This is a genomic window from Duganella caerulea (genome assembly GCF_040362985.1).
In the GTDB taxonomy this organism is placed as follows: domain Bacteria; phylum Pseudomonadota; class Gammaproteobacteria; order Burkholderiales; family Burkholderiaceae_D; genus Rugamonas; species Rugamonas vulcania.
This window is the reverse complement of the sequence record NZ_BPWJ01000014.1, coordinates 1-57,077: the sequence shown is the minus strand read 5'-3', so window position 1 is coordinate 57,077 and position 57,077 is coordinate 1. Positions and strand designations below refer to the sequence as shown.

The following is a 57,077-nucleotide window of genomic DNA, read 5'->3' as shown; positions in this document are numbered from 1 at the left end:
CGCCGCCGAATAAGCGGCGGCGGAAAACCTCACCCGCGATTGTTCTGCGTCGCCCACGCGACGATATTGGCAGCATCCATCGCGCCCGGCTGGCGCGCCACCTCGCGCCCGCCCTTGAACAGCGCCAGCGTGGGTATGCTGCGGATCGCATAGCGTGCCGCCAGCTCCTGGGCTTCCTCGGTGTTGAGCTTGACCACGCGGAACTGCGGCTCCAGCCGCTGCGTGGCCTGCGTGTAGAACGGCGCCATGGTCCGGCACGGGCCGCACCACGGCGCCCAAAAATCCACCAGCACGGGAATGTCGCTGCGCTCGATATGCTTGAGGAAGCGCGCGGCGGACAAGTCCACCGGCTGGCCGGTGAACAGCGCCTTCTGGCACTTGCCGCATACGGGCTGCTGCGCCAGTTTGGCGGCGGGAACGCGGTTGACGGCGTCGCAATGCGGGCAAACGATGTGCAGCGATTCAGGCTGCGCGGCGGCGGTATTGGTCATCTTTATCTCCAGACAGCGTCAAGCCGCCCATGATAAAGCATGGACAAAAAAAATGCCGCGCTACGCGACGGGGGATCGCGCGGCGCGGCGGGAATCAGGGCTTATCGGCCCCGTCGCCCGTCTCAGGTTTCCTTGCGGGCGCCAGTCTGTTTGCTGGCTTGAGCAGCTTGAGCGGCAGTTTGGGCTTGCGAGGCTTGCCCACCTTGCATGCTGCCTTCGCGGCCTTCACGGCTTTCGGTGCCGTTATGGCCGGCGCTTTGCATGGTCGAGGTGCCGCGCATTTCATTGCCGCGCGATTGACGCATGCCGTCGGTGTGGACGAAAGGATCGGAGAAGCGCTCCACCGCGTCCTGATGGCTGCGCAGCGTTTTTTCCGTTTCTTCCGACGTCACGCGTGCCACTTCGTCCGCCAGCGCCTTGGCCGTGCGGCTGGTTTCCTGCACATGTTCTTCCGCCACTTTGGACAGGTCGACCTGGGTGTCGGCGGCGATGCGCGACAGGTGTTGCTGGTAGGCGCGCAGCTTTTCCGCGGTGGGCTGGGCGTGGGCGGCGGCGGCGGCGATCGCCTCCGTCGGACGGTGCGCGGTGATGACTTGCTGGCCCGTCATCGTGCTTTCTTCCAGCAGGGTTTGAGCCAATTGAATGTTCAGGTCGCTGTACTGCTGGATAGTGCGGAACAGGGACTTCGACATGTCGTTGAAGAACGACAGCTGAGCTTCCATGTGGGTTTTGGCTGCTGGGGTGACAGATTGAGAAAATGGATACATAGATTTGCCTCGAAAAGAAAGTAAAAGGATGGCCTGGGGAGTGTCGAACCGGTTTCGACGCCGCGTTGGCAGCGCGAATGCCAAGGCTACGTTAGACAGTCCCGCGACATCTGATCTAGATCAAACGTGCGGTATGCGCGTCGCCGGATCCCCGCAATCTGGATTGCTCCCAGGCCATACCTTCTTCATTCAATTTCGGGCGGCGCGCCACCTTTCATGCCAGAGGCCACTTGCAAGCAGCGCCAGGCCCAGCAGCAGCTGCCCGCCCACCGTCTGCTGCGTGGCGACGCCGTTGAAACCGACCACGTCCAGCACAGGCACCTTGATCGCCTGCGTCGCGACATACATGCCAAACAGAAACAGCGCGAGGAAGACGCGTCCGCTGCGGCTGATGCCTCCGAGCATGCTGGCGGCGCCGGCCAGCGCCAGCACGCCGGTCAGCAGCGCGGCCGCGCGCAGGGGCGCCGCCATCGTCCAGCGCAGCAACACCGGCGCGGTGAACAGCAGCGCCAACATGCAGGACGCCAGCAACTGCGCGCCATAACGCCGCGCGCCGCCGCCCGGCACCGTGCCGCTCATCGCGTCCACGTCGTGCTGATGGTCGCGCACGCTGACCTCGCTCACCAGCACGCCCCAGATGGCGATGGCCGCGATGATGACGCCGCCCAGCGCGGCCGCCGGCAGCACGCAGCCTGCGATCCACAGCACCAGTGCCGCAGCCACCGCCACCGGATTGGACACCAGCGTCAGCGCCAGCACCGCCAGCGCCTGGCCGGCCACGCCGGGCACGCGCGCTGCCACGGCGAACAGCGGCCGCACCAGCCGTATCAACGGCCGCAGCACGCGGTTGGCCAACACCAGCGGCGACCAGCGGCCACCGCCCGATGCGCGCACCTTGACGCGGTCCGGCGCGAACCGATGGAACAGCCACAGGGCCGGCAACAGCGGCAACAAGGCGACCAACGCGCAACCGAAGCGCGTGGCCATCAGTTGCGCGCTCCACAGCCAGGCGGGCAGCACCAACGGCGCCAGCGCCGGATTGAAATCGCCGCCACCGATGGTGAAATTGGACGTGTGCAGCATCGCCTTCACGGTCAGCACCGACGCGCCGATGCCGGAAAAATCGACCAGCAGCATTGGCGACCACTGGTCCTTGCTCTCCGCGGTCAGCACAATCGGCGTCGCCAGCTGCGCCAGATAAAGGATGAAGTACAACACGTCGCCACGCTTGCCCATCAGCGGCGCCCACGCGTCGCACAGCAGCGCCATCGCGGCGGTGAAGAACACCAGCGGCAGCAACAGCACCGCGAAGGTCTGCACATACACCAGCGGCTGGATCGGCCCCTCGCCGCGCAGCACATGCAGCACCAGCATGGTCAACATGAAAATGAACAGCAGCCCGCACAGGTAGGCCACGCTGCCCAGCCAGCGGCCGAACAGGAACACGGCGTTGCTGACCGGCGTGGCCGCCAGCACCGCTCCGGCGCCGCTGCGCACATCCTCGCTCATGCGCCCGCGCACCAGGTAGAAACCAGCCAGCCCGAAAAACAGGCCGCCCAGTGCCGCACTGCCGAAGGCCAGGCAGCTGCTGGTGTAGGCCACGCGCGTGTCGTCGGCGGTGACCATCGCCACGCCCTTGGCCGGATCCCCCACCATCAGCCAGGTCAACGCGATCAGCGCCAGCACGGCCACCAGGGTGCCGGTGCGGCGCATGCGCAACCGCACCTCGGTCAGCAGCAACAGCTTCAATGCCAGCGCGTTCATGCCACCGCTTCCTGCACGGCGTAGCGCCGCGTCATCAGTGCTTCCTCCAGCGTCGGCTCGGCCGGCACCGCGCCGGCGCACGGCGAGGACGCGTGGGCGATGCGCAGGCTGATGCCGTGCTCATTGCGCTGCGCCTGCAGCACCTGCACTTCGGCGCGCAGGGTCTCGTAGTGCTGCGCCTCCACCGTGACCGACCACACCTTGCTGCGCGCGTCGCGCACAAAGCTGTCCGGCGTATCGTAGGCCATCAGCCTTCCCTTGTTCATGATGGCCAGGTGGCTCGCCATGTTCTCGATGTCGGACACGATGTGGGTCGACACGATCACCAGCTTGCGGAAGCCGATCTCCGACAGCAGGTGCCGAAAGCGCAGCCGCTCCTCGGGATCGAGGCCGGCGGTCGGCTCGTCGACGATCAGCACATCGGGATCGTTGAGCAGCGCCTGCGCGATGCCGAGCCGGCGCCGCATGCCACCCGAGAAGCCGGCCGCCTGCCGGTTCGCATGCTCGTGCAGGTTGACCATCTCCAGCAGCAGCCGCAAACGGGCCGGATCGCGCACGCCCTTCAACGCCGCGAAGTACTGCAGGAACTCCAGCGCCGTCAGGTTCGGATACACGCCGAAGTCCTGCGGCAGGAAGCCCAATCGCCCGCGTATGGCGTCGGGGCGCTGGACGATGTCGGCGCCGTCGAACAGGATCTGGCCACTGGTCGGCCGGGTCAGCGTGGCGATCATCTGCATCAGCGAGGTCTTGCCCGCGCCGTTATGACCGATCAGGCCCACCACGCCGGCCGGCAGGTTCAGACTGACGTCGTCGACGGCCCGAACGTTCTTCGCATAAGTTTTAACGACGTTGCGTAATTCAAGCATGTAGCAAGGGCTCCCAAAAATGAAAGCGGGGCTGGTCCGGCACAATGCCGGACCAGCCCCGCGAACTGGCGCCCTATTCTACTGTGTTATTTAAATAACACGGCAGCTTTTTGCACCGTCAGCCACACGCCGATCGCCAGCGGAATGCCGACCGCCAGCCAGCCGAAGGCCACGGCCGCAGGACTGGTCACGCCGTTCGACGCGACCGCGGTGCCGCTCGATGCGGCGGCGTCGCGCTCGTGCGCCAGCTTCTTCTCGGCGGCCAGTTCGGCCTCCGACATGAAGTGTTTGTCCGCCACCGGGCGCACCATCAGGTTGCACAGCAAGCCAAGCACCAGCAGGCCCGCCAGCACGTACATGGTGATGTCGTAGGCCTGCGCCTTCGGCACGCCGTGCGCGATCTGGTACTCGCGGATGTAGGTCACCAGCAGAGGACCGAACACGCCCGCCACCGACCACGCGGTCAGCAGGCGGCCGTGGATCGCGCCCACCATCTGGGTGCCGAACAAGTCGGCCAGGTAGGCCGGCACGGTGGCGAAGCCGCCGCCGTACATCGACAGGACGATGCAGAAGAAGCCGACGAACAGCGCCAGCTGCCCAGCGTGCGCCATCGACGGCACCAGGCCATACAGCACAATGCCCAACACCAGGAAGATGCCGTAGGTGGCCTTGCGGCCCAGGTAGTCCGAGCACGAGGCCCAGACGAAGCGGCCACCGATATTAAACAGCGACAGCAGGCCGGTGAAGCCGGCGGCGATGGCGGCGATCTGGCCTTTCTGCGCCAGCGTCAAATCGTTGAACGCCACGTTCACGCCCAGCAGCTGGCCGGCGAAGATCTCCTGCAGCAGCGGCGAGGCCATGCCCAGGATGCCGATACCGGCCGTCACGTTCAGGCACAGCACCAGCCACACCAGCCAGAATTGCGGGATGCCCCACACCTTGCTGGCGTGGACGTGGCGGCTGGTGATCATGGTGTTGGCGCTGGCCTTGGCCGGCGGCGTCCAACCGGCCGGTTTCCAGCCTGCGGGCGGCACGCGGTACGACAGCGCGCCCGCCAGCATGAAGACGAAGTAGATCGCCGCCATCACCAGGAAGGTCTGCCACACGCCGACCGAATCGGCCGTCGCGAAGAACTTCATCAGCTTGTCGGCCAGGGGTGCGCCGATCATCGCGCCGCCGCCGAAGCCCATGATGGCCATACCGGTCGCCATGCCGCGGCGGTCCGGGAACCATTTGATCAGCGTCGACACGGGCGAGATGTAGCCCAGTCCCAGGCCGATGCCGCCGATCACGCCGGAGCCCAGCCACATCAGCCAGATCTGGTGCTGGTACACGCCCAGCGCCGAGATCACCAAACCGCCGCACCAGCACAGCGCCGACACCACGCCGGCCTTGCGCGGGCCGGCGTGTTCCAGCCAGCCGCCGAACAGCCAGGCGGACAGGCCGAGGAAGACGAAGAACATCGTGTACATCCAGCCCAGCATGGAGATCTGCCAGTCGCAGGTGGACGACAGTATCCGGGCCATCAAGTCCATGTCGGCCGGACAGGCCAGCGACTCCTTGATGCCCAGCGCGCGCGACAGCGGCAGCCAGAACACCGAGAAGCCGTACGCCATGCCGATGCACAGGTGGATCGCCAGCGCCGCGGGCGGCACCAGCCAACGATTGAAACCGGACCCCGCCACCGTCCGTTCCTTTTCCAGAAAATCAAAAATTGCCATCTAAAGCCCCTTATATTTTCATGTAACTAAAGTACATGTTTCGCCAACGCAACTAAGGGCGGGAGGGTAGCATAAAGCAAGAAAGTTCTGAAGAGGCGCACGCACAACGCGTGCAATCGGCCGCGCATCGGTGTACACTTGAATTAATTGCCGAAGGGAAACGCCATGGCCATCGCCGCACTCAGCTCAGGAATCACCGGACTCAACGCCGCCGAACGCGCCTTGGGCAACAGCGCGCACGCGATCGCCAACCTCAACACCCAGGGCTTCCAGCCGGCGCAGGCCGTATTCAAGGAAAGCGCCCCGGCCGGCAGCGGCGTGTCGATCTCGTTCCAGGCGCAGCAACTGCAGGCGGCGGACGCGCCCAGCGCCACCGACCTCGCCACCGAAACCACCAACTCGCTGGTCTACAAGGCGCAATTCGACCTGTCGGCCAAGGTGATAAAGGCCGCCGACCAGAATATCGGGACGCTAATCAACACCAAAGCTTGACAGGGTCTGGCCGAATCGGCACATTGAAGTCTGCCGAAAAGGGAGACCCATGATAAGAGACCAGGAAACGCTCAACATCCTGTTGGACAGCATCCGCCGCTTCGTGCGCGAACAGCTGGTGCCGCACGAGCAGCAAGTGGCCGAGACCGACGAGATTCCCCCGGCGCTGGTGGCGCAGATGCGCGAACTGGGGCTGTTCGGCCTCTCCATCCCCGAACAATACGGTGGCCTGGGTCTGACGATGGAGGAGGAAGTGCTGGCGGCGTTTGAAATCGCCCGCACCTCGCCCGCCTTCCGCTCGCTGTTCGGCACCAACAACGGCATCGGTTCGCAGGGCATCCTGATCGACGGCACCGAGGAGCAGAAGAACACCTGGCTGCCGCGCATGGCGTCCGGCGAAATCGTCGGCTCCTTCGCGCTGACCGAACCGGGATACGGCTCCGACGCCGGCTCGCTCACCACCTCCGCCGTGCGCGACGGCGACCACTACATCATCAACGGCACCAAGCGATACATCACCAATGCACCGGAGGCCGGCGTGTTCACCGTGATGGCGCGCACCGACGCCACGCGCAAGGGACCGGGCGGCGTGTCGGCCTTCATCGTCGAACGCGGCACGCCCGGCATCTCGCTCGGCAAAAAGGACAGGAAGATGGGCCAGCAAGGCGCCCACACCTGCGACGTGATCTTCGAGAACTGCCGGGTGCCGGCCAGCTGCATCATCGGCGGCAAGGAGGGCCAGGGTTTCAAGACCGCGATGAAGGTGCTGGACAAGGGGCGCCTGCACATCTCCGCCATCTGCGTGGGCGTGGCCGAACGCATGCTGGAGGACGCGCTGCGCTACGCGATGGAACGCCAGCAGTTCGGCCAGCCCATCGCCGAGTTCCAGCTGATCCAGGCCATGCTGGCCGACAGCAAGGCCGAGATCTACGCCGCCCGCAGCATGGTGCTGGACGCCGCCCGCCGCCGCGACAACGGCGAGGACATCCCGACCGAAGCATCGTGCTGCAAGCTGTTCGCCTCCGAGATGTGCGGCCGCGTGGCCGACCGCTCGGTGCAGATCCACGGCGGCGCAGGCTACGTGTCGGACTACGCGGCCGAACGCTTCTACCGCGACGTGCGCCTGTTCCGCATCTACGAAGGCACCTCGCAGATCCAGCAGATCGTCATCGCCCGCAACATGATCAAGGCGGCCGGGGCCTGATGGAGTCGCTCGACACCGGCCGCCTGCTAGCCACTCTGCCCGCGCGCCTGGGCGGCATCCCGCGCCGCTGGGCAGAACGCGCGCCGCAAGCGCCGGCGCTGCACGACGGCGCGCGCCATTGGTCCTACGCCAAGCTGACGGCAGCCATCGACGAAACCGCGGCCCTGCTGCGCGCGCTGGAGGTGCGGCCCGGCGACCGCCTGATGGTGGTCGGCGAGAACTGCGCCGCGCAGGTGGCGCTGATCTTCGCCGCAGCCGATATCGACGCGTGGATCGTCAACGTCAATGGCCGCCTGTCGGCGCGCGAGGTGGACCAGATCATGGACCACAGCGGCGCGCGGCGCGTGATCTACCTGGCTGCGCCGGACGATGGCTCGGCGCCGCCCACCGCATCGCCGGAATCCGCCGCGCACGGCCAGCGCCATGGGGCCGTGCCCGCGCCCTCGCCCTTCGGCACGTGGATGGTCGGCGCGCTCAACGCGGACTGCGCGCCGGAACCAGTGCATGCCGACCCGGCGCAGCAAGTGGCGGCGCTGATCTACACCACCGGCACCACCGGCCAGCCCAAGGGCGTGATGCTCACGCACCGCAACCTGCTGTTCATCGCCGCCGTCTCCAGCACCCTGCGAGGCCTCACGCCCACCGACCGCGCGTATGGCGTGCTGCCCATCACCCACGTCTACGGCCTGGCCTCGGTCATGCTGGGTACCCTGTACGCGGGCGCCTGCCTGTACCTGTGTCCGCGCTTCGCGCCGGACGCTGTGCTGAAGGCGATCCGCGACGACGGCCTGACCATCCTGCAAGGTGTGCCCGCCATGTACGCGCGCCTGCTGGAGCAGCTGGGCGGCGCTAACGAACCGCTGGCATCGCGGCTGCGCTTCATCTACGCCGGCGGCTCGCCGCTGGCGCCCAGCCTGAAGGCGCAGGTGCAGCAGCTGTTTGGCCTGCCGCTGCACAACGGCTACGGCATGACCGAGACCTCGCCCACCATCAGCCAGACCCGCCTCGATCAACCGCGCGACGACGCCTCGGTGGGCCAGGTCATCCCCGGCGTCGAAGTGCGTCTGGTGGACGCCGGCGGCGATGACGTGGCGCCCGGCGAAGACGGCGAACTGTGGGTGCGCGGCCCGAACATCATGGCCGGCTACTACCGCGAGCCCGAACTGACGGCGGCGGCGATGCGCGACGGCGGCTGGCTCAATACCGGCGACGTCGCGCGGCAGGACGCGGACGGCGCGCTGTTCATCGTCGGCCGCACCAAGGAGCTGATCATCCGTTCCGGCTTCAACGTCTATCCGCTCGAAGTGGAGACGGTGCTCAACGCCCACCCGGCGGTGACGCAATCGGCGGTGGTCGGCCGCAACGCCGGCGACGGCAACGAGGAAGTGGTGGCCTTCGTCGAGATCGACCCGCGCCACCGCGTCACGCCCGAGGAATTGCAGCAGTACCTGGCGGGCCTGCTGTCGCCGTATAAATGCCCGTCCGAGATCATCGAAATGCAAGCCCTGCCCGCAGCGGCAACCGGAAAAATATTGAAAGGACAGCTGCGGCAACTGGCACAAAAATAACCACAAGGGAGACTGGAATGAAAAACATCACAATCGCGGCACTGACCGCGATGGCACTGGCTGGCGGAGCGCAAGCAGAGGAATTCACGGTCGGCGCGGAGCTGCCGCTCACCGGCACGCTGGCCCGCGTAGGCTCCGGCATGCAGGAGGGCGTGCTGGTGGCCGCCGAGGTATTCAACAAGACCAACGGCAAGCACAAGATCAAGATCGTCACCATCGACGACGAATCGGCGCCGGCCAAGGCGGTGGCCGCGATGGAGAAGCTGGCCAGCCAGGGCGCGGTGGCGATCACCGGCGGCTACGGCTCCAACAACATCTCGCCCGCATCGGACGCGGCCAACAAACTGGGGCTGGTCTACATGACCTCCGGCGGCGTGGACGATAGCCTGGTCAACAGCGGCCGCAAGAACTTCTTCCGCATTAATAACACCGCAGGCTACGAAAAGGCCGTACTGGGACTGCTGGCCGACATGGGCACGAAGTCCGTGTCCATCGTGTTCTCGACCAAGGAGGCCACGTCCGACCTGGCCGCCTCGGTGCAGAAGGCGCTGACCGCCAAAGGCGTCAAGGCCACCACGCATTCCTTCGATCCGGCCATCACCGACTTCAAGCCAATCATCAACAAGATCAAGCTGCAGGACAAATCGGAAGCGATACTGATGGTCGGCTACGAGAACGACTACGTCGGCATCCTGCGCGCCGCGCGGGTGCTCAAGCCGCCCGTCAAGGCCATGATCGGCGTGTGGTCGCTGGCCACGCCCAAGATGGCCGCCGAGTTCCCGGACCTGATGCCCAACGTGTACGGCACCGCGCTGCTACCCTTCCCCGCCGTCTTCGACACCGCCGACGGCAAGGTCTTCGCCGACACCTACAAGGCGCTGTACAAGAAGGAGCCGGACTACCTCGGCCAGTTCGGCTATGTGCAGTCGATGCTGCTGTTCGAAGCCATCGCCCGCGCCGCCGACAAAGGCACGGTGAAGAAAGGCGGCGTGGCCGAAGAGCTGCGCAAGACCGACCGCGAAACGCTGATCGGCCGCGTGCAGTTCGGCGCCAACGGCGACAATCCCAACTTCGTGCACCGCATGGGTCAGCACCAGGGCAAGAACATCGTCATCGTCTGGCCGCGCGAGACGGCGACCGGCAAGATGGTGTATCCGGGCCTGCCCTGGTAAGCCGCCGTGACGGAACTGATACTCCAGGCGCTGTATTCAGGCCTGCTGCAGGGCGGCTCCTACGCGCTGATCGCGCTGGGTCTGGCCCTGGTGTTCGGCACCATGCGGGTGATTAACCTGGCCCATGGCGAGCTGGTACTGCTGGCGGCCTACATCGCCTACTCGGTCGAATCGGGCCTGGGCCTCAACCCAGCGTGGGCGATACCGATCGCGCTGGTCCTGGTCAGCGCGACGTCGGCCGGCGTGTACTGGATCGTCAGCCGCATCAAAAAGGATCGCGAGATCAACTCGCTGATACTCACCTTCGGCATCGGCGTGATCCTGACCAACCTGATACTGCTGATCTGGAAGGCCGACGTGCGCTCGACCAGTTCCAGCTGGCTGCAGGAGGCCTTCGTGGTCGGGCCGTTGTACAGCATGCGCAGCGAGTTGATCTTCTTCGTCGTCAGCCTGCTGCTGATGGGTGGCTTGTGGTGGTGGCTGTCGCGCAGCTGGTATGGGCGCGCGCTGCGGGCCGTCTCCAGCAACCGCGATGCCGCCAAGTTGATGGGCATCTCGCCCGGACGCACGGAGCTGGTGTCGTTCATCGTGGCCGGCATGCTGGCCGGATTCGCGGGCGTGGCGCTGTACAGCTACGGCGTGATCCAGCCCGCGTATGGCGGCGCGCTGACGGTCAAGGCCTTCATCATCACCGTGCTGGCGGGCATAGGCTCGATCCCCGGCGTGCTGCTGGGCGCCGTGCTGCTCGGCGTGGCCGAGGCGCTCACCGTCACGCTGGCCAGTTCGGCCCTGCAGGAACTGGCCGGCATGACCTTGTTCCTGCTGGTGCTGTTCGTGATGCCCAATGGCCTGATGGGCGCGGCCCGGAGGCGCGGATGAGCCGCCCGGCCGCAAACACTGGCGCGGGCATGGTCCGCCTCGGGTGGATCGCCGCCCTGGCCGCGGCTTACATCGCAGTGCCTATGTTGCTCGGCGCCGACAACTACGTCATGAGCCTTATCGTCGCGGCCATGGTGATCGGCTGCGTCGCGCTGTCCTGGGCGCTGCTGGGGAACATGGGCGGCATGGTCAGCTTCGGCCACAGCGCCTTCTTCGGCGTGGGCGCGTATGTATCGGCCATCGTCACCGCAAAACTCGGCGTGCCTGTTTTGGCGGGCATCGCCCTGGGCGGCGCCGGAGCGCTGCTGGCATCCGTCGTCATGCTGCCGGTGCTGCGGCTGCGCGGCCCCTACTTCGCGCTGGCCATCCTGGCGTACGCCCACATCTTCCGCATCCTCGCCACCGAATGGAGCTCGGTCACCGGCGGCTCCGGCGGTATCGCCAACATCCCCGGCCTGCCGACGATCCTGGGCTACGACATGAGCGGCAAGACCGGCGCCTACCTCACGATACTGACCATCGTGCTGCTGTTCGCGCTGGCCTACCGCGCCATCCGCGCCAGCCACTACGGCATCGCCCTGCGCGCCATGCACGACAGCGAGGACGCCACCCGCGTGGTGGGCGTCAACAGCACGCTGCTCAAGGGCCTGATGCTGATGGTGTCCGCTTTCATGGCCGGCGTGGCTGGCGCGTTCAACGCCCACTACATCAACTTCCTCGAACCGGATTACGCCTTCAACAGCGTGTGGGTGACGGTGCCCATCGTCGCCGCCATCTTCGGCGGCTACCGCACCATCGCCGGGCCGGTGGTCGGCGCGCTGGTGGTGTACCTGCTGGACCAACTCGTGTTCAAAACGCTGATCCCCACCGGGCATCAGCTGGTGCTGGGCGGGCTGCTGGTGGCGATGATCATCTTCAGCCCCACCGGCCTGCTTGCTCTGCTGCGGAGGAAAGACCATGCTTGAGCTGAACAATCTCTCGGTACGCTTCGGCGGCCTGACAGCGGTCAACGCCGTTACACTGACGGTCGGCACGCACGACGTGGTCGGCCTGGTCGGCCCCAATGGCGCCGGCAAGACCACGCTGTTCAACGCCATCTCCGGCCTGGTGCGGCCGACCGGCGGCACCATACGCTTCGATCGCCACGACGTGCTGCGTACGCCCATCTACCGGCGCGCGCGGCTGGGCATAGGCCGCACCTTCCAGATACCGCAGCCCATGCACGAACTGACGGTGCGCGAAAACCTGGTCGTCGCCCAGCGCTTTGGCGCAGGCCACGTCGACGAAGACAAGATCGACGAGATCCTGGACTTCACCAGCCTGGCCGACAAGGCAAACCGCAACGCCGCCACCGAACTGGCGCTGACCGAACTCAAAGCGCTGGAGGTGGCGAAGGCGCTGGCCACCACGCCCAAGCTGCTGCTGCTGGACGAAGTGCTGGCCGGGCTGGAAACCAACGGCAAGCGGCGCTTCATGGGCATGCTGAAGGAGATGCATGAGCGCTTCGGCGTTGGCATCATCATCATCGAGCACGATATCGAAACCATCCACGCACTGTGCCAGCGGGTGGTGGTGCTCAACTTCGGCCAGCTGATCGCGGACGGCACGCCGGAAGCGGTGTTCAACGATCCCGAGGTAATCCGCAGCTACACAGGAGCGGCGCATGCTTGAACTGGACCAGGTGCGCGCGGGCTATGGCGCTATCAACGTGTTGTGGGATGTATCGATGCGGGTGGCGGCCGGCAAGCTCACCACCATCATCGGCCCCAATGGCGCCGGCAAGACCACGCTGCTGCGGGCGATCATGGGGTTGGTGCCGGTGGGCGGCGGCGAGATTCGGCTGGACGGCGTGCGCCTGAACGGCACGCCCACGTGGAATATGGCCGACCGCAGCGTGGCCATGATCCCCGAGGGCCGCATGGTCTTCCGCGACATGAGCGTGGAGGAGAACCTGATCATGGGCGCCTTCCACAAATCGCACCGCGCGCATGTGAAACAAAGGCTGGAGGAAGCCTACGAGATGTTCCCGCGCCTGCGCGAACGGCGTACGCAGATGGCCGGTTCACTGTCCGGTGGCGAGGCACAGATGCTGGCGATGGCGCGCGGCTTGATGTCCGATCCCAAGCTGCTGCTGATCGACGAACCCTCACTGGGCCTGGCGCCGCTGGTCGTCAATGAACTGTTCGAGATACTTGGTCGGCTCAAGGCCGGCGGCCGCACCATCATACTGGTCGAGCAGAACACCGAACGCGCGGTGGGCGTGGCGGACCACGTCTACCTGATGCAAAGCGGGCGCGTGGCCCTGTCCCAGCCAGCATCCGAAGTCCAGCTCCAGCACCTCCACGACCTCTACTTCGCGCGTTGAACGATCCACTTTGTTCCTTGAGGCAGATTGTCGGAATTGGCTCCATCCCGCTGCCTCCATCCCAACCTTGGCCTCGAGTGGCAGCAACCCAAATGTTGAATGCGGCCCAAAGTTCCTCGGTCATATTGACCGTTAGCGCCTTGGCGACGATATTGGTCTATTGACACAGCGAATCGAAACTACCCTGCGCCGCCAGAGCTCCGATGTCGAAGGAGTACTACCCGGACAGCCGAACACCAGCAGGCGTCTAGCATAGCCGCTGCCTGCGATTGATGCCACGCGCCGTTCACCAAGAGACGCCTCTGCAACAGCCGCGTGCTCCACTTCGATTCACGGCCAAGTGACTTCCTGCAAACCTTCATAAATCGCAACAAATTTTCACCGGTAGGCCCTTGAGCTACTAGAATATTACCCACGCTCCAAAAATATTGCTAAAATAAAAAATTCAAGAAAAATAGACGCGTCGCAATCTAAAAAAGTTCCAAGTATTCTCCTCGCGCCCCTGTCAGAATGCAATGAGAAATTTCAGTCTACAATGTCAAATAATTTAATCGAAAATCTATCTGAGTGCTTAAACTGCCTACATAGAAGATGTGAAAATAGCACCCCTAATACTTTAGACATTTGCGATTATGGAATTGCCTATTTCAACAATGGCGAACACATCCAAAAAAAGCGCGAAGGTGTGACCTTACGCCATGTCGCCCAGAATCTCCGCCACGAACTACACAAGGTATTGCAGCTAATAATTTCAGAAGCATGCGATATTGATGATCAGGTATCCGTCAGAACCGTAGATTTAGATAGACCAGCAAGCCGAATAGTAGGTGCGACCGTTATTCTTGATAACTTTATTGAAATGATCGCAGGGGTTTATAATTTTGATCCATACGATGAAAAAACTCCATTGGCAAGTAGCGCAATTTGTCTTTATGATGTTTTAACACGATACAAAGATACATATTCGTTGATTAGAAACACCAGAAGAACCACCGCTTTGCGTTTCAGGATTGATGAAGACTTGAAAACCGTTTTCATATCAAACCAAAAGCACGTAATAGAATATATATTTGCAATTCTAATTGACAACGTTTGGAAATATTCACTAAACAATACTCCCGTAGTCATATCTGCGACAAAGTCCAATGCAAACCTTATTGATATATCAGTAAGCAACTTTTCCGAGTTCATATCACAAGACGAAAAACTGTTTGACCGCGGATACCAAGTGAACACAGCTTCTGAAGGTTTCGGTTTTGGTTTGTACTGGGCCACGTTACTTGTTGACCATTACAATCGAGCGTTAAAAAGATCTGAAAACCTCTTAATTCTTGAACACACGCAGAAAAAGACATTTAATGACCTTCGGCAAATGCAAGTATTTTCAATAAAAAATATATCTATAAATTAATATGCATAAAAAATATATCGTGGCGCTTGGAAAATGGATGATGCATCGCAATGCGCTAAGTATCGGCATAGTTGATGATGAGGATGCATATTTCAATGAAAAAATGATTGCCGCTGCCGGCATGGCTGGCTTTTCAGGAATTGAGCGTCATAAAATAGTTGATCAGCAATTTTACAATCGACTGCTATCAGTGCCCTATGACATAATTATTCTTGATGTTAAAGGAAGCGTCTCCCCTGAAGTCGCCGTTGACGGCTTGGCCTTGGCAAAGAATTTAAAAGAAAACACACACACTTATATCGTTATAACCTCAGCACATCAATTTCATCTTTCAAATCAGAATGCGTGCGCTGACTACGTTATTGAACAACGTACATTGACAACCGTGGACTTCGTTAACGAAATAAAGATGATTATCGAAAACTACCTGAATGAAAATCTAAGATTTTATAAGAAGATAGCCTTTAAAACCGGATATTTTCTTGCCAAATCCAGCTTGGGCCACGTTTAAAATTGAAGGCTAACGTTATAACCTCAATCCCTGATTAGTTCGGAAAAATTTAGGTTCTTTTCTGCGGCCCGCGCCTTGGCGGTGATGTGGGCTTGCTGCCGCAGCGAGTCGAAGTCGCCCTGCCCGGCCAGCGCGCCAATATCGTACAGGTAGCGGTCCAGATAGCCAGAGGCCAGCAGCCGCCAGTCCAGCGGCAGCCCAGGATCGATACGGCGCGCCATTTCGAAGATGATGGTGGTGCAGTTGGCGGTCAGCGTGTTGTAGAAGCGCGGCTCGCGCTTGAGCAAGGCCCCCTCATCCAGATAGGACAGGAACAGCGAGCGCATAACTTCCGGCGGCATCTTCAGCCGGTACAGGTACATGTCCTCGTCGCGCACGTTGGTGCGCACGCGCAGGATGTCGCGCTCGCCGGCGGCGATCAGCACCGTCTCGAAGCGTTTGAAGAAGCCGGCGATGGCGTCGAAGCTCTCGCCCCGCTCCTTGCGGATCTCGATGGAGAACGTCAGGTAGCGGCCGTCCGAAAAGCCGAACGACACCAGCGTATGCGCGATGGCAGGCCCCATCCAGTACGACAGCGCCACATCGACCGACCGCAACTGGTTCAGGTCATACTGCCGCTGTTCCCAGCGCTGCGTGTAATCGGCATCGCTGCGCCACTCGAAGTTGCGCACCTGATCCAGCGTGACCACGCTGCCCTGCACGCGGCCGGTGACCATGCGCGCCACGTCATCGGCCCACACGCGGTCGTGGCTGGGTTTGATGGTGCTCCACCAACCCATCATCAGCGCCACCGCGATCAGCCATGGCAGCAGCACGCGCGCACTGCCGCGCCGCCACCACCACACCAGCGACGCCACGCTGACCACGCCCCAGGCCACCGCCAGGAAAGGCGCGGCCTGGAACCACAGCGCACCGCCGCCACACAGCGACAAGCACAACATCAACAAGGAAGCGAGCAGCTTGGCGGCGAGGAGCAGGTATTTTCTTATCATGCCCGATTATAGGGGCATTAATCCTCTTTATCGTCGACGCTGCTCGCGCAGCCGATCTGGACGCATATTACTTTTACTGCAATACTGACGACCACGCCGATTATTCCGATGAGTTCCAACATGGCGGTTCCCGTAATCAAAGAAAGACGCTTCACTTTAACGGCGCCGCGCTGAGCAATCCAATATCAAATTCGGCGGCCAACTATCTCGAAACGGCATAGCGGTGATTTCACTTAAACAGTTCAAATATTTTGTAGAGATCGTGGAGGCCGGCAGCTACTCGCGCGCGGCGGAGAAGCTGTACGTCGCGCAGTCTGCGCTGAGCCGGCAGGTCAAGGAGCTGGAGGACGAGCTGCAAACCCAGCTGCTCACACGGGATTCGCGCCATATCCAGCTGACGCCGGCCGGCCAGCTGTTCTTCGAACGCAGCAAGCGCATCCTCGACGACATCGACCGTACGGTGGTGCAGGCGCGCCAGGTTGGCCAAGGCGCCCAGGGCCTGATCCGCCTGCAGCATTCCAGCTCGGTGATCCTGACGCCCGCGCTGACCGGCGCCCTGGGCCGCCTTCTGGATCAGTTCCCCGGCGTGACGCTGGACATCTCGATGGCGCCGTCGGAAGACCAGACGATGGACATCGAGGAAGGCCGCGCCGATATCGGCCTGATCCGCATGCCCACGCTGCGCAAGTTCCCGCATATCCAGGCGCGCGAGCTGATCACAGAGCGGCTGGTGGTGGCGGTGTCGCGCCACTCGCCGCTGGCGGCGCTGGACAATATCGAACTGGCCAGCCTGAGCCAGGAACCTTTCATCTCGATCCCGCACAAGGACCGTGGCGGCCTGAGCTATCTGGTGGCAAACCTGTGTCTGGACCAGGGCTTCTTCCCCAAGCCGGCGCGGGTTCTGTCGCGCAAGTCGTCGCAGCTGAGCCTGATCGAGGCCAACCTCGGCATCGCCATCGTGCCTGAATGCATGCAACTGATGGCGCCGTCCGGCGTGCGCTTCATTCCGCTGTCGCGCGGCACCCTGTTCACCAAGGTCGGCCTGGCCAGCCGGCGCGAAGCCGAGCCGCTGGTGACGGCCTTCGCCGACGCGCTGCTGCGCGAACTGACGCAGAGCCACTAGCCGGCGCGGCGTACAAAAAAATGGCGGCCCGAGGCCGCCATGAACGAAGCTTAAACCAGATTAACGGTCATTCTTGTGGCTTTGACGGCCAGCTTCAGCATGTTGCTCAGGCGTGCCACCGCGGGTGCCGCCAGAGGAACCAGAACTGCCCGAGCTACCCGAGCTGCCTTGATTGCCTTGACCGCCGCTGCGCGAATTGGCGTTGGACGAACCGCTCTGCTGATTGCCATCGTTCTTGTGGCTCTGGCTACCAGCCTGACGTGCCTCTTCGGACGTGAACTCATGCGCATTGCCAGATGCATGTGCCGCACGACCGCCTTCGGCCGCGATCTCGCGCTGCTTATCGGGATCCATCGAAGCGAAACCGCGATTGCTGGTATCGCTCTGCTGGCTTTGCCCCTTGCTGCCCTGATTGCCTTGGCTGCCTTGATTGCCGTGGCTGCCTTGATTGCCTTGATTGCCTTGATTACCTTGGTTGCCTTGATTCGAGTTTGCCATGATATAGCCTCCGGTTGATGTAATAAAAAAACCCAGCTCATCAGTGCTGTCACCGCCGATGTGTCAAGGAGGATTTATCGTAAGGCCAGTTCAACAGGCGGCATATAAGCTATCCCGCTGTGCGCGTGTAGGACATCGCTGGCGGTTTGGTACTCGAAGTTTTAACGCGAGATTGTCAATTGCTCGTTTCAGTTTTTTCAAGCGACGTAGCGGGCGACTGATGGCACCGGCATGTGGCACACTGCAACCCTGTGGATAGCGGACGAGGCAAGGCATGAGTGGGGAAGCGGACGACAAGGATCAGGCACAGCAACCGCAGCACCGGCGCAGCGGCGACCGCGACCGGCGCGCGCGGCCGGACACCGGCACGCCCAGTTACCTGGATCCGGGCGACACCGTCTTCAGCCTGTGGGGCCGCGTGATCATGGCGCGCTACCGGCGCTTCGCCGCGGCCGCCACGCGCCACATCATCCAGCGGCCATTGCACATCGGCGTATCGGCCCGCATCTTCCACCCCGAGCCTGGCGCCACCGGCCTGCGCAGCAAGAACCTGCAATATCTGGAAGAGTCGATCGCGCAATGGGTGATGTCGCGTGACGTGCTGGTGTTCATGATCCCGACCGTCAACACCGACGGCCTGCTGCACCCGTCCAACATCCGCCTGCGCGACTACGCCAAGCACCTGGACGGCCTGGTGCTGCAAGGCGGCGCGGACGTGTCGCCGCAAAGCTATTCGGAAACGCCGACTCGGCCCGAATGGAGCGGCGACCGCGCGCGCGACATGTACGAGCTGGAGCTGCTGCACGAATTCGTTGAAGCGGGCAAGCCGGTGCTGGGCATCTGCCGTGGCTGCCAGCTGATCAACGTCGCCTTCGGCGGCACGCTGTACCAGGACATCGCCTCCGACGTGCCCGATTCGCTGGCCCACGTCAACGACGAGTACGACCGCAATCGGCACGAGGTCAGCTTCCCGGCCGGCTCGTCGCTGGCCAAGCTATTCAAGGGCAAGGGGGTTGGCCTGGTCAACTCCATCCACCATCAGGCCGTCAAGACACTGGGGCGCGACATGGCGGTGGAGGCGCTGTCGGTGCCGGACAAGATGGTCGAGGCAATCCGCTACCGCAAGGCGCCGTTCGTGATGGGCCTGCAATGGCACCCGGAATTCCACCAGGCCGGCGGCGTCGAACTGCTCGACTGCACCGCCATTCTGGACAACTTCCTGCGCGTGGCGCGCGAGACGCGGTTTTAGGACGCTCCCGTCCACATCGAACACCAAGCCACCATTGCCATCCCGGCTAGAGCGCGCTAAAGACTTTGACGATGAGGCCGATCGTACCGAAAGCCGTCGTCATGCAAATACCAAGCAGGATGCGGAAATCCGTCGTGCGCGCTTGTGTGATCTGTCCGTTCATACGAACCAGTTCGTCCTGAAGCCGATCAAATTGCTGGTCGATGCGGGCGAAGCCGCGTTGCATCGCTTCATGTATCAGCGACTGCGCCTTGTCCTGATAGTCAATCGCGGTCTCGACGCGTGCAATGCGCTCGACGACGCGATGTTGTTCTTGCTGGGGCTGGTTATCGCCATTCATGGTGAACTCCTCAATATCATCCACCACTTTACGCCGACATTCATGCGCGGCATAGCGTGCACGATTGAGATAGGTCCGCACGGTACGCCACTGGCGAGCCCCTGCGCGTTGACGTTGCCGACCACGATATAGTCGAAGGCGGCGATGATTACGCTGCTACGGGTATGCAGAAAATTGATCCTGCTATTGACAAACTACTCGCGCCCCCGGAACCGCTGGATCGCCGCATCGACCATGCCTTCGGCACTGCCGCTGCGTTCGAACTGCTGGCGCAGGTAATGGGCGTCGCTGCCCTCGTGCGTGACCTGCATCAGATGCTGCAGGCCCGCCGTGCCACCCAGCGCGGCGCCGTGCGGTTCCATCTTGCGCAGCGTGGTCAGGATATCCTCGCGCAGCGACAGGCTCTCGTACGTCTTCGGATGCACCAGCGTGCCATCCAAGCCAAAGCGGCAAGCCTGGAAGCGGTTGTAGTTGTAGACCAGGTAATCGTCCTCCGCCGGCGGCGCCTCGCGCCGTTCCAGCAGATAGCGGCACAGCGCCTGCAGATAACAAGCCAGCGCCGCCGCCCGCTCCACCGTCAGCGGCGTGTCGCACACGCGCAGCTCGATGGTGCCGTATTCCGGCTTGGGCCGGATATCCCAGTAAAAGTCCTTCATGCTCTTGATCACGCCGGTGTGTTCCATCTTGGCGAAATACTCGTGCTCGAAGGTGGACCAGTGCTGCATGAACGGGGCCCGCCCGCTCATCGGAAACGCGAACACGGAGTTCAGCCGCGCGGAATTGAACAGCGTGTCGTTCCCCTGCACATACGGCGACGAGGACGACAGCGCGATGAAGTGCGGCACGTAGCGGCTCAGCGAATGCAGCAGGAACAGCGCATCGTCGCCCGAGGCGCAGCCGATGTGCACGTGCTGGCCGAAAATTGTAAACTGTTTAGCCAGATAGCCATACAGCTCCGACACTTCCTTGAAGCGCGGCTTGGAAAAAATTCGCCGGTCCGCCCACTTCTGGAACGGATGCGTGCCGCCGCCGCAGATACCGATGTTGAGTTGTTCGCCCGCCTGCACCAGCGTGTCTCGGATCACCTGCAGCTGCGACACCAGCTCGCTGTGATGCGTGTGCACGTCGCTGTTAATCTCGATCATGCTCTCGGTGATCTCGGGCGTGACGTTGCCGGGAAACGGCTTGCGGCTCAACAGGTGCAGCAGGTCCGGACTGGACGCGGTCAGGTCGAAGTCCGACAGGCTGACCAGTTGCAGCTCCAGCTCCACCCCCATGGTGAGCGGCTGCGATGATTTGAAGGGTTCCAATGGCATGTCAATGCTCCTCTTTAGCCGGGGTTTCGTTGGCCCAGATTAGTGCCCGTTGTGTGATGATGGGGCCGATCACCTCCAACAGCAGCGTCATCGCCGCCAGCGCGGCCAGTTCGTCGACCAGCACGATACCCATGTATTTAGTCTGCTCCAGCAGCAGCGTAACGAACACCGACATCGGCGACAACGCGATACCGGTCAGCAAACCCTTACGCCACGAGATGCCGCCGACATGCGAGAACGCCGCCACCGCCACCGCCTTCACAATGAAGCGCGCCAGCAGCAGCACCACGCCCAGGCCCGCGCCCTCGACCACGCGCTCCCACTCCAGCGTGGATACGGCGAACACAAACAGCATCACCGTCAGCAGCTCGCCGATGCCGCCGAAGTTGCGCTCGGTACGGCTGAAGGCCACGCGGCGGTGGCGCGCGGCCAGGCCGAAGGTCAGCGTGGCCAGCACCGGCGAAACGTCGAACGCGTGCGCCAACGCCACCAGCAGGATCACGCCAAGCGCGAAGGCGATGGTGCCGTCCTGCGCCATCGCGCCCAGGCGGCGCAGCACGGCCGGCACCAGGAAGCCCATCACCGCGCCCATCACGGCCGATATCAGCAGCTCGATCAGGCTGTGCGAAATGGCCTGCGTCAGGCTGCCCGACGTCTGGAACACCCAGAAGCCGACCACCACCTTGAACACGAACACCGCCAGCACGCAGTTGATGGCGACCAGGTGCAGCACACGTTCGGTCACCTGCCCCGAGCTGTCCTCCTCGTTAATCACGCGCAGCACGCCGGCCGGCGACGTGGACATGGCCAGCGACGCCAGCAGCAGTGAAGTCAGCGGCGGCATGCCGGTCAGGTGCGAGATCAGGTAGACAATGCCGAACGTGGCGGCCGATTCCGCCAGCCCGCTGACCGCGATCCACGGATTGATGCGCAGCCAGTGCAGGTTGATGCGATAGCCGAATTCAAACAGTATCAGTCCGAAAGCCAGGTTGGCCAATAAAGTCACGGTACTGGAAGCGCCGCTGCTCAACGCTGCGGGAAAGGCTTGTACCATCAGGAATCCGACCACGCCGTAGACGCTGATGCGCGGCAGGCGTGTCCAACGATGCATGAATTCTCCCGCCAGCCAAGCCAAAGCAATCGCCAAGGGCCAGCCTAGTTCGGTCATGACGACCTGAATATCCGGCATGTATTTCTCCTTCTTTAAGATACTTGTACAATTCTGGACGACAACGGGCGTGCTCACTGTGCGCTAAGGAACATAAAGGAACAACATGCTTGAACTAATCAGTGAACATGCCTGCTTCGGCGGCGTACAGCGCTTCTACCGGCACGCATCGCGCGAGATCGGCCTGCCGATGCGCTTCTCCGTTTTCATGCCGGCCCAGGCTGCGCAAGGCCCCGTACCGGGCTTGTTCTACCTGGCGGGACTGACTTGTAATGAAGAGACTTTCATGATCAAGGCCGGCGCCCAGCGCGCCGCTGCGGAGGCCGGCCTGATGCTGATCGCGCCGGACACCAGCCCGCGCGGCGCCGGCATCGACGGCGAATCGGACAGCTGGGATTTCGGCGTTGGCGCCGGCTTCTATATCGACGCGACGCAAGCGCCGTGGTCCACGCACTACCGCATGTACAGCTACATCCACGAACTGCGCGAACTGCTGGTGCGCGAGCTGCCGGTGGACGGCGAACGCATCGGCATCTTCGGCCACTCGATGGGCGGCCATGGCGCGTTGACGATGGCCCTGAAGCGGCCGGACGTGTTCCGTTCCGTGTCCGCGTTCGCGCCGATCGCGGCGCCGTCGATGTGCCCGTGGGGGAAGAAGGCCTTCAGCGGCTACCTGGGCGACGACACCGCGGCATGGGAGCAGCACGACGCCAGCCTGCTGATGGCGCGCCTGCAAACGCCCTTCCCGGCCGGCATCCTGATCGACCAGGGACTGGGCGACAAGTTCCTGAAAGAGCAGCTGTATCCGGAAGTATTCGAAGCGGCCTGCCGCACCGCCGCGCAGCCGCTGGAACTGCGGCGGCACGACGGCTACGACCACGGCTACTACTTCATCGCCACCTTCATGGAAGACCACATCCGCTTCCACGCCCGCTGCCTGGGTGCGGCCCCAACTTGATCTAGAGCTTGATTTCCGTGCCGAGCCGCTGCAGGAACTGGCCCAGCCAAGCCGGGTGCGCGGGCCAGGCCGGCGCGGTGACGAAGTTGCCGTCAGTGACGGCCTGGTCGACCGGGATGTCGGCGTAGTTGCCGCCGGCCAGCTTGACCTCGGGCGAGCACGCCGGATAGGCCGAAATCGTCTTGCCGCGAATGACGTCTGCCGCCGCCAGCAGTTGCGCGCCATGGCACACGGCGGCGATCGGCTTGGACGCCGCCGCGAACTGCTGCACGATCTCGATCACGCGCGGATTGAGCCGCAGGTACTCCGGCGCGCGGCCGCCGGCGATCATCAGCGCGTCGTACTTGCTCACGTCGACGTCGTCGAAGTTGGCGTTCAGCGCGAACAAATGGCCCGGCTTTTCCGTGTAGGTCTGGTCGCCCTCGAAGTCGTGGATGGCGGTCTTGACGGTCTCGCCCGCCCGCTTGTCGGGGCACACCGCGTGCACCGTGTGGCCCACCATTTGCAGCGCCTGGAACGGCACCATGGTCTCGTAATCCTCCGCAAAGTCGCCGGTCAGAAACAGAATTTTCTTAGCTGCCACGGTATATCCTTTCGAGAAATGGAATACAAAAAAGGGCCGCGACGTCGCCGTCACGGCCCTTCGATACTACCCTTGTTTGCAGCGGCGTGCTTACGTCGCCGCTTTGCTCAACACGTTGCGCAGCGTGTCCGCCAGGTCCTCGGCCGAGAACTTGGCCACGTAGGCATCCGCGCCCACGCCCTTGACGTGATCCTCGTTGGTCTTGCCCGACAACGAGGAATGGATCACGACCGGAATCTTGGCGAAGCGCGCGTCCTGCTTGACCAGGCGGGTCAGCGTGAAGCCGTCCATCTCCGGCATTTCCAGGTCGGTCAGCACCAGAGCGACGCGGTCGCTGACCGGCACGCCTTCGGCCTTGGCGCCGTCGGCGATGTGCTGCAGGCGGTCCCAGGCTTCCTTGCCGGACTTGGTCATGATGAAGTGGGCGCCCATCGCTTCCAGGCCCTTCTCGATCAGGTTGCGCGCGACCACGGAATCGTCCGCAGCCAGGATCACGGCGCCCGGCTTGAGCATGACTTTCGGGCCGATGGTTTCCGGATCGACGTCCTTGCCTTCCGGCGGCACCAGCTCGCGCAGGATGGTTTCCACGTCGAGCACCTGCGCCAGGCGGGTGTTCTGCACGTCGCCGTCGACGCGCGCGATACTGGTGACCTTGCCGCCGGCCGTGCCTTCGGCGGTCAGCACCTGGCTCCAGTCCAGGCGCACGATCTCATCGACCGACTCCACCGCGAACGCCTGCGTGGTGCGGGCGAACTCGGTGACCAACATGATGTTCAGACCAGTTTTTGGGGTCACACCGACGATGCCTGGCAAATCCAGCACCGTGATGATTTGTCCGCGCAGATTGACGACGCCCAGCATGTGTGGCGGGGATCCGGCCACGGCAGTCACTTCCGGCATCGCGACAATTTCGCGGATTTTGAAGACGTTAATACCGAACAACTCGGAATGTTCGCCGTTGGCGTCGGCGCCAAGGCGGAACAGCAGCAGTTCGAATTTATTGGAGTTGGTCAGGTTACTGCGCTCATCAACTTCCTGTTGAACTGATTTCATAGATTTCGTCTCCGTCGGTGGTAGCTCCGTAGCAAGTATAACGTCTGCCAATGCCCCCCGTCACACTTTGCAGGCACAGATATTGTTTTACAGCACGAGATACAACGGTATGGACGTAAAAAAAGGAAGCCCGCAGGCTTCCTTTTAATATGCTACCGAATTCTGGAGCGGGAGAAGAGTCTCGAACTCTCGACCTCAACCTTGGCAAGGTTGCGCTCTACCAACTGAGCTACTCCCGCAGAAGACAGAATTATGACAGAAAGATTTCCGTTTTACTAGTGCTCTGCCCCAACTTTTTCCGCCGCCTTGCATGGTGTAAGCTTGCTGACGTTTTGCAATATTGAAGGATCGAGCATGGATTCAATCGAAGTGGTGCTGGTGATGCTGCTGGCCGTGGTGGCCAGCGCCTATCTCAGCCGTTTTCTGCCGCGCGCGGTGCCGCTGCCGCTGGTGCAGATCGCGCTCGGCGCGCTGATCGCCGCCAAGTCCACGCGCGGCGTCGACCTGGAGCCGGACCTGTTCTTCCTGGTGTTCCTGCCGCCGTTGCTGTTCCTGGACGGCTGGCGCATCCCCAAGAGCGGCCTGCTGCGCGACAAGGGCACCATTCTCGAACTGGCGCTGGGACTGGTGGTGTTCACCGTCATCGGCGCCGGCTTCCTGATCCACTGGCTGATTCCCGCCATGCCGCTGCCGGTGGCGTTCGCGCTGGCCGCCATCATCTCGCCGACCGATCCGATCGCGGTCAGCTCGATCGCCGCCACCACGCCCATTCCCAAGCGGCTGATGCACATCCTTGAAGGCGAGTCGCTGCTGAACGACGCCTCCGGCCTGGTGTGCTTCCGCTTCGCCGTGGCGGCCGCGCTGACCGGCGCCTTCTCGATCAGCACCGCCGGCCTCACCTTCGTCTGGCTGGTGGCGGCCGGCATCGGCGCCGGGGTCGCTGTGACGCTGCTGGTGTCGCGGCTGCAGTACTGGCTGAGCCGCCACTACGGCGAGCCGACCGGTTCGCCCATCCTTGTCAGCCTGCTGCTGCCGTTCGGCGCCTACCTGGTGGCGGAGCGCCTGCACGCATCAGGCATCTTGGCCGCAGTGGCGGCCGGGGTCACCATGAGCTACGTGGAGCTCAGCGGCCACACGCTGGCCAACACCCGCATCCAGCGCTCGGCCGTGTGGGACACGGTGCAGTTCGCGCTGAACGGCATCATGTTCGTGCTGCTCGGCGAGCAGCTGCCGGACATCTTCCGCGACGCCAGCGCCACCATCGCGGAGAGCGGCCATTTGAATCCGTGGTGGCTGGCGGTGTACGCGGTGGCCATCAACATCGGCCTGCTGGCGCTGCGCATGCTGTGGGTGTGGGCCTCGCTGCGGCTGACCATCTACAAGCAGAAGATCCGCAACCAGCCGCGCATGAAGATCAATCCGCGCCTGCTGCTGGCCACCACCTTGGCCGGCGCGCGCGGCGCCATCACGCTGGCCGGCGTGCTGACGCTGCCGCTGGCCATGCCCAATGGCGCGCCCTTCCCGGCGCGCGCGCTGACCATCTTCCTGGCCTGCTCGGTGATCCTGATCTCGCTGCTGACGGCCAGCCTTGGCCTGCCGCGCCTGCTGGCCGGAATGACCTTCCCGGCCTCGCCGGAAGAGCAGCAGGAGGAAGACCTGGCGCGCCGCACCGCGGCCAACGCCGCCATCGCCGCCACCGAGCGGGCGCAGATCGCTCTGATGGAGGCCGAGTCCTGCGTCGACCCCGAAGTGTATCCGCAGGCGGCGGCGCGCATCATCGCGTTCTATGAGCACAAGCTGCGGGAGGTCGATCCGGACGCCGGCGCGGCCTGGCGCAAGACCGACCACGCCGAGAAGGAGCTGCGGCTGGCGGCCCTGACCGCCGAACGCCAGGCCATCTACGAGCTGGCGCGCAACGACCACATCTCCGACGAGATCTCGCGCAAGCTGGTACGCGAAATCGACCTGATGGAGGCGCGTTACCGCTAGTCGCTAGTCTTATCGGCTCATTGACCTATTGATAAGAATCGGTAATCATCTGGGCCATGCTACCCAAGCGCACACAAATCACCATCGGCGCGGCCTGGATCCTTTTCTGGCTGCTGATGAACCTCACCGCCGTTCAGGAATACCTGCGCGACCACCAGGCCGGCGTGTGGAAGCCGATTGTCTGGGAGACCTCGTCCGCGTTGACCGGCACCCTGCTGCTGCTGGCGCAGCGCCATTACACGCGCCGCTACGACCACCTGCTGGCGCAGCCGCTGAAGTGGTTCGCGCGCCAGCTGGTGTGGCTGCCAATCTACTGGGTGCTGTTCGTGCCAATCGCCTTCGGCATCCGCTACGGCGTGTACGCGCTGGCCGGCGACACCTACACCCACCTGCCCTGGCCGCAGACCTTCCTGTACGAAGACGTGAAGATGACGGTCTTCTTCAGCATCTTCGCCACCATCATGTTCGGCGTGCTGTCGTATCACGCGATGCAGAACGAGAAGCTGCGCGTGGAGCGCGTCAACGCCTCGCTGCGCGAAGCCCAGCTGCTGCGGCTCACCCAGCAGATGCAGCCGCACTTCCTGTTCAACGCCCTCAACACCATCTCCTCGCTGATGCACAGCGACGTGGCGCGCGCCGACGCGATGCTGATCCAGCAGGCCGACGTGCTGCGCGCCACGCTCGACGTCAGCGAGCAGCACCAGGTGACGCTGGCGATGGAGCTACGCCTGCTGCGCGGCTACGCGGCCCTGATGTGCGAACGGTTTTCCGACCGCGTACACATCGACTGGCAGATCGACGAGACGCTGCTGGACTGTCAGGTGCCGGTGATGAGCATGCAGCCGCTGTTGGAGAACATCTTCAAGCACACGGTGGAACGGCGCCGCCAGGCCACCGCCATCAGCATCTCGGCCAGCCGCGAGCAAGGCGCGATTGTGCTGCGGCTGGAAGATGACGGCGGCACGCTGCGCGCCGGCGATGGCGCGGCGGCTGGCGGCGGCATCGGCGTGCGCAACCTGCGAGAACGGCTGGCGGCGCTGTACGGCGCCGGCGCCACCTTCGACCTGATCCAGCTCGCGCCGGCCGGCGTGCGGGCAGAAATGCGGCTGCCATGCGCGTCCTGATCGTCGACGACGAGCGCCCGGCGCGCGACAAGATGCGCCGCCTGCTGGAGCAGGAGCCAGACATCAGCGCGATCGAGGAAGCCCGCGACGGCGTCGAGGCGCTCGAACGCCTGCCCGCCTTCGCGCCCGACCTGCTGCTGCTCGACATCCAGATGCCCGAGATCACCGGCCTCGATGTCGCCGCCTCGCTGCCGGCGCCGGCGCCGCTGGTGGTGTTCGTCACCGCCTACGACGAATACGCCATCCGCGCCTTCGACGCCAACGCCATCGACTATCTGCTCAAGCCGTACGACCAGCAACGCCTGCAACGCGCCCTCCAGCGCGCGCGCGAACGCCTCGCGCAACAGCGTGCCGCCCAGACCATCCAACCCATGCCACCACTCCTGACCGAAGAAGCGCCCCCGCCGTTGCAGCATCCCCTGCCCGCCATCAGCCAGCTGCTGGTCCCGGAGCGCGGCGGCACACGCATCGTGCGGGTCGAGCATATCCAGTGGATCGAAACCGCCGACAACTACGTCGTGCTGCACACCGCCGAAGGCCAGCCGCTGATGCGCCAGACGCTGGCCGGCCTGGTCGACAAGCTTGGCCCGCGCTTCCTGCGCTGCCACCGGCGCGCCGCCGTGCAGCTGGACTGGATCGTCAGCGTGCAGCACCTCGACAAGGGCGACGGCGAACTGGTATTGCGCAGCGGCGCGCGCGTGCCCTGCTCGCGCCAATACCGCGCCGAAGTCATGGAACGGCTGAACGGCCAATAGGCCGGTTCGCCCCACCAGCATCCCGCTTCGCCCCCGCGCGCTGGACGCCGCCCGCGGGGCATCGCTAGACTGGCTTCATTCAACCAGGAGCCAGCAATGAACCAGACTGCCAACAACCGCCTGTACTTCCTCGACTGGATACGCATCTTCGCGTTCTGTGTCCTGATCTTCTACCACACCGGCATGTACTACGTAACCTGGGGATGGCATGTCAAGAGCCCATACGCCAGCGACGCCATCGAGCCGCTGATGCTGCTGTCCTCGCCGTGGCGCCTTGGCCTGCTGTTCATGATCTCCGGCGTCGCCACCGCCTTCATGCTGCAAAAGATCCGCGTCGGCGCCCTGCTCCGCCAGCGCAGCTGGCGCCTGCTGGTGCCGCTGGTGTTCGGCATGCTGGTGATCGTGCCGCCGCAGTCGTATTTTGAAGTGATCGAAAAGCTCAACTACACCGGCGGCTATGGTGAATTCATGCGCCTCTACGTCAGCGGCTACCACGGCTTCTGCAAGCAAGGCAGCTGCCTCGACCTGCCGACCTGGAACCACCTGTGGTTCGTGGGCTACCTGTGGGCCTACACGATGGCGATCGGCGGCGTGGCCGCACTGGCCGGCGCCGCGCGCCTGCGCTCCTGGTCCGACGCGCTGGGCCGCCAGCTGACCGGCTGGAAGACCGTCGTCCTGCCGGTGCTGGCGCTGTTCGTGGCCCGCTACGCGCTGGCCGAAGCCTTCCCCGAAACCCACGCGCTGGTCAACGATTGGTACAACCACGCCCACTACTTCTTCCTGTTCGTGATGGGCGTGATGCTGGCGCTGCAGAATGGCTTCTGGGCCAGGGTGGATGAACTGCGCTGGACCAGCCTGGGACTGTGGCTGTTCAGCTGGGCCGTGGTGGTATGCCTGCACTCGATGCCGGAATCGGTGGGCGACCTGCCCATCATCGCGCAAATGAAGCCGCTGCTGCGCATGATCTTCTGCCTGGGCCAATGGGCGCCGATCCTGGCCATCTGCGGTTTCGGCCACCGCCACCTGGCCTTCGACAGCGCCAAGCGCCGCTACCTGACCGAAGCCGTGTTCCCGGTCTACATCCTGCACCAGACGCTGATCGTCAGCATGGCGCACTGGCTCAAGCCGGTGAAGCTGGCGCCCGGCACGGAAGGCGCGGTGCTGGTCGTGCTGACCTTCGCCATCAGCTTCGGCCTGTTCGAAGTGGTGCGCCGCGTCGCCGTGCTGCGCCCACTGTTCGGCCTTGGCCGCGCTACTTCACAAACGTCAGCGTATGCGCCGCAGGCCCCGGCAGCAGCGGCGTATCCCGCCCGCTGACCCAATCGGCGCGGCCATCCAGGAAGTACGGCGACAACGGATGGCCGCTCTGCCCACCCGGCATGTTGAACACGCCCTGCTCCTCATGGCCCGGCGACACCGTCAGCCGCTCCGACTGGCCGAACGACGGTCCCGACACGCGCGGCATGTGCTGGTCCCCTGGCAGCATGTCCGGCGCCACCTTCAGATACTTGCCCAACACCGGCACCACCGCCGCAAAGGGATGGGCGCTGGCCGCCGTGTTGCGCTCACCCCAGGTGGCGCTGGCCAGCGGCTTGCCGTCCTTGGTCAGGTCGGCGATCACGCGGTCCAGCGCGGCCAGCTGCAAGGCCTGCCAGCTGGCGTACTGCGGCGGCAACCAGGCCGCCGGTTTCTCGTCCAGCACTCGCGCCACCACCACCGGCCAGCGCGACGTCACCGCCGCCATGTTGGCCTTGGCGTCGACCTTCGCCATCTCCTCGTTGGCGCTTTCGAACAGGATGTCGTACAGCGCGTACATGTAGGCGCGCGTGATGCGGTACCCCACCGAGTCCACGCTGGCCTTGCCGGTCCAGCTGTCCTTCAGCAGCTTGAGCGCTTCCGCGCGCAGCGGCCTGCCTTCGACGGCCTTGGCGTCCAGCGCGGCCATCGCGCGTTCGCGCCAGGCGGTCAGGAACACGGCGCGGTCGTCCAGCGTGATGGCGTAGACTTTTTTCACGTCGGTCTTGGGACCGAGCGCGGTCAGGTCGTCGCGCACCTGGTGCGTGCGGGCGCCGAGATCGAAGCCGCCATCGCCCAGCAGTTCGGCGCCGGCGTTGGCCAGCTGGCGGCTGTTGGCGGTGGCCAGCTGGCCGCCGGCCGGGTTGACGACCTTCGGATATTCCTCGGGCTTGAGCCAGCCGGTCCAGACGCCGGCCTGGTCGTCCACCGACAGCGGATAGGTGGCGGCCACGCCGGCCGGTGCGCGGCGCGGCAGCGCGCCGGCGATGGTCCAGCCGATATTGCCCTTGTCGTCGCCGCCGACGAAATTCTGCGCCGGGATGCCCATCGTCACCGCGACCGCCATCGCCTGCTCCAGCGTGTCGGCGAACTCCAGGTTCCTGGCGTTGAGGTTTACCGCCGCAGGCGTGTGCGCAACCCAGTGGATGGCGTAGCTGCGGCCTGCGGCCTCGCGAATCGGACCGAGGCTGGTTTCGCGCACGGCCAATTTGGCCGCCGGTTCGCCTTTGATTAATATCGTTTCCTCGTGCACCACCGGGGTCTCCCAGCCGGCCTGGGTGCGTACCTGGCCTGGCTTGGCCGGGTCGGTATCGAGCGCGATCAGGTCGAGATAGTCGCCGTAGCTGTTGGTGAAGCCCCAGGCCACATGGCCGTTACTGCCGACCACCACCGCCGGCGTGCCGGGCAGCGTGACGCCGACCACGCGGCGCTGGCCGCCTTTCCCGTCGGGGAACTGCAAGGCGAGGCGGTACCAGATCGCCGGCAGCTGTATGCCGAGGTGCATATCGTCCGACACAATGGCCGCGCCGGTGTCGCTGCGGCCTCCCGCCACCGCCCAGTTGTTGCTGCCCACGGTGTTGAGGAATTCCGCCGCCGCCACTTTGGGATCGGTATGCGCCGCGCCGCCGTCGGCCTTGGGCTTGCCCCACCATGCGGGTGGCGCGGCGGGAATCGCGATGTCGGCGGCCGTCACCGATTGCGCGTCGAGCGGCGCATCCCACTGCGTCGATTCCGGCGCCAGGAAGGCGCGCTGCTCTTCGGTCGCATGGTCGCGGAACCAGCCGCGCGCCAGCTCGCGCGGTTCCTGGCTGCCTTGCAGGTCGAAGTACATCGCCCAGATAGCCAGCAGCGAATCGGCCGCCGACCACGCGCGCGGCGGCATGCCGATCAGCGCATATTCGAATGGCTTGGCGCCCAGCTTCAGCAAGCCGGCGTTGACGCCGTCCACGTAGCGCTCCAGCAGCGCGCGGTCGGCCGCCGGCATGGTTTTCAGCGCCAGCTCGGCGCGGGCGCGGAAGCGGTGCAGGCGATGGGATTTATCCAGCGGCAGTGCGCGCGCGCCGAACAGTTCGGACAATTCGCCGGCCGACACGCGGCGCAGCAGGTCCATCTGGAAGTAGCGCTCCTGCGCATGCACAAAGCCGGTGGCGTAGGCCACGTCCATCCGGCTGCCGCCGCTGATGAGCGGCACGCCGTGTGCATCGCGCGCGACGCTGGCGCCGGATTCCAAGCCAGGCGCCTGCACCGTGCCCTCCAGCTGCGCCAGGCTGCCGCGCAAATACACCCACGCCCCGGCCACGGCCGCCAATATCAACACCACCAATCCGATTACGACACGCTTGGACCACATCCCCAGCCTGTTCTTTTGCATAGTATCCCCACGGTTGATTAAACAATCACGTTGAGGATAGTGCCAGAGAAGCGGCCGCGCAGGCAATCAGCTGGTGGATATCAGAACGTCAGTTCCCAGGTTTCGTTGACCATGTCCTGGCCGAAGGCGTGCACCGGTTCCTCGGCCACCAGCCCGTATCCCTTGTTTTGGTAGATCTGGCGGGCTTCCTTCTGCTGATCGGTGGTCCACAGGCGCATCTTGCGATAGCCGGCGGCGCGGGCGTAGCGGTGGCACTCGTCCACCAGCCGCGAACCGAGGCCGTAGCCGCGCGCCTGCTCTTCCACCAGCAGCAACCGCAGTTTGCCCACGCCCTCCTCGCCGTCGCGCGCCAGCGCGATCGAGCCGACCGGCTGGCCCGCCATCTCGGCGATCCAGCAGTGCTCCAGCACCGGATCGAAGTTGCGTTCGAAGTCCGCGCAGATCTCGCCGACCAGCTTCCCGAAGCTGTCGTCCCAGCCTTGCTGCTCGGTGTAGATGGCGCCGTGGCGGCGCGTGATCCATTCCATGTCGCCTGCGCGATGAGGGCGCAGCACGAAGGGCTGGGCGTATTTCAAGCCGCTTTCCGCGTCCAGCAGTTGCTGGATGGTGCGCATCGCATCGAGCATGCGCAGCTGGTCGGCCTCACCGAAGCGGGCCAGCAGGTCACCGACTTCCTCGCGCGAGCGGCGGTCCAGCGGCTCGTAGACCGCGCGGCCTTGCGCCGTCAGGTGCAGCAGTTTGGAGCGGCCATCGGTGGCCGATGGCACCTTAGACACCAGTCCCGCGCTTTCGAACTTGGCCAGGATGCGGCTCAGGTAACCGCGATCCAGCCCCAGGTCGCGGCCCAGCACCGCCGCCGGCTGGTCGCCCCGGTGCGCCAACTCGTACAGCACGCGCATCTCCGTCAGCGTGTATTCGCTATGCAGCAGGCCCTCGCGCAGCACGCCGATCTGGCGCGTGAAGAAGCGGTTGAAGGAACGGACCGCCGCGACGCGGTCATCGAAAACAGGAACTGACATGGGGCCTCCGGTTGAAACATGAAAGGATTTTGCAATATATTGTTGACTGAGTCAACATTAATCAAGGTGCCGGAAAAGAGCGGACGCGCACAGAAGGCGGCCATGCATGGGCCTAGCATGGTCTTTCCATTGCAACGTCATTGAAAGGAATTGACATGGAAATCACACCAGACATGCAGGACTGCATAGACGCCTGCGAAAACTGCCATCAAGCGTGCCTGCAAACCGCGCTGACCCACTGCCTGGAAATGGGCGGCCGCCACGTGGAGCCGAACCATTTCCGCCTGATGCTGGACTGCGCGGCGGTCTGCGAAATGTCGGCCAACATGCAGCTGAGCGGATCGCGGTTCAGCGCCAAACTATGCGCGCTGTGCGCCGACATCTGCCACGCGTGCGCGTTGAGCTGCCTGGAACTGGACGGCATGGAGGAATGCGTGCGCGCCTGCGAAGCCTGCGAACATAGCTGCCACCAGATGCAGGCATAGCACAGACGATTTCGCAACAGATTGGCGACCGGGCCAACATTCAGTCGCGCCGCTGCCGCCGCGATGCTAAAGTCGGCATACGTCCACTTCAAGCGCCCGATGCCCATGCTAGCCGCACCGATCCCCGACAACGATGCCGACCGCCTGGCGGCGCTGCGCGAACTGCTGATCCTTGACACGCCGCCGGAAGAACGCTTCGACAAGGTGGCCCGCTTCGCCGCCGAGGAATTCGACATGCCGATCGCGCTGCTGTCGCTGGTCGACGAGAATCGGCAGTGGTTCAAGGCCAACGTGGGCATGAACGTGTGCGAGACCGCGCGCGACACTTCGTTCTGCGCCCACGCGATCCTGCAGGCAGATATCTTCGTCATCCCGGATGCCCGCTCCGATGCGCGCTTTGCCGACAATCCCATCGTCACCGGCGAGCCGCACGTGGTCTTCTACGCCGGCGCGCCGTTGACCATGCCGTCCGGTTTCACCATCGGCACGCTTTGCCTGATCGATCACAAGCCACGCACGCTGGACGCGACCGAACTGGCGATCCTGGCGACGCTGCGCGACCTGCTGCTGGAAGAACTCAGCCAACGCACGGAGGCGGCGGATGCCTGAGAATCCGGTCAAGCACCTGAACATGCTGCTGGTGGAAGAGCAACCGCTGTTGCGCCGGACCGTCGCACTGACGGCACGCACGCTGGGACTGGGGACCATCCATGAAGCGGCCAGTATGGAGGCGGCCGAGCGCCTGCTGCGTGAGCACAGCTTCGACGGCGCGGTGATTTCAATCGACTGCGGCTCGCTGCGCGGCTGCGTCTACAACCTGGCCTTGCTGGACCGGATGCGCAATGGGATGTACGTCAGCGACAGCGACATTCCCATCGCGGTGATGGCGGAAAACGCGACCGCCGGACTGCTGAACGACCTGCGCGAACGGCACATCAGCCGCGTGATCCTCAAGCCCTTCCGCGCCAAGGTGCTGCTGGACGCCTTCGCCAGCTTCCAGCAGCCGGCCGCGCGCTAGTACATTTCCTTGGCCACCTCGCGCACCGCCTTCAACAGCAGGCTCGCGCCCGGCGACATGATGTGGCCATCGACCGTGATGATGCCGTAGGCGTCCATGCGGCACGGCAGCTCGATCGGCAGGATGTTGAGCACATTCTGCGACTCGTAGTATTTGGCGACGGCGATCGGCATGACGTTGAGCGCGTCCGTCTGCTGCAGCAGCGGTTTAATCAGCAGCACGGCGGTGGTGTCGACCACGTTGGACGGCACCTCCAGGCCGGCGCGGCGGAACATCAACTCGCAGCGCGCGCGCAGGATGCTGCCTTGCGGCGGCAGGATCCACGGCTGACTGGCGATATCGCGCAGCGACAGGTTGCGCGCCTTCAGCAGCGGATGGCCGGGACGCACCACCGCGCACGCCGGCTCGTCGCCCAGCTCCTCGTAGCTCAAGCCTTCGGCGCTCTGGCGCTCGGGGATGCGGCCGATCATGAAGTCCAGCCGCCCGCGCTGCAGCTGCTCCAGCAGGATGTTGGACTGCTCCATCTCCACGCCGATGCGCAGCTTGGGCGCCTGCGCCTTGGTGCGCGTGATCGCCACCGGCAGCAGCGAGATCCCTGGCGTCATGATGGTGCCGATGTCCACCTGCCCGGACAGGCCGGCCTTGATGGCGACGATGTCCTCGTGCGCCAGCGAGAGGCTGGTCAGCGCCATGCGGGCGTGGCGTATCATCGTCTCGCCGTAGATGGTCGGCTCCATGCCGCGCGGCAGACGGTCGAACAGCTGCACGCCCAGCATCTCCTCCAGGTCCTTCAACTGCTTGGAGGCGGCAGGCTGCGTCATGTGCAGCTCTTCCGAGGCGCGGTGGATATTGCGTTGTTCGTCGAGCGCGATCAGCAGCAGCAGCTGGCGCGTTTTGAGGCGCGCACGCAAGAACCAGTTCGGGTTAGTTTCCATGGAAAAATGATATCACAATCGGTATGGTTGTTGATGGCATACCGGCTGTTGCGGTATCACTTGCACGCCGCAGAAGGATTGGCCGCCGGGCCTTCCCTGGTCTGCGGAATGAATGGAATGGTGCCGTCGGCGTTGTACTGGAACTCCTCCACCGCCACCGAACGGCGGTACTCGCCGCCGCCGGGCAGCTTGGCGTTGTGGTAGAAGATGTAGGACTTGCCGTTGAAATCGATGATCGCCTGGTGGATGGTCTTGACCTTGGCGTTCTTCGACATGATCACGCCGCGATAGCGCCACGGGCCGGTCGGGCTCGGGCCGGTCATGTAGGCCGTCTCCTCGGGGAAGTTGCGCGAATAGGATAAATAGTATGTACCGTTATGCTTGTGCAGGTAGGACGCCTCGGTGAACATGTCCATGCCGACGGTCTGGATCGGGCCGTCGAATTCGATCATGTTCGGTTTCAGCTTGGCGTACTTGAGCACCGTGTTGCCCCAGTAGAGATAGGCCTGGCCGTCATCGTCCTGGAAGATCGCCGGGTCGATGTCGTCCCAGGCGATCGGCGATTGCAGCGTCATGTCGTTGGTGACCAGCGCCGAGCCGCGTGCGTCGACGAAGGGGCCGGTCGGGCTGTCGGAGACGGCGACGCCGATCGCGTGGCCGGGAATGGTCGCGTGGTCGACGGTCGAATAGAAGTAGTACTTGCCATCGCGCTTCGTGATGTCGGCCGCCCACGCGTGGCCCTTGGCCCACTTGAAGGTCGAAGCCTGCACCGGCGAGCCGCGGTCGATCCAGTTCTTCATGTCGCAGCTGGTGTAGACGCGCCATTCGTTCATCACGTAGTCCGGGCTTTTGGGCGTGGCCTCGTCATGGCCGACGTACAGATAGACGGTGCCGTTTTCCACATAGGCCGAAGGATCGGCCGTGAACAGCTTGGGGAACAACGGGTTGGCCGCCTGCGCCGCGCCCATTGCCAGACCCGCAGCCGCGATGGCCGCGAATTTGATCAACTTGTTTTTCAATGCTCTCTCCAGTTATTTTTTTTGTCGTGCGCCCAGCGCCATCAAACGCTGGACCACGCAGAATACAAACAGCAAACCACCGATGACAATCTTGGTCCACCACGAGCTGAGGGTGCCGTCGAAGGCGATCAGCGTCTGGATGGTTCCCAGCACCAGCACGCCCGACAGCGAACCGGCCACATAGCCGTAGCCGCCGCTGAGCAGCGTGCCGCCGATGACCACCGCCGCGATGGCGTCGAGCTCCGTGCCCTGCGCGTGCAGGCCATAGCCGGACAACATGTAGAACGAGAACAGCACGCCGGCCAGCGCGGCGCAGAAGCCGCTGAACGCGTAGATCAGCACCTTTGTGCGCCCTACCCTCAGGCCCATCATCAACGCCGACTGCTCGTTGCCGCCCACCGCGTAGATGGCGCGGCCGAACGGCGTGCAGTGCGCGACGTAGATCGCGGCGGCCAGCGTCAGCACGGCGATCAGCGCGCCGGGCGAGATGAAGCCGCCGAACACCGGCAACTGCGTCTGCGACATGGCGACGTACAGCGGATCGTCGATGGTGATCGAGTTAATGCTGATCAGGTAGCACAGGCCGCGCGCCAGGAACATGCCGGCCAGCGTGACGATGAACGGCTGCAGCTTGAAGTAATGGATCATCGCGCCCATCGCCGCGCCGAAGCCCGCGCCCAGCGTCAGCGCGATGGCGATCACCAGCAGCGGCGGCAGGTGCCAGCTTTGCAGCAGCCAGGCCGAGATCATTGTGGTGAGCGCCAGCACCGAACCCACCGACAGGTCGATGCCGCCGGAGAGAATGACGAAGCTCATGCCGACCGCGATCACCAGCAGGAAGGCGTTGTCGATCAGGAGGTTGAACAGCACCTGCAGCGACAGGAAGCCCGGATAGGCCACGCCGCCCACCGCCAGCAGGACGACCAGCAGCGCCACCGTGACCAGGGACGTGAAATACGGCGACGCCATCCAGGCGCGCCCGCGAAGGATCATGGTGCTCATGCCGCGCCACCTTTGTTCTTGGCGCGGAAGGCGCGCCACATGTTCTTGAATTCCGCCGACTGCGACAGGCACACCAGGAAGACCACCACCGACTTGACGACCATGTTGACTTCCGGCGGCAGGCCGAGGGAGTAGATGGTGTAGGTCAGCGTCTGGATGATCAGCGCGCCGATCACGCTGCCGGCCAGGCTGAATTTACCGCCGGCCAGCGAGGTGCCGCCCAGCGTGACGGCGAGGATGGCGTCCAGCTCCAGCAGCAGCCCGGCGTTGTTGGCGTCCGCGCTCTTGATGTTCGCGCTGATCATCAAGCCGGCCAGGCCGGCGCAGGCGCTGCAGAATACGTAGACGAAGAAGATCAGCACCGCCGTCTTCAAGCCGGCCAGCCGCGCGGCGACCGGATTGATGCCCACCGCCTGGATGAACAGGCCCAATGCCGTCTTGCGCATCAACAGCGCGGTGACCAGGAAAACGGCGCCGACGATGTAGAGCGAGAACGGCAGGCCAAACAGGTAGCCGCTGCCGAGGAAGAAGAACGGCTTGTAGTAGACGGTGACGATCTGGCCGTCGGTGAACAGCTGCGCCAGGCCGCGCCCCGCCACCATCAGGATCAGCGTGGCGACGATGGGCTGCAGGCCGAGGCCCGCCACCAGCAGGCCGTTCCACGCACCGCACAACAGCGCCGCGCCCATGGCCGCGCACAGCGCCCAGACCATCGGCGTGTTGGCGACGTATTCGGGCACGCCGTTCTGCATCACCATCGTGCCGCCGATGAGCATCGCGGCGACGGTGCCGCTGATCGCGACCACGGCGCCGACCGAGATGTCGATGCCGCGCGTGGCGATCACCAGCGTCATGCCGAGGGCCGCCAGCACCAGCGGCGCCGCGCGGTTGGCGATGTCGATCAAGCTGCCGTACAGGTGACCGTCCTTGACCTCCAGGTGGAAGAAGCCGGGAACCAGCAACAGGTCCACCAGCAGCAACAGGAACAGCGCGGCCAGCGGACGGAATAAGGGATGACGCACAAACATGGATGCATTCGAAGGTGTGTTGGAGCGGACGCCGGCGGCTGCGCGGGGAGCGCTGGCTTGGTTCAGCGGGCTATTCATGGGCGTCTCCGGCGGCGATCACCTGCAGCACCGAGCTTTCGTCCAGCGCGCCGCGCGGATACTCGCCGCCCGCCTTGCGGTCGCGCATGATGACCACGCGGTCGCTGACCCGCAGCACCTCCGGCAGTTCGGACGAAATGAACAGGATGGCCATGCCTTTGCGGCACAGGGCCGTCACGTAGTCCATGATCTCCTGCTTGGCGCGCACGTCGATGCCGCGCGTCGGCTCGTCCAGGATCAGCATCTTCGGATCGGTGGCCAGCCAGCGCGCCAGCAGCACCTTCTGCTGGTTGCCGCCGGAGAGCGTGCCAATCGGCGTTTCGATGCTGGCCGTCTTGATGCCCAGCGCCTTGACGTATTCCTCGGCCAGCTGCTGCTGGCGTTTGAGCGGAATGGCGCGCAGGATGCCGGTGCGGGCCTGCAGCGCGAGGATCAGGTTCTCGCGCACGGACAGTTCGAGCACCGCGCCTTCATGCTTGCGGTCCTCGGAGCAGAAGCCGATGCCGGCCGCGATGGCGTCGCGCGGCGATGTGAAGCTGCGTTCCTTGCCATCGATGACGATGCTGCCGCCATCGGCCTTGTCCGCGCCGAACAGCAGGCGTGCCGCCTCGGTGCGGCCCGAGCCCAGCAAGCCGGCAAGGCCGAGCAACTCGCCCTGGCGCAGTTCGATATCCATCGGCGACAGCGCGCCCTTGCGGCTAAGGCCCACGGCGCGCAGGAAGGTCTGGAACTTCGATGGCGTGGCCGCCGTGGCGGTGACCGTGGCGCTGCCACCAGCATCGGCCGCAACCGACGCCGGGGCACCGACCATTTTGTTCACCAGGTCGAACCGCGACAGCTCGCTGCAGGCGTACTCGCCTTCCCGCTCGCCGTTGCGCATCACCGTGATGCGGTCCGAAATCGCGTAGGTCTGATCGAGGAAGTGGGTGACGAACAGGATCGCCATGCCCTGCTCGCGAAGGCCGCGCAGAACGCTGAAGAGCAGATCGACTTCCTTCTCATCGAGGCTGGAAGTCGGCTCATCGAGGATCAGTACCTTGGCCGACACCAGCAAGGCCCGCGAGATCGCCACCATCTGCTGGATCGCCAGCGGATAGTGCGCCAGCGGCAGCGACACGTCGATCCGTATCTGCATCCGCTCCAGCAGCTCCACCGCCTGCCGCTGCATGGCGGCCCAGTCGATGCCGCCGCGCTTGAGCGGATAACGGCCGATGAAGATATTCTCCGCCACCGACAAATTCGGGCAAAGATTCACTTCCTGATAAACGGTGCTGATGCCCAAGTTCTGCGCTTCCAGCGTGGACGAAGGCTGTATCGCCCGGCCATCCAGCAGGATCTCGCCCTGGTCCGGCGTGTACACACCGGTCAGCACCTTGATCAGCGTCGATTTGCCGGCGCCGTTCTGGCCCATCAGCGTATGCACCTCGCCCGGATACAGGTTCAACGCCACGCCGCTCAAGGCCTGCACGCCGGGGAATGCCTTGCTGATGCCGCGCAGCTCCAGCACCGGCGCAGGCGCGGAAGTTATGTTAGTCATCGGCTTAGTATTTACGGTTCGGGAATTCCTTGGCCGCGACTTCGGCCGGGAACACGCTTTCCTGGGTGACCACGCGCTTAGGCACCGGCTTGTTGGCGACGACATCGCGCGCCAGCTGCATCAGCTGAGGACCCAGCAGCGGATTGCACTCCACGGTCACGTTCAACTTCCCGGCGATCATCGCCTCGAAAGCGCCTTTGACGCCGTCGATGGAAATGACTACGATGTCTTTGCCCGGCTTCATGCCGGCTTCCTCGATGGCCTGGATGGCGCCGATCGCCATGTCATCGTTATGCGCGAACAGCACATTGATCTTCTTGCCCTCGGCCTTGAGGAAAGCCTCCATCACTTCCTTGCCCTTGGCGCGGGTGAAGTCGCCGGTCTGCGAGCGGATCACCTTCAGCTTTGGATTGGCGGCGATGACTTCATCGAAGCCCTTCTTGCGGTCCAGCGCCGGCGCCGAACCGACGGTGCCTTGCAACTCAACGATATTGATTACGGCATCAGGCGTCTTCTTCGCGCGTTCCAGCAGCCAGCGGCCGGCGCGGCGGCCTTCTTCCACGAAGTCCGAGCCGAGGAAGGTGGCGTACAAGGTGGGATCGCTGACATTGACTGCGCGGTCGGTCAGGATGACGGGGATCTTGGCGGCCTTGGCTTCGCGCAGCACCGTGTCCCAGCCCGATTCCACCACCGGCGAAAACGCGATCAGGTCCACGCGCTGGGCGATGAAGGAGCGGATCGCCTTGACCTGGTTTTCCTGCTTCTGCTGGGCGTCGGCGAATTTGAGGGTGATGCCTTCCTTCTTGGCGGCTTCCTTGATCGAGACGGTGTTCGCGGTGCGCCACTCGCTTTCGGCACCGACCTGCGAGAAACCGATCACCAGCGGCTTGGCCGCGAAGGCCGGTACGTTGAAGGCGAAGGCGGCGAGGCATGCTGCGGCCAATACGGTTCTGCGATTGCTATTCATGGCAAAGTCTCCAGATGGATTGTGTATTTTATGGATCAGATACTATGAGAATCCCAAATATCTATCCAATGATATTTTTAAGCAGTTTGATACCAATTCAAGTATCAGCGTAAGAGGCGTAAACCGTACAAGCCGCCCGCCATCGAGCCCTGTCGGGCCACGAATTTGACGGTCAACTTGCCGCCGGCCGCCATGGCAGGCGGTATCGCGTAATCCCTGGTGTAGATCTCCTGCGGCGCCGTTGCGTCCAGGGTGACCTCGGCCAGCGGCTGGCCGTTGATAAAGATATCGAAACGGCGGCCGGCATCCAAAGTCGAATATGTCAGCCGCAGCGTGCGCGCCTCGGCCTTCTTGTCGGTCAGGTCGTAACTGAACCATCCGCTCGCGTGCCGCCAGTGGCGGCCTTTGTTGACGCCCGCATCGGCGCCCTCTCCCTTGAAGAAGTGATCCGACTCCGGCTGCTGCTCGCCCGGCGCCACCTGGTCGATGGTCTGCGCGTCCAGCGCCAGGCGGTCCGCCTCGTCCTGCGCGGCCTTGGCCTGCATGGATGCGAGATTGGCCGGTGTCGAATACGGCCAATAGACGACGTAGCGCGAATCGTGCAGGCGGAAGAACGGGATGAAGGTGACGTTGTCGTCACCGTTCTTGCCCTGCACCAGACCAGGCGCCGTGAACGTCAGCGGCTTGCCGGGCACCGGCTTGAAGCGGTCCATGAAGGCCTTGGTGTCGCTGACCAGCATCGGCGCGGACTCCAGCGGGCAGACCTGGCCCTGCGCCACGTGCCCCATGCGCGAGTCGTCGGCGAAGAAGTTCAGCTTTTCGCCGGCGAAGGGATTGGTGCGCGCCGCCAGCACGATGGGGCCGTGCAGCACCGCGTAGTAGTTGGACTTGTCCGGCATCTGCTCCAGATGGGTCTTCATCGGCAGGCGGATCTCGACCTTGTCGCCGTCGCGCCATTGGCGCCGCAGGCTGACGTAGCGGTCCGCGCCCGCATTGGCCGCCACAGGCCTGCCGTTGACCGTGATGCGCAAGGCGCCGCGCGCCACCCATTCGGGGTAGCGGATCTTCATCGTGAAGGCCTTGGTGCCATTGACCGTGATAGTGCTGCGGTCTTCGTCCGGGAAGTGGTTGGCCTGCGTGATCGTCACGCCCTGCTGGCGCCAGTTTAGCGTCGAAGGGATGAACAGGTTCACGTACAGCTGGTCGCCGCGATGCGCGTAAATGAACTCGCCGTACTTGGCGTGGCTTTCGATGCCCGAGCCGACGCAGCACCACATGGCCTTGTCCACCTGCGAGTAGACGCGGTAGTGGTTGGGCCGCATCGGCGTGAAGTACACGAAGCCGCCGCTGTCCGGCCGTTGCGAGGACAGGATATGGTTGTACAGCGCACGCTCGTAGTAGTCGGTGTAGCTGCCCTTGGCGTCGCCGAGGAACAGCAGCTCCGTGAGTTTGAGCATATTGTAGGTGTTGCAGGTCTCGGGGCCTTCGACTTCTTCGACCATCGGCGAGTAGTCCTTATCGTCGTGGAAGTGCTCCTTGACGCTGTTGCCGCCGATGGCGACGGTGCGGTGATCGTGAACGGTCTGCCAGAAGAACTGGGCGGCCTGCTGCCAGTCGCGGCGGCCGGTGATGTCGCCGATGCGCTTGAAGCCGATCACCTTGGGGATCTGCGTGTTCGCGTGCAGGCCGGTAAGCTGGTCCTTGCCCTCTTCCAGCGGCCGCAGGATGGCCTGGTGCGAGAAGCGGATCGCCAGGTCCATGTATTTTTTCTGACCTGTCATCTGGGCCACGTCGGCCAGCACTTCGTTCATGCCTCCGTGTTCGCTGCGCAGCATGGACTGCATCTGCTCCTCGCTCAGGTGCGAGGTCAGTTCCAGCGCCCAGTCGGACATGGCGATCAGCATGGCGCGGGCGTCCGCGTTGCCGGCGTAGGTGTAGGCGTCGCGCAGGCCGGCGTACACCTTGTGCAGGTTGTACCACGGGACCCACTTGCCGTTGACCGAGAAGTTATCGGCGTGGAGGTCGCCCTTCGCGATGGCCTGCCAGGCGGTGCTGCCGTCCGGGATGCCGCCAAGGTAGCCGTTGCCGTTGCGTTCCTGGCAGCGCTTGAGCTCCGCCACGAAGTAGTTCAGGCGGCGCAGTACTTCCTCGTCGCCGGTGGAGGCGTACATCAGCGCCAGCGCGGACAGATAGTGGCCGCCGAGGTGTCCGTCCAGGCCGGAGGATTCCCAGTTGCCGTAGCTGGGCTGCTTCAAAGGCAGGCCGGCTTCGCGCAGGAATGGCGCGAGCAGGCGGTCGGGTTCCATCTCCAGCAAGTAATGAAGGTCGGTGCGCTGGGCCTCCAGGAAGGGGCTGTCGCCGAGCCGCACGTCGGCGAGCGGGAACAGGTGCAGCGGCGCGGCTGTTGCGGCGGCGACTGAGCGGACCGTGGCGAAGCCGGAGACCGAGCGGATAGCGGCGGAGGCCGAGGGGGTGGCGGCTGCGGTGCCGGAGGCCTTGGCAGCTGCGGAGGCCGAGGCGGTGGCCGCTGCGGAGGCGGCGCACAGCATCGCAGCCGCCGCCAGCGCAGCCGCTCCGCGCAACGCGGCCCTCATGACCGTCATGGCGTAGGCAGCTGGTTGCTGCGGTAGCGGTTCAGGTCTGCCGCGTCTACTGTCGGCCAGCCGGTGGCGTCCCATTTCATTTCCATGATCTTCAGTTTTTGCAGGTAGTTGTCGGCCGTCTCGTATGCATGCAGCACCATGAAGTCCTTGCCATCGATGGTGTAGGCGCTATTGTGGCCCAGGCCTTTCCAGTCCTTGTCGCCGGCGATGACAACGGAGCCGCCGCCCTTCATCATGTCGACACCATTCCTGTCCACATAAGGACCGGTGACATCTTTGGAGCGGCCGACGACAACATGGTAAGTGCTATCGCCCTTGCGGCAGCAAAGCCCGAACGACGCGAACAGATAGTAGTAGTCGCCCTTCTTGAAGATGAACGGCGCCTCGATCTCGTCCGGCCCCGCCGACTTGTCCGCCACCGACGGCCCGCGCGAGCGGCTGGCGATGGCGTGCCATTCCTGCGGCTCCGCCAGGCCGGTCCAATCCGCGTTCAGCTTGACCAGTTTCAGCCCGCTCCAGAAGGAACCGAACGCCATCCACGCCCCGCCCTTGCCATCTTCAACGATGTTCGGGTCGATGGCGTTCCAGTCGTCGCGCAGCGGCACGGATTGCAGCACCATGCCCTTGTCTTCCCAGCGGTAGTCCGGCGAACGGGGATTGAGCGTCTTGTTGACGGTGACGCCTATCCCCGAGGTGTTCTTGCCGAAGCCCGAAACGGAATAATATAAATAGTATCGACCGTTATGGAAGTGAACATCCGGAGCCCAGACATGGCCGTCGAAGGTCGGCGCAGCGCGCTTGGCCCACGCCGGATCGCCCTTGAAGACGCGACCTTCCGGCGTCCAGTCCTTCATGTTTTTGGAGCTGTAGAAAGTGATACCCGGCCCGGTGCTGAATACATACCAGGTATCGCCCTCCTTCGCCATGACAGGATCATGAACGCTGACCTCCTTGGCGGCGCAAACCGACGCCGCCGCAAGGCACAATGCAAATACCGCAGACTTCATTTCAACTCCCCGTACGCGCGCCCCAGATCGACACGCCGTCCACCGACTGCGCCGTCCACGTCACCACGAAAGCGCCGGCGTTGGTGTTCCACTGGCGCGACAGCACGCCGTTGAACGTTCCGGTGGCGCCCAGCGATATCGTGATCTTGTTGGCGCCATTATGCTTCCAGGTGCCGGTAGCTGTTCCGGAAACCGTACCATCCGCGGCCAGCTTGACATTCTGCGATGGCTTGATCGCCGCCGTGATGTCCTTGCCGTGGTTGATCATCTTATACGTTCCAGCGGCATCGGCAGCGGTGACATCGGCCGACAACGGCGTCGCATTCTTGCTGAGCGGCGCGTAACGGAACGGCGACACCACGATCCAGCCGTCTTCGTTGATGAACATCTCGTGCACGCGGACCTGGTGGAACTCGCCGGTGCCGGGGAAGCGTGTGTGGAACACCAGGAAGTACTGGCCGGTGGCCGCCTCGTAGTAGGCGGAGTTGTGGCCAGGCGATACGTAGCCAAGCGGCGTTCCCGTTTCGCCATCCGCCAGCGCGAACTGGTGGTTCCCCATGATCTTCTGGCCGAACGGCGCGATGCTGGCGTCATCGAACAGCGGCAGCGCGGGATTCGCCTTGACGTTCGCCATGTCGTTGCCCTTGGCGTCCACGTATGGGCCGTCAGGATTCAGCGAGCGTGCAACGCGCATATTGTAGGCGCCGTTCGCATCCAGTCCACCGAAGGACGTGAACAGATAGTAGTACTTCGACTGCGGGCTGTACATCACATACGCGCCTTCGATGCGGCTGTGGTTCCCGCCCATCAGGTGCTTGCCATAGCCCTGGCCCGGCTTCTGCAAGCCGGTGGCCGGGTCCATCGCCAGGATGAAGATGCCGCCCGAGTAGGAGCCGTAGATCATCCACAGCTTGCCGTCCTTGTCGAAGAAGGTGTTCGGATCCACCACGTTCGGCATCGTCAGCGCATCGTAGACATTGACGCCGTCCTCGCTGATCTGGTTCCACATGCCGGATTTGAGCATGATCTGCTTGTTGACGTACGGGCCCTCGACCTTGTCCGCCACCGCCACGCCCAGCGCGGAGCGGGGCGAATCGCCTTTGCAGGCGTTGTAGTAGAAGTAGAACTTGCCGTCGCCGAGCTTCACCACGTCCGGCGCCCACAGGTCCGTCACCTGCGCCCAGGTGAAGGTGTCCGCCAGCGCCGTGACGACGTTGTTGAACAACGGGTTGGTGGCGTTGACGCCGTCCGCGATCTTGGTCCAGTTCATCAGGTCCGTCGACTTGGCGGCGGCCAGGTGCGAGCCGAAGACGTAGTAGGTGCCGTCCACCTTGATCAGCGCCGGATCGTGCACCGAAACGTCGCCGAAGGTGATCGCCGTCGGCGACGGTGTTGGAGTCGGCGTCGGAGTTGGCGTAGGTGTCGGCGTCGGAGTTGGGGTCGGCGTCGGGGTAGGCGCCAGCGTTACCGGGCTTGCGCCACCACCACCGCCGCCACCGCAGCCTGCCAGCAGCAATGCTACGCCGCCGGCGATGGCCCTACGGCGCGATACCGAGATATCGTGTTCGCTCATGGTCTCACTCCACCGCGACGACGACAACGGCCTTGGCCGGGATCTTCACCGTCAGCTTGCCGTCCACCGCGTTGGCGCTGTATGGCGCCGGCTTGATCGCCTGCGGCGCCTGGAAGCTGTTATGCGCATCCATCGCGGCGGCGGTCAGCACGCGGCCCTTGACCGACTTGATCGTCTGACCCGGCACATTGATCGCCACGTCCGCGTCCTGGCCCGGATTGGTGTTGACCAGCGCCAGATACAGCTTGCCGTCCGTACCGCGAGCGGCCGACGCGCTGATCTCCGGCACGCTCGCGCCATCCAGCGTGTACTGCGGATTGTTCGACAACGTCAGCGGCAGCGAGGTCGCGCCCTGGAACGGCACATACATCTCGAAGGCGTGATAGGTTGGCGTCAGCACCATCTTGTCCTTGTCGGTGATGATCATCGACTGCAGCACGTTGACCATCTGCGCGATATTCGTCATGCGCACGCGGTCCGCATGGGCATGGAAGATGTTGAAGTTAAGTGCTGCAACAACCGCATCGCGCAGGGTGTTCTGCTGAAACAGGAAGCCGGCGTTGGTGCCCTTCTCCACGTCGTACCAGGTGCCCCATTCGTCGACGAACAGGCCCAGTTTCTTCTCAGGGTCGTTCTTGTCCATCGCCGCGGAGTTCTTGACGATGTGGTCCTCCATGCGCAGCGTGTTGGTCAGCGTGGACATCCACTCTTTTTCAGGGAAGCCGGTGGCGGCGCCCTTCACTTCCCATTTACCGGTCGGGATGGTGTAGTAGTGGAAGCTGATGCCGTCGGCCTGCGACTTCAGGCGCTTGCTCAGCACCTCGGACCAGGTCAGGTCGTTGTCGTTGCCGCCGCTGGCGATCATCTTCGGACGGTATTGCTGCGGCGCGCGCAGGAAGGTCTCGACATTCCGGTACAGGTCCGAGTAGTGGTCCGGCGACATATTACCGCCGCAGCCCCAGGCCTCGTTACCGATCGCGAAATAGGCGACCTTGAACGGCTTCTCGTGGCCGTTCTTGCGGCGCAGGTTGGCCAGCGTGGACTGGCTGTCGGAGGTCATGTACTCGATCCATTCCGACATCTCCTGCGCGCTGCCGGTGCCCAGGTTACCGTTGACGTAGGCGTCCGCGCCCAGCAGATCGACCAGGTCGAAGAACTCGTGGGTGCCGACGGCATTCGATTCCGCCACACCGCCCCAGTTGGTGTTGACCTTGACCGGACGCTTCTCGCGTGGGCCGATGCCATCCTTCCAGTGGTACTCGTCGGCGAAGCAGCCGCCTGGCCAGCGCACCAGCGGCACATGCATGGCCTTCAGCGCGCCGACGACGTCATTGCGCCAGCCTTTGGTATTCGGGATCTTCGACTTGGGGCCGACCCACATGCCCTCATAGATGCCGGTGCCCAGATGCTCGGCGAACTGGCCGTAGATATCCTTGTTGATCACCGCGCCGGGCTTGGCGGCGTCGATGGTCAGGCCGACCGCGTCGGCCGCGAAGGCACCGCCGGAAGCCAGCAGGCAAAGGGAAAGTACGCCTTGTTTAATGTAGTTCATTGTTATCTCCTCGTTATAATTTTTTGACTTCATTTTTTGAATTAAACCCAGCCGGCATCGACGATAAATTCTTGGGCGGTGCACATGGCGCCGTCTTCGGCGGCGAGGAAGAGCACCATCGAGGCGACGTGCTGCGGCATCAGCTTGGTCGGCAGGCATTGGTTGCGCTGGATTTCCTGCTCGCCCGCTTCGTCCAGCCACAGGTCGATCTGACGCTGCGTCATCACCCAACCCGGCGTGACCGTGTTGACGCGGATGCCGTGTGCGCCGAATTCGCGCGCCAGGCCGCGCGTCAGGCCGTGCACCGCCGCCTTGGACGTGGCGTAGACCGGATAGCCTGCGTTCTTGACGTGCCATGAAATCGAACCGACGTTGATGATCGAGCCGGCGCCCTTTTTCTTCATGCCTTCCAGGACCGCCTGGCAGGTGAAGAACATCGGGCGCTGGTTTATGGCGATGCGCTCGTTCCAGTAGTCGACCGTCACTTCGGCCGTGTCGTGGCGCTGGTCGTTGGCGGCATTGTTGACAAGGATGTCGAAGTCGCCGACGGCGGCCGACAATTCGGACATGGTTTTTTGCAGCGCGGGGATGTCGGTGATGTCGCACTGGCGGAACAGCGGCTCGGGATAGCCGGCTTCCTTCACGCGCCGCACCAGCGCCAGGCTGGCGTCGCGGGCGATGTCGACGAAGGCCACTTGCGCGCCCTGCTCCGCGAAGGAAATCACCATCGCTTCGCCGATGCCGGTTCCGCCGCCCGTGATGAATACGCGCTTGCCGCGCAGGCTGCCAAATTTGGCTAGTTGGGTCATGCTGTCTCCTGCTTTTTTTATGTGTTTTTTTACTCAGCATGGGTTCCCGCTTTCGCGGGAATGACGAGGGGCGCCGTCGTTCCCGCGAAGGCGGGAACCCATGCCGTGGTGGATCAGCCCCGCGTCAATTCGCCTTCGCGGCGGCGCCATACCACTGGGCCGTTGTCGCGCAAGACCTCTGGCAGCAAGGCCTGCGACAGGTTCTGGTACGACACCGGACGCAGGAAGCGCACGATCGCGCCCGTGCCGACGGAGGTACTGCGTCCGTCGGAAGTCGACGGGAACGGACCACCGTGCACCATCGCGCTGCAGACTTCCACGCCGGTCGGGAAGCCGTTGGCCAGGATGCGGCCGGCCTTGCGCTCCAATACAGGCAGCAGCTTGTGCGCTTCATCCAGGTCGCCATCGTCCAGTTGCAGCGTGGCGGTCAGCTGGCCTTCCAGGCTTTCGGCGACCTGGCGCAGTTCCGCCATGTCCTTGCAGGCGACCACCAACGAAGCTGGTCCGAATACCTCCTCCGACAACGCATGCTGCGACAGGAAAGCCGCACCGCTGGTGACGAACAGCGCTGGAGCACCCTTGCCTTCGGCCTGCGGCGCCAGCGCCAGGGTCCTCACATCCGCATGCTCGGCCAGCTGGGCGACGCCGCGCTGGAAGCTGCCGGCAATCCCCGGCGACAGCATCGGGCACGCGGCGCCACCGGCCAGCGCTTGCGCGGCGGCGTTGGCGAAGCGGTCCAGCTCAGGGCCGGCGACGCCGATCACCAAACCGGGATTGGTGCACATCTGCCCCACGCCCAGCACCAGCGAACCGGCGAAGGCGCCGGCGATGTCCTCGGTGCGCGCAGCCAGTGCGCGCGGCATCAGGAACACCGGATTGATCGAGCTCATTTCCGCATACACGGGAATCGGCACCGGACGCGCGGCCGCAACAGCCATCAGCGCGGTACCGCCGCTGCGCGAACCGGTGAAGCCGACCGCCTTGATGGCCGGATGACGCACCAGCTCCTGGCCGATGCCATTGCCGCTGCCGGTCAGCAGCGCGAACACGCCTGCCGGCAGGCCGCACAGCTCAACGGCCTTGACCACGGCGCGGCCCACCAGCTCCGACGTGCCGGGATGCGCGGAGTGCGCCTTCAGCACCACCGGGCAGCCGGCAGCCAGTGCCGACGCGGTGTCGCCGCCGGCTACAGAAAAAGCCAACGGGAAGTTACTGGCCGCGAAAACCGCAACGGGACCGAGGCCGATCATGCGCATGCGCAGGTCCGGACGCGGCGGCGCCCGATCCGGCAACGCCTTGTCGATGCGGACGTCGTTCCACGAGCCTTCGCGCAGCAGGTTGGCAAACAGTTTCAGCTGGCCGACGGTGCGGCCACGCTCACCCTCGATGCGGGCGCGCGGCAGGCCGGTTTCGGCCATCACGCGCTCCACCAGCACATCGCCCAGCGCCATGATTTGCTCGCCGATGGTCTCGAGGAAGACGGCGCGCTTCTCGTCGCTCAGCGCGCGGAAGGTGTCGAACGCCGCGTCGGCCAGGCGGCAGGCCTGGTCGATCTGGTCGAAATCGACGGAATGGAATGCAGGCTCCATCGGCTGCTGCAGCGATGGATTGTAGGCGCGGACAGGGCTGCCCGTGCCTTTGACGGCGACGCCGCCGATCAGTGCTTCACCGGTGATGATCATAACGCTTTCACTTTCGCGACTTCGGTTTTGTACACGGCCAGCTTGTTGCGCAGGGCTGGGCCGAACTGCGGTGCGTCGATTTCAAACGTCTCGCCGGGCTTGACGACGATGTTGTCGGCCACGCTCAGCGTCGCCGTGCCGAAGAAGTGGATGTGCACATCGCCCGGACGCTTGAACAGCGGGTACTTGAAGTGGTGGTGCTCCAGGTTGGCGATGGTGTGCGACATATTCTGCTCGCCACTGAAGAAGGCTTTCTCCCAGCGGACCTTGCCTTCCACGTCGTAGATGCGCGAGGTGCCTTCGATGTGCGCCGGCGCTTCGCCGACCAGCAGCGCCGGGCCCAGGCCGCAGGCGCGCAGCTTGGAGTGCGCGAGGTACAGGTAGTTCTGGCGCTCGGTCACGTGGTCCGAGAACTCGTTGCCGATGGCGTAGCCCACGCGGTATGGCTGGCCGTCGTCGCCGATCACGTACAGGCCCGCTACTTCAGGCTCTTCGCCGCCGTCCAGCGCGAAGTCCGGCATGTTCAGGGCCTGGCCGCTGGCGGCGACGACCGAGCCGTCGCCCTTGTAGAACCATTCCGGCTGCACGCCGGCCTGCCCCGCCGCAGGCTTGCCGCCTTCCACGCCCATGCGGAACATTTTCATGGAGTCGCTCAGCGATTCGACGTCGCCGCCGATTTTCTTGTGCATGGCGTCGCGGGTGTCGGCGCTGCCCAGGTGGGTCAGGCCGGTGCCGGTGACGTAGCAGTGCGCGTCGTCGCTGTGGTCCAGCGGCGGCAGCAGGCGGCCGGCCGCGGCGACGGCGTCGAACGCCACCACGGCGGCGCCGGTGGCTTGCGCCGCCAGGTCGGCCAGGCCGACCGACTTGCGGATCGCGGCTTGCGCCAGTGCGTAGGTGGTGTCGTAGCCTTCGATGACGCGGATGGTGTTCTGTTCCAGCACGCCGATCTGGCGCGCGCCTTGTTCGTTCTTGAATTGTACGAGTAGCATGGTGTCTCCGGATTTTGATTAGTGCGAGTGGCGCGGCACGGCCGATCCACGGTTCCCGACCAGGAAGTCGAAGTCGCAGCCTTCGTCGGCTTGCAGCACGTGTTCGATGTACAGCTGCTGGTAACCGGTCTTAGGACCTGGCGCAGAACCGGGCACGCGTGCGGCCTGGCGTGCCGCCATCTCCTCATCGGTGATCTCCAGGTTCAGCAAGCCACCGGCGCAATCGAGCGTGATCCAGTCGCCGTCCTTGACGATGCCCAGCGGGCCACCGGCCATCGCTTCCGGCGCCACGTGCAGCACCACGGTGCCGTAGGCGGTACCGCTCATGCGCGCATCCGAGATGCGAACCATGTCCTTGACGCCGGCCGCCAGCAGTTTCGGCGGCAGGCCCATGTTCCCTACTTCGGCCATGCCGGGATAACCTTTCGGGCCGCAGTTCTTCATCACCAGCACCGAGTTGGCATCGACTTCCAGTTCAGGATCGACGATGCGGCTCTTGTAGTGTTCAAAGTCCTCGAACACCACGGCGCGGCCGCGATGCTGCATCAGCTCCGGCGTGGCGGCCGATGGTTTCAGCACGGCGCCGCGCGGCGCCAGGTTGCCGCGCAAGATGCAGATACCGCCATCCTTCAACAGCGGCTTGTCCAGCGGACGGATCACCTCATCGTCGTAGATCGGCGCTTCCTTGCAGTTTTCCCACAGCGATTTGCCGTTGACGGTCAACGCGTTCGGATGCGGCACCAGGTCGCCCTCGCCCATGCGGCGGATCGCGCCCGGCAGGCCGCCGGCGTAGTAGAACTCTTCCATCAGGAAGCGGCCCGACGGCAGCAGGTCGACGATGGTCGGCGTGCCGCGGCCCACGCGGGTCCAGTCTTCCAGCTCCAGGTCCACGCCGATGCGGCCGGCGATGGCCTTCAGGTGGATCACGGCGTTGGTGGAACCGCCGATGGCGGCGTTGACGCGGATCGCGTTTTCAAAGTTCTCGCGCTTGAGGATCTTCGACAGCTTCAGGTCTTCCTTCACCATCTCGACGGCGCGGATGCCCGACATGTGCGCCAGGATGTAGCGGCGCGAATCGACGGCGGGGATGGCGGCGTTGTGCGGCAGCGTGGTGCCCAGCGCCTCGGCCATGCAGGCCATCGTGGACGCGGTGCCCATGGTGTTGCAGGTGCCTGCGGAACGGGAGTGGCCCGATTCCGCCGACATGAACTCGTGCATGGAGATTTCGCCGGCCTTGACCTGCTCGTGCAGCTGCCACACGGCGGTGCCGGAGCCGATGTTCTTGCCGTTCAGTTTACCGTTCAGCATAGGGCCGCCGCTGACGACGATGGTCGGGATGTCGACCGAGGCGGCGCCCATCAGCAGCGCCGGCGTGGTCTTGTCGCAGCCGACCAGCAGCACCACGCCGTCCATCGGATTGCCGCGGATCGATTCCTCGACGTCCATGCTGGCCAGGTTACGGGTCAACATGGCGGTCGGGCGCAGGTTCGATTCGCCGTTGGAAAACACCGGGAATTCGACCGGGAAGCCGCCCGCCTCCAGGATGCCGCGCTTAACGTGTTCCGCCAGCTTGCGGAAGTGGGCATTGCAAGGGGTCAGCTCGGACCACGTGTTGCAGATGCCGATGATAGGTTTGCCCTGGAATTCATGATCGGGGATACCCTGATTCTTCATCCAGCTGCGATACATGAAACCGTTCTTGTCTTGCGTACCAAACCACTCGGCGGAGCGCAGCTTCACCTTTTTGTCGTTCTCGGACATGCATATCTCCTCAGTATGTTCCTGTACGGGAGCCTGATGTCATGCCCCCGCATCGATGAAGCCATACTAAGTTGTACTGAGATATCTTTCCAATAAATTATTATTCGACTTTGATACCTGATTTGGTATCAGTCCTCGACGCTGAAGCGGTAAGCCATGACGGTGGTGTATTCCTCGCCGGGACGCAGTATCGTCGACGGGAATTCAGGACGGTTGGGCGAGTCGGGATAATGCTGCGGTTCGAGGCAAAAGCCGCTGCGATGGCCGTAGATGCGCCCTTTCCCGCTCATGCCGTCGTGGAGGAAGTTCCCGCTGTAGAACTGCACGCCCGGCTCCTGGGTCAGCACCTCCAGCACGCGGCCGGACGACGGATCGCGCACGCGGGCCGCCAGTTCCAGCGCGCGCGAGGCGGATTTATTCAGCACGAAGTTGTGGTCGTAGCCGGCGCCATGGCGCAGCTGCTCGTCGTCCGCGTCGATGCGGGCGCCGATCGCGTGCGGCGTGCGGAAGTCGAACGGCGTGCCCGCCACCGCGGGCAGCTCGCCGGTCGGTATCAGGCCGCTGTCGACCGGGGTGTAGGCGTCGGCGGCGATGGTCAGCTCGTGGGACAGGATGTCGCCCTTGCCGGCCAGGTTGAAATAGGCGTGGTTGGTCAGGTTGACCGGTGTCGCTTTGTCGGTGATGGCATGGAAAGCGATACGCAATTCGTTATTGTCGCGCAGTTCGTAGATGACCGTCACTTCCAGGTTGCCGGGGTAGCCCTGCTCGCCGTCGGCGCTCAGGTAGCTCAGGATCAGGCCCGCCGATTTGGGCGTGGCGAAGGTTTCGGCTTCCCACATGCGGCGGTGGAAGCCGTCCACGCCTCCGTGTAAATGATTTACACCGTTGTTCACGTCCAGCTGGTGGGTCTCGCCGTCCAGCGTGAAGCGGCCGTTGGCGATGCGGTTGCCGTAACGGCCGATCAGCGCGCCGAAGTAGTGGGATTCGCCCAGGTAGGCGGCGGCATCGTCGAAGCCCAGGCAGACATCGGCCAGCTGGCCGTCTCGGTCGGGCGCGTGGATCTCGGTGATCACGCCGCCAAGGTCGCTGATCTTGACGATCATGCCGTTGGCGTTGGTCAGGGTGTACAGGGTGGCTTCGGGGCCGAAGGGTGCTGCGGTGACATTTGGCTGCATGGAGGCTTTCTACGGCAACGGCGGCCGACGGAATTTGTTCCGTGGCCGCCGCGAGTGTTCTATAAATTTCCGCTTGCGCGGTGCGTTCAGGCTATCGAGGGCTTTCCAAATACCGGCATGCCCTGCTCGTCCCACTTGAGTGGTTTGACATAGGTGTGCCGGTCCGGGTTCCACAGCGGATCGCCGATAATCTCGGTGTAAGTGCGTGCATGATAAACCAACATGACGGTCTCGCCATCGTCGCCGATGGTGAAGCTGTTGTGTCCCGGTCCGTACACGCCGTGTTCGAAACAGGTCTGCAGCACCGGCTGGCGCGACTTGGCCCACGAGGTGGGATCCAGCAAGTTGGCGCGGTCGTCCGCCCACAACAGGCCCATGGCGTAGTTCTCGTCGGTGGCGCTGGCCGAGTAGCTGATGAAGATCTTGCCGTTCTTCTTCAGCACCGACGGCCCTTCGTTGACCCAGAAGCCACGGATCTCCCAATCGAATTCCGGCTTGCTCAGCATGACCGGCGGGCCGCCCAGCTGCCACGGCGTCTTCATCGGCGCGATGTACAGGTTGGAATTGCCCTCGATAGCCACGTCCTTCTGCGCCCACAGGTAGTACAGCTGGCCCTTGTGGGTGAAGGTGGTGGCGTCCAGGCAGAAGGTGTCGATGCCGGTGTCGATCTGGCCCATGAACTCCCACTCGCCTTCCAGCGGATTGGGATTGGCGTTGCGAATCGCGTACATGCGGTGCTGGAACAGCTTGTGTTTGATCTCGCGGCTCGGCGCGGCGGCGAAGTAGACGTACCAGGCGCCTTCATTGAAATGCAGCTCCGGCGCCCAAACCAGTTCGCTGTACGGGCCCGTGTCCGGCTTGTGCCAGACATCGACCTTCTCCGCGTCCGCCAGGCCGGCGATGGTTTTCGCGCGACGCAGCTCGATGCGGTCGTACTGCGGCACCGAGGCGGTGAAGTAGTAATAGCCGTCGCTGTGACGAATGATAAAAGGATCGGCGCGCTGCTCGATCAGCGGAGTGAGAACTTCTTCCATTGCTTCCATTTCCTGAAAATTAGACTGCCACATAGCCTTTGACTCCCATCGCCGCCTTGACTTCGCTGTAGTACTTGTCGTTGATACGGTACTTGAACATCAACAGCCCCATGATGGTGTGGAAGAAGCCCGGTATCAGCGTCATCATCAAGACGATGCCGTGCAGCGCGTAAGCGGTCTGCTCGACATTGGGTACATAAGCGAAGTGCGTCAGCAGCTTGCCGACCAGGATGCCGGCGATGCCCATGCCCGCCTTCTGGCAGACCGAGATGCCGCCGAACGCGAAGCCCGACACGCGCTTGCCGGTCTTGACGACGCCGTAGTCGATGGTCTCGGCGATGGCCGACCAGAACACCGGCGCATGCAGGTCCACCACGAACGACAGCAGGAAGTACAGCACAAACGCCAGCACGGTGTCGCCCGGCCCGACGAAGAAGTACATCGCGGCGCTGATCAGGCCCACGCCGATCTGCGTCCAGCGGAACAGGTTGACCTTGCAATAGACCTTGGTGATCCAGGTGGAGGCGATCATCGACACGATGGCGGCCACCACGCCGGTGGACAGGAAGGCCGAGATGGTCGGGCCGTCGGCGCCGAGATAGTATTTGGCGTAGTAGATGGCCACCGAGCCGCGCACCACGTAGCCGATGGTGCCGGTCACGCAGACGCCGCACAGGATCAGCCACTGGTCGTTCCGGACCAGCACCTTCACCTGCGCCCACAGCGACTGGCGCTGCACCACATGCTGCACGCGCTCCTGCGTGGTGAAGAAGCAGAACAGGAACAGCAGCACGCCCATGCCGGCCATCACGGCCATGGCGAACTGGTAGCCCGCGGCCGCGTTGCCGCCGCCCCAGCGCTCCGACAACAGCGGTACGATCACCGTCACCATGAAGGCGCCGATCTTGGCGAAGAACAGGCGGTAGCCGTTGGCGGACAAGGTCTCCTGCGGATCCTTGGACAAGGCGCTGGGCAGCGAGATGTACGGAATGCCGACGCCCGCCGTCATGATGGTCATGATGATGTAGGTCGAATAGGCCCAAACCAGCTTGGCGCTGTAGCCCCAATCGGGCGTGGTGAAGACGAAGAAGACGCTGAGGCCATACGGCACGGCCAGCAGCAGCAGCCACGGACGGTAACGCCCCCAGCGGCTGGTGAAGCGGTCGGTGATCTGGCCCATGGTCAGGTCGGCCATCGCGCCGACGAACTTCACCACGCCGAACATCAGCGCCAGGTCCATCGTCTTCAGGCCGTAGATGTCGGTGTAGAAGAAGGTAATGATCAACATCATCGACGAGATCACCACGTTCAGCGCCATGTCTCCAGCGCCGAAGCCTATTTTTTCCACCAACGACAATTTTTGATTCGACATCCGATACTCCAACAGGTTGGCGTTCCCGCTAACGGGAACGCTCTTGGGGTCTTACCGTTACATCTGCCAGCGAAGGGCAGCCGAGACCGAACGTCCGGTCTGCAGCGTACCGAAATTGGTCAACTGCGGCGTACCGGCACTACCGAAGTGGTAGTACTGCTGCTGCATTTCATTGGTCAGGTTGACCCCACTGATATCGACCGACATCCGGTCGTTGATCTTGTAGGAGACCTGCATGTCGATACTCTTTTCCGGACTGCGCCAGATACCAATCGGATTGGCAAACAACGCCGCTTCGTTCTTGGCCAGGAAGGCGGAGCGCCATACATAGGACAAGCGCGCGCTGACCGGACCCTTTTCGTAAGCCAGCGTGGCGTTGTAGGAGCTGTGCGACACGCCGAAGAAC

The 57,077-nt window shown here is 63.7% G+C and carries 52 protein-coding genes, 1 tRNA gene and 1 pseudogene (1 of these 54 running past the window's edge); 21 read left to right on the top strand and 33 right to left on the bottom strand.

Features of this window, described 5'->3' with window-relative positions:
- Nucleotides 1-13: the end of an ACP S-malonyltransferase gene (locus tag ACUJB0_RS28935; protein WP_444848270.1), read on the top strand. Its footprint begins 914 nt before the window's first position; the window shows 13 of its 927 coding nt (coding positions 915-927); its start codon lies off the left edge, out of view; it ends in the stop codon at nt 11-13.
- Between the two features lie 16 nt (nt 14-29).
- On the opposite strand, the gene trxC is transcribed toward ACUJB0_RS28935, so the two are convergent.
- The 5 genes from trxC to ACUJB0_RS28910 all read right to left on the bottom strand — a co-directional run bounded on the left by trxC (nt 30) and on the right by ACUJB0_RS28910 (nt 5,609).
- Entirely contained in the window at nt 30-491 is a 462-nt protein-coding gene (gene trxC, locus ACUJB0_RS28930; RefSeq protein WP_161083229.1) for a thioredoxin TrxC, read from the bottom strand.
- 122 nt (nt 492-613) lie between these two features.
- Entirely contained in the window at nt 614-1,213 is a 600-nt protein-coding gene (locus ACUJB0_RS28925) for a phasin family protein (RefSeq protein WP_444848269.1), read from the bottom strand.
- Nucleotides 1,214-1,447: 234 nt separating this feature from the next.
- The gene (locus ACUJB0_RS28920) at nt 1,448-3,022 is read right to left on the bottom strand and encodes an ABC transporter permease (protein ID WP_444848268.1); all 1,575 of its coding nucleotides are present in this window, start codon (nt 3,020-3,022) and stop codon (nt 1,448-1,450) included.
- Complete coding sequence (locus tag ACUJB0_RS28915) at nt 3,019-3,888, bottom strand: ABC transporter ATP-binding protein (protein ID WP_444848267.1); 870 nt, start codon at nt 3,886-3,888, stop codon at nt 3,019-3,021. The genes ACUJB0_RS28920 and ACUJB0_RS28915 overlap by 4 nt, the downstream gene beginning before the upstream one ends.
- A gap of 86 nt (nt 3,889-3,974) precedes the next feature.
- A complete protein-coding gene (locus tag ACUJB0_RS28910) occupies nt 3,975-5,609 on the bottom strand; it encodes an OFA family MFS transporter (RefSeq protein ID WP_444848266.1) in 1,635 nt (544 codons plus the stop codon).
- A gap of 165 nt (nt 5,610-5,774) precedes the next feature.
- On the opposite strand from ACUJB0_RS28910, the gene ACUJB0_RS28905 reads away from it, so the two are divergent.
- The 10 genes from ACUJB0_RS28905 (at nt 5,775) to ACUJB0_RS28860 (ending at nt 15,211) form a co-directional block, all read left to right on the top strand.
- A complete protein-coding gene (locus ACUJB0_RS28905; RefSeq protein ID WP_444848265.1) occupies nt 5,775-6,101 on the top strand; it encodes a flagellar basal body rod C-terminal domain-containing protein in 327 nt (108 codons plus the stop codon).
- 49 nt (nt 6,102-6,150) lie between these two features.
- Complete coding sequence (locus ACUJB0_RS28900) at nt 6,151-7,305, top strand: acyl-CoA dehydrogenase family protein (protein ID WP_444848264.1); 1,155 nt, start codon at nt 6,151-6,153, stop codon at nt 7,303-7,305.
- Nucleotides 7,305-8,873, top strand: coding sequence for a class I adenylate-forming enzyme family protein (locus ACUJB0_RS28895; RefSeq protein WP_444848263.1), 1,569 nt, complete (start codon nt 7,305-7,307; stop codon nt 8,871-8,873). The genes ACUJB0_RS28900 and ACUJB0_RS28895 overlap by 1 nt, the downstream gene beginning before the upstream one ends.
- A 17-nt stretch (nt 8,874-8,890) precedes the next feature.
- Nucleotides 8,891-10,045, top strand: a complete 1,155-nt coding sequence (locus ACUJB0_RS28890) for an ABC transporter substrate-binding protein (protein ID WP_444848262.1) — start codon at nt 8,891-8,893, stop codon at nt 10,043-10,045.
- 6 nt (nt 10,046-10,051) lie between these two features.
- On the top strand, nt 10,052-10,924 hold the full coding sequence (locus tag ACUJB0_RS28885) for a branched-chain amino acid ABC transporter permease (protein ID WP_444848261.1): 873 nt from the start codon (nt 10,052-10,054) through the stop codon (nt 10,922-10,924).
- Nucleotides 10,921-11,889, top strand: a complete 969-nt coding sequence (locus tag ACUJB0_RS28880) for a branched-chain amino acid ABC transporter permease (protein WP_444848260.1) — start codon at nt 10,921-10,923, stop codon at nt 11,887-11,889. The genes ACUJB0_RS28885 and ACUJB0_RS28880 overlap by 4 nt, the downstream gene beginning before the upstream one ends.
- Entirely contained in the window at nt 11,882-12,595 is a 714-nt protein-coding gene (locus tag ACUJB0_RS28875; protein WP_444848259.1) for an ABC transporter ATP-binding protein, read from the top strand. The genes ACUJB0_RS28880 and ACUJB0_RS28875 overlap by 8 nt, the downstream gene beginning before the upstream one ends.
- A complete protein-coding gene (locus ACUJB0_RS28870) occupies nt 12,588-13,289 on the top strand; it encodes an ABC transporter ATP-binding protein (protein ID WP_444848258.1) in 702 nt (233 codons plus the stop codon). Before ACUJB0_RS28875 ends, ACUJB0_RS28870 begins: the two co-directional genes overlap by 8 nt.
- Nucleotides 13,290-13,824: 535 nt before the next feature.
- Nucleotides 13,825-14,700: a histidine kinase gene (locus ACUJB0_RS28865; RefSeq protein ID WP_444848257.1), complete on the top strand. Its 876-nt coding sequence runs from the start codon at nt 13,825-13,827 to the stop codon at nt 14,698-14,700.
- A gap of 1 nt (nt 14,701) precedes the next feature.
- Entirely contained in the window at nt 14,702-15,211 is a 510-nt protein-coding gene (locus ACUJB0_RS28860; protein WP_444848256.1) for a PleD family two-component system response regulator, read from the top strand.
- Between the two features lie 23 nt (nt 15,212-15,234).
- Here the strand turns inward: ACUJB0_RS28860 and ACUJB0_RS28855 are convergent, their stop codons facing one another.
- Complete coding sequence (locus ACUJB0_RS28855; RefSeq protein ID WP_444848255.1) at nt 15,235-16,203, bottom strand: Lnb N-terminal periplasmic domain-containing protein; 969 nt, start codon at nt 16,201-16,203, stop codon at nt 15,235-15,237.
- Between the two features lie 223 nt (nt 16,204-16,426).
- Here ACUJB0_RS28855 and ACUJB0_RS28850 point away from each other — a divergent pair, with 223 nt between their 5' ends.
- Complete coding sequence (locus tag ACUJB0_RS28850) at nt 16,427-17,326, top strand: LysR family transcriptional regulator (protein ID WP_444848254.1); 900 nt, start codon at nt 16,427-16,429, stop codon at nt 17,324-17,326.
- Nucleotides 17,327-17,386: 60 nt separating this feature from the next.
- On the opposite strand, the gene ACUJB0_RS28845 is transcribed toward ACUJB0_RS28850, so the two are convergent.
- The gene (locus ACUJB0_RS28845; protein WP_161083247.1) at nt 17,387-17,824 is read right to left on the bottom strand and encodes a KGG domain-containing protein; all 438 of its coding nucleotides are present in this window, start codon (nt 17,822-17,824) and stop codon (nt 17,387-17,389) included.
- Nucleotides 17,825-18,098: 274 nt separating this feature from the next.
- Here ACUJB0_RS28845 and ACUJB0_RS28840 point away from each other — a divergent pair, with 274 nt between their 5' ends.
- Nucleotides 18,099-19,073, top strand: coding sequence for a gamma-glutamyl-gamma-aminobutyrate hydrolase family protein (locus ACUJB0_RS28840; protein ID WP_444848253.1), 975 nt, complete (start codon nt 18,099-18,101; stop codon nt 19,071-19,073).
- A 46-nt stretch (nt 19,074-19,119) separates the two neighbouring features.
- Here ACUJB0_RS28840 and ACUJB0_RS28835 read toward each other — a convergent pair whose 3' ends face one another.
- From ACUJB0_RS28835 to ACUJB0_RS28825, 3 genes are all read right to left on the bottom strand, one after another.
- The gene (locus ACUJB0_RS28835; RefSeq protein ID WP_444848252.1) at nt 19,120-19,413 is read right to left on the bottom strand and encodes a hypothetical protein; all 294 of its coding nucleotides are present in this window, start codon (nt 19,411-19,413) and stop codon (nt 19,120-19,122) included.
- Between the two features lie 194 nt (nt 19,414-19,607).
- A complete protein-coding gene (locus ACUJB0_RS28830; RefSeq protein WP_444848251.1) occupies nt 19,608-20,729 on the bottom strand; it encodes a YbdK family carboxylate-amine ligase in 1,122 nt (373 codons plus the stop codon).
- 1 nt (nt 20,730) lies between these two features.
- Complete coding sequence (locus ACUJB0_RS28825; protein ID WP_444848250.1) at nt 20,731-21,918, bottom strand: cation:proton antiporter; 1,188 nt, start codon at nt 21,916-21,918, stop codon at nt 20,731-20,733.
- An 85-nt stretch (nt 21,919-22,003) separates the two neighbouring features.
- Here ACUJB0_RS28825 and fghA point away from each other — a divergent pair, with 85 nt between their 5' ends.
- Nucleotides 22,004-22,855, top strand: a complete 852-nt coding sequence (gene fghA, locus ACUJB0_RS28820; protein WP_444848249.1) for an S-formylglutathione hydrolase — start codon at nt 22,004-22,006, stop codon at nt 22,853-22,855.
- A gap of 1 nt (nt 22,856) precedes the next feature.
- Here the strand turns inward: fghA and ACUJB0_RS28815 are convergent, their stop codons facing one another.
- The 3 genes from ACUJB0_RS28815 to ACUJB0_RS28805 form a co-directional block, all read right to left on the bottom strand.
- A complete protein-coding gene (locus tag ACUJB0_RS28815) occupies nt 22,857-23,438 on the bottom strand; it encodes a DJ-1/PfpI family protein (RefSeq protein WP_117015565.1) in 582 nt (193 codons plus the stop codon).
- Nucleotides 23,439-23,528: 90 nt separating this feature from the next.
- A complete protein-coding gene (locus tag ACUJB0_RS28810) occupies nt 23,529-24,491 on the bottom strand; it encodes a chemotaxis protein (RefSeq protein ID WP_161091177.1) in 963 nt (320 codons plus the stop codon).
- 163 nt (nt 24,492-24,654) lie between these two features.
- A tRNA-Gly gene (locus tag ACUJB0_RS28805) sits at nt 24,655-24,730 on the bottom strand.
- A gap of 115 nt (nt 24,731-24,845) precedes the next feature.
- On the opposite strand from ACUJB0_RS28805, the gene ACUJB0_RS28800 reads away from it, so the two are divergent.
- The 4 genes from ACUJB0_RS28800 to ACUJB0_RS28785 all read left to right on the top strand — a co-directional run bounded on the left by ACUJB0_RS28800 (nt 24,846) and on the right by ACUJB0_RS28785 (nt 29,676).
- Nucleotides 24,846-26,480 (top strand): Na+/H+ antiporter, encoded by a 1,635-nt coding sequence (locus ACUJB0_RS28800; protein ID WP_444848248.1) that lies wholly within the window; start codon nt 24,846-24,848, stop codon nt 26,478-26,480.
- Nucleotides 26,481-26,536: 56 nt separating this feature from the next.
- The gene (locus ACUJB0_RS28795; protein WP_444848247.1) at nt 26,537-27,604 is read left to right on the top strand and encodes a sensor histidine kinase; all 1,068 of its coding nucleotides are present in this window, start codon (nt 26,537-26,539) and stop codon (nt 27,602-27,604) included.
- Entirely contained in the window at nt 27,592-28,359 is a 768-nt protein-coding gene (locus tag ACUJB0_RS28790) for a LytR/AlgR family response regulator transcription factor (RefSeq protein ID WP_444848246.1), read from the top strand. The genes ACUJB0_RS28795 and ACUJB0_RS28790 overlap by 13 nt, the downstream gene beginning before the upstream one ends.
- Before the next feature lie 96 nt (nt 28,360-28,455).
- A complete protein-coding gene (locus ACUJB0_RS28785) occupies nt 28,456-29,676 on the top strand; it encodes an acyltransferase family protein (RefSeq protein WP_444848245.1) in 1,221 nt (406 codons plus the stop codon).
- Here the strand turns inward: ACUJB0_RS28785 and ACUJB0_RS28780 are convergent.
- Together ACUJB0_RS28780 and ACUJB0_RS28775 are read right to left on the bottom strand one after the other, a co-directional pair.
- Nucleotides 29,612-32,026, bottom strand: coding sequence for a penicillin acylase family protein (locus tag ACUJB0_RS28780; RefSeq protein ID WP_444848244.1), 2,415 nt, complete (start codon nt 32,024-32,026; stop codon nt 29,612-29,614). The genes ACUJB0_RS28785 and ACUJB0_RS28780 overlap by 65 nt on opposite strands.
- Before the next feature lie 80 nt (nt 32,027-32,106).
- A complete protein-coding gene (locus tag ACUJB0_RS28775) occupies nt 32,107-33,045 on the bottom strand; it encodes a bifunctional helix-turn-helix transcriptional regulator/GNAT family N-acetyltransferase (RefSeq protein WP_444848243.1) in 939 nt (312 codons plus the stop codon).
- A gap of 155 nt (nt 33,046-33,200) precedes the next feature.
- Between ACUJB0_RS28775 and ACUJB0_RS28770 the strand changes: the two genes are divergently transcribed.
- The 3 genes from ACUJB0_RS28770 to ACUJB0_RS28760 all read left to right on the top strand — a co-directional run bounded on the left by ACUJB0_RS28770 (nt 33,201) and on the right by ACUJB0_RS28760 (nt 34,548).
- Entirely contained in the window at nt 33,201-33,530 is a 330-nt protein-coding gene (locus ACUJB0_RS28770) for a four-helix bundle copper-binding protein (RefSeq protein WP_444848242.1), read from the top strand.
- A 105-nt stretch (nt 33,531-33,635) separates the two neighbouring features.
- Nucleotides 33,636-34,139, top strand: coding sequence for a GAF domain-containing protein (locus ACUJB0_RS28765; protein WP_444848241.1), 504 nt, complete (start codon nt 33,636-33,638; stop codon nt 34,137-34,139).
- Nucleotides 34,132-34,548, top strand: coding sequence for a response regulator (locus ACUJB0_RS28760; protein ID WP_444848240.1), 417 nt, complete (start codon nt 34,132-34,134; stop codon nt 34,546-34,548). Before ACUJB0_RS28765 ends, ACUJB0_RS28760 begins: the two co-directional genes overlap by 8 nt.
- Here ACUJB0_RS28760 and ACUJB0_RS28755 read toward each other — a convergent pair.
- From ACUJB0_RS28755 to ACUJB0_RS28670, 18 genes and pseudogenes are all read right to left on the bottom strand, one after another.
- Nucleotides 34,545-35,483, bottom strand: a complete 939-nt coding sequence (locus ACUJB0_RS28755; protein ID WP_161090423.1) for a LysR family transcriptional regulator — start codon at nt 35,481-35,483, stop codon at nt 34,545-34,547. The genes ACUJB0_RS28760 and ACUJB0_RS28755 overlap by 4 nt on opposite strands.
- 56 nt (nt 35,484-35,539) lie before the next feature.
- The gene (locus ACUJB0_RS28750) at nt 35,540-36,502 is read right to left on the bottom strand and encodes a glycoside hydrolase family 43 protein (RefSeq protein ID WP_444848239.1); all 963 of its coding nucleotides are present in this window, start codon (nt 36,500-36,502) and stop codon (nt 35,540-35,542) included.
- A gap of 12 nt (nt 36,503-36,514) precedes the next feature.
- Nucleotides 36,515-37,504, bottom strand: a complete 990-nt coding sequence (gene yjfF, locus ACUJB0_RS28745) for a galactofuranose ABC transporter, permease protein YjfF (RefSeq protein ID WP_229213450.1) — start codon at nt 37,502-37,504, stop codon at nt 36,515-36,517.
- Nucleotides 37,501-38,532, bottom strand: a complete 1,032-nt coding sequence (locus ACUJB0_RS28740; protein WP_444848311.1) for an ABC transporter permease — start codon at nt 38,530-38,532, stop codon at nt 37,501-37,503. The genes yjfF and ACUJB0_RS28740 overlap by 4 nt, the downstream gene beginning before the upstream one ends.
- Before the next feature lie 70 nt (nt 38,533-38,602).
- Nucleotides 38,603-40,147: a sugar ABC transporter ATP-binding protein gene (locus ACUJB0_RS28735; protein ID WP_444848238.1), complete on the bottom strand. Its 1,545-nt coding sequence runs from the start codon at nt 40,145-40,147 to the stop codon at nt 38,603-38,605.
- Nucleotides 40,148-40,151: 4 nt separating this feature from the next.
- Complete coding sequence (locus ACUJB0_RS28730; protein ID WP_444848237.1) at nt 40,152-41,114, bottom strand: ABC transporter substrate-binding protein; 963 nt, start codon at nt 41,112-41,114, stop codon at nt 40,152-40,154.
- Nucleotides 41,115-41,218: 104 nt separating this feature from the next.
- Complete coding sequence (locus tag ACUJB0_RS28725) at nt 41,219-43,717, bottom strand: beta-L-arabinofuranosidase domain-containing protein (protein WP_444848236.1); 2,499 nt, start codon at nt 43,715-43,717, stop codon at nt 41,219-41,221.
- On the bottom strand, nt 43,714-44,724 hold the full coding sequence (locus ACUJB0_RS28720) for an arabinan endo-1,5-alpha-L-arabinosidase (protein WP_444848235.1): 1,011 nt from the start codon (nt 44,722-44,724) through the stop codon (nt 43,714-43,716). The genes ACUJB0_RS28725 and ACUJB0_RS28720 overlap by 4 nt, the downstream gene beginning before the upstream one ends.
- A gap of 1 nt (nt 44,725) precedes the next feature.
- On the bottom strand, nt 44,726-46,297 hold the full coding sequence (locus ACUJB0_RS28715; RefSeq protein ID WP_444848234.1) for a glycoside hydrolase family 43 protein: 1,572 nt from the start codon (nt 46,295-46,297) through the stop codon (nt 44,726-44,728).
- Between the two features lie 4 nt (nt 46,298-46,301).
- Nucleotides 46,302-47,849, bottom strand: a complete 1,548-nt coding sequence (locus ACUJB0_RS28710) for an alpha-N-arabinofuranosidase (protein WP_444848233.1) — start codon at nt 47,847-47,849, stop codon at nt 46,302-46,304.
- Nucleotides 47,850-47,890: 41 nt separating this feature from the next.
- The gene (locus ACUJB0_RS28705; protein WP_444848232.1) at nt 47,891-48,658 is read right to left on the bottom strand and encodes an SDR family NAD(P)-dependent oxidoreductase; all 768 of its coding nucleotides are present in this window, start codon (nt 48,656-48,658) and stop codon (nt 47,891-47,893) included.
- Nucleotides 48,659-48,771: 113 nt separating this feature from the next.
- Complete coding sequence (locus ACUJB0_RS28700) at nt 48,772-50,340, bottom strand: aldehyde dehydrogenase (NADP(+)) (protein ID WP_444848231.1); 1,569 nt, start codon at nt 50,338-50,340, stop codon at nt 48,772-48,774.
- Nucleotides 50,337-51,329: an AraD1 family protein gene (gene araD1 / locus ACUJB0_RS28695; RefSeq protein ID WP_444848230.1), complete on the bottom strand. Its 993-nt coding sequence runs from the start codon at nt 51,327-51,329 to the stop codon at nt 50,337-50,339. Before araD1 ends, ACUJB0_RS28700 begins: the two co-directional genes overlap by 4 nt.
- An 18-nt stretch (nt 51,330-51,347) precedes the next feature.
- A complete protein-coding gene (locus ACUJB0_RS28690) occupies nt 51,348-53,090 on the bottom strand; it encodes an IlvD/Edd family dehydratase (protein ID WP_444848229.1) in 1,743 nt (580 codons plus the stop codon).
- A 128-nt stretch (nt 53,091-53,218) separates the two neighbouring features.
- On the bottom strand, nt 53,219-54,265 hold the full coding sequence (locus ACUJB0_RS28685; RefSeq protein WP_444848228.1) for an aldose epimerase family protein: 1,047 nt from the start codon (nt 54,263-54,265) through the stop codon (nt 53,219-53,221).
- A gap of 86 nt (nt 54,266-54,351) precedes the next feature.
- Entirely contained in the window at nt 54,352-55,299 is a 948-nt protein-coding gene (locus tag ACUJB0_RS28680; protein WP_444848227.1) for a glycoside hydrolase family 43 protein, read from the bottom strand.
- Nucleotides 55,300-55,318: 19 nt separating this feature from the next.
- Nucleotides 55,319-56,671 (bottom strand): MFS transporter, encoded by a 1,353-nt coding sequence (locus ACUJB0_RS28675; protein WP_444848226.1) that lies wholly within the window; start codon nt 56,669-56,671, stop codon nt 55,319-55,321.
- A 57-nt stretch (nt 56,672-56,728) separates the two neighbouring features.
- A pseudogene (locus ACUJB0_RS28670) lies at nt 56,729-57,077 on the bottom strand (TonB-dependent receptor); the annotation flags it as partial.

Coding starts and splice junctions, on each gene's coding strand:
- trxC (WP_161083229.1), bottom strand. CDS start 491: ATGACCAATACCGCCGCCGCGCAGCCTGAATCGCTGCACATCGTTTGC.
- ACUJB0_RS28925 (WP_444848269.1), bottom strand. CDS start 1,213: ATGGAAGCTCAGCTGTCGTTCTTCAACGACATGTCGAAGTCCCTGTTC.
- ACUJB0_RS28920 (WP_444848268.1), bottom strand. CDS start 3,022: ATGAACGCGCTGGCATTGAAGCTGTTGCTGCTGACCGAGGTGCGGTTG.
- ACUJB0_RS28915 (WP_444848267.1), bottom strand. CDS start 3,888: ATGCTTGAATTACGCAACGTCGTTAAAACTTATGCGAAGAACGTTCGG.
- ACUJB0_RS28910 (WP_444848266.1), bottom strand. CDS start 5,609: ATGGCAATTTTTGATTTTCTGGAAAAGGAACGGACGGTGGCGGGGTCC.
- ACUJB0_RS28905 (WP_444848265.1), top strand. CDS start 5,775: ATGGCCATCGCCGCACTCAGCTCAGGAATCACCGGACTCAACGCCGCC.
- ACUJB0_RS28900 (WP_444848264.1), top strand. CDS start 6,151: ATGATAAGAGACCAGGAAACGCTCAACATCCTGTTGGACAGCATCCGC.
- ACUJB0_RS28895 (WP_444848263.1), top strand. CDS start 7,305: ATGGAGTCGCTCGACACCGGCCGCCTGCTAGCCACTCTGCCCGCGCGC.
- ACUJB0_RS28890 (WP_444848262.1), top strand. CDS start 8,891: ATGAAAAACATCACAATCGCGGCACTGACCGCGATGGCACTGGCTGGC.
- ACUJB0_RS28880 (WP_444848260.1), top strand. CDS start 10,921: ATGAGCCGCCCGGCCGCAAACACTGGCGCGGGCATGGTCCGCCTCGGG.
- ACUJB0_RS28875 (WP_444848259.1), top strand. CDS start 11,882: ATGCTTGAGCTGAACAATCTCTCGGTACGCTTCGGCGGCCTGACAGCG.
- ACUJB0_RS28870 (WP_444848258.1), top strand. CDS start 12,588: ATGCTTGAACTGGACCAGGTGCGCGCGGGCTATGGCGCTATCAACGTG.
- ACUJB0_RS28865 (WP_444848257.1), top strand. CDS start 13,825: ATGTCAAATAATTTAATCGAAAATCTATCTGAGTGCTTAAACTGCCTA.
- ACUJB0_RS28860 (WP_444848256.1), top strand. CDS start 14,702: ATGCATAAAAAATATATCGTGGCGCTTGGAAAATGGATGATGCATCGC.
- ACUJB0_RS28855 (WP_444848255.1), bottom strand. CDS start 16,203: ATGATAAGAAAATACCTGCTCCTCGCCGCCAAGCTGCTCGCTTCCTTG.
- ACUJB0_RS28845 (WP_161083247.1), bottom strand. CDS start 17,824: ATGGCAAACTCGAATCAAGGCAACCAAGGTAATCAAGGCAATCAAGGC.
- ACUJB0_RS28840 (WP_444848253.1), top strand. CDS start 18,099: ATGAGTGGGGAAGCGGACGACAAGGATCAGGCACAGCAACCGCAGCAC.
- ACUJB0_RS28835 (WP_444848252.1), bottom strand. CDS start 19,413: ATGAATGGCGATAACCAGCCCCAGCAAGAACAACATCGCGTCGTCGAG.
- ACUJB0_RS28830 (WP_444848251.1), bottom strand. CDS start 20,729: ATGCCATTGGAACCCTTCAAATCATCGCAGCCGCTCACCATGGGGGTG.
- ACUJB0_RS28825 (WP_444848250.1), bottom strand. CDS start 21,918: ATGCCGGATATTCAGGTCGTCATGACCGAACTAGGCTGGCCCTTGGCG.
- fghA (WP_444848249.1), top strand. CDS start 22,004: ATGCTTGAACTAATCAGTGAACATGCCTGCTTCGGCGGCGTACAGCGC.
- ACUJB0_RS28810 (WP_161091177.1), bottom strand. CDS start 24,491: ATGAAATCAGTTCAACAGGAAGTTGATGAGCGCAGTAACCTGACCAAC.
- ACUJB0_RS28800 (WP_444848248.1), top strand. CDS start 24,846: ATGGATTCAATCGAAGTGGTGCTGGTGATGCTGCTGGCCGTGGTGGCC.
- ACUJB0_RS28795 (WP_444848247.1), top strand. CDS start 26,537: ATGCTACCCAAGCGCACACAAATCACCATCGGCGCGGCCTGGATCCTT.
- ACUJB0_RS28790 (WP_444848246.1), top strand. CDS start 27,592: ATGCGCGTCCTGATCGTCGACGACGAGCGCCCGGCGCGCGACAAGATG.
- ACUJB0_RS28785 (WP_444848245.1), top strand. CDS start 28,456: ATGAACCAGACTGCCAACAACCGCCTGTACTTCCTCGACTGGATACGC.
- ACUJB0_RS28780 (WP_444848244.1), bottom strand. CDS start 32,026: ATGCAAAAGAACAGGCTGGGGATGTGGTCCAAGCGTGTCGTAATCGGA.
- ACUJB0_RS28775 (WP_444848243.1), bottom strand. CDS start 33,045: ATGTCAGTTCCTGTTTTCGATGACCGCGTCGCGGCGGTCCGTTCCTTC.
- ACUJB0_RS28770 (WP_444848242.1), top strand. CDS start 33,201: ATGGAAATCACACCAGACATGCAGGACTGCATAGACGCCTGCGAAAAC.
- ACUJB0_RS28765 (WP_444848241.1), top strand. CDS start 33,636: ATGCTAGCCGCACCGATCCCCGACAACGATGCCGACCGCCTGGCGGCG.
- ACUJB0_RS28760 (WP_444848240.1), top strand. CDS start 34,132: ATGCCTGAGAATCCGGTCAAGCACCTGAACATGCTGCTGGTGGAAGAG.
- ACUJB0_RS28755 (WP_161090423.1), bottom strand. CDS start 35,483: ATGGAAACTAACCCGAACTGGTTCTTGCGTGCGCGCCTCAAAACGCGC.
- yjfF (WP_229213450.1), bottom strand. CDS start 37,504: ATGAGCACCATGATCCTTCGCGGGCGCGCCTGGATGGCGTCGCCGTAT.
- ACUJB0_RS28740 (WP_444848311.1), bottom strand. CDS start 38,532: ATGTTTGTGCGTCATCCCTTATTCCGTCCGCTGGCCGCGCTGTTCCTG.
- ACUJB0_RS28735 (WP_444848238.1), bottom strand. CDS start 40,147: ATGACTAACATAACTTCCGCGCCTGCGCCGGTGCTGGAGCTGCGCGGC.
- ACUJB0_RS28730 (WP_444848237.1), bottom strand. CDS start 41,114: ATGAATAGCAATCGCAGAACCGTATTGGCCGCAGCATGCCTCGCCGCC.
- ACUJB0_RS28725 (WP_444848236.1), bottom strand. CDS start 43,717: ATGACGGTCATGAGGGCCGCGTTGCGCGGAGCGGCTGCGCTGGCGGCG.
- ACUJB0_RS28720 (WP_444848235.1), bottom strand. CDS start 44,724: ATGAAGTCTGCGGTATTTGCATTGTGCCTTGCGGCGGCGTCGGTTTGC.
- ACUJB0_RS28715 (WP_444848234.1), bottom strand. CDS start 46,297: ATGAGCGAACACGATATCTCGGTATCGCGCCGTAGGGCCATCGCCGGC.
- ACUJB0_RS28710 (WP_444848233.1), bottom strand. CDS start 47,849: ATGAACTACATTAAACAAGGCGTACTTTCCCTTTGCCTGCTGGCTTCC.
- ACUJB0_RS28705 (WP_444848232.1), bottom strand. CDS start 48,658: ATGACCCAACTAGCCAAATTTGGCAGCCTGCGCGGCAAGCGCGTATTC.
- ACUJB0_RS28700 (WP_444848231.1), bottom strand. CDS start 50,340: ATGATCATCACCGGTGAAGCACTGATCGGCGGCGTCGCCGTCAAAGGC.
- araD1 (WP_444848230.1), bottom strand. CDS start 51,329: ATGCTACTCGTACAATTCAAGAACGAACAAGGCGCGCGCCAGATCGGC.
- ACUJB0_RS28690 (WP_444848229.1), bottom strand. CDS start 53,090: ATGTCCGAGAACGACAAAAAGGTGAAGCTGCGCTCCGCCGAGTGGTTT.
- ACUJB0_RS28685 (WP_444848228.1), bottom strand. CDS start 54,265: ATGCAGCCAAATGTCACCGCAGCACCCTTCGGCCCCGAAGCCACCCTG.
- ACUJB0_RS28680 (WP_444848227.1), bottom strand. CDS start 55,299: ATGGAAGAAGTTCTCACTCCGCTGATCGAGCAGCGCGCCGATCCTTTT.
- ACUJB0_RS28675 (WP_444848226.1), bottom strand. CDS start 56,671: ATGTCGAATCAAAAATTGTCGTTGGTGGAAAAAATAGGCTTCGGCGCT.